Annotated in this window: 45 protein-coding genes (2 of these 45 running past the window's edge); 13 read left to right on the top strand and 32 right to left on the bottom strand. The window is 44.6% G+C overall.

The genetic code is table 11. The features are described 5' to 3' along the window. The 3 genes from rlmN to V202x_RS09525 all read right to left on the bottom strand — a co-directional run. A protein-coding gene (gene rlmN / locus V202x_RS09535) for a 23S rRNA (adenine(2503)-C(2))-methyltransferase RlmN (RefSeq protein ID WP_145173537.1) crosses the window boundary here: on the bottom strand, nucleotides 1-584 show its 5' portion. It extends 523 nt beyond the left edge of the window; the window shows 584 of its 1107 coding nt (coding positions 1-584); it begins with the start codon at nucleotides 582-584; its stop codon lies beyond the left edge, outside the window. Nucleotides 585-803: 219 nt separating this feature from the next. Continuing rightward, nucleotides 804-2711 carry a hypothetical protein gene (locus tag V202x_RS09530; protein ID WP_145173534.1) on the bottom strand — a complete coding sequence of 636 codons (1908 nt, stop codon included), beginning with the start codon at nucleotides 2709-2711 and terminating at the stop codon, nucleotides 804-806. A 329-nt stretch (nucleotides 2712-3040) separates the two neighbouring features. After that, nucleotides 3041-4240 carry a DegT/DnrJ/EryC1/StrS family aminotransferase gene (locus V202x_RS09525; RefSeq protein WP_145173531.1) on the bottom strand — a complete coding sequence of 400 codons (1200 nt, stop codon included), beginning with the start codon at nucleotides 4238-4240 and terminating at the stop codon, nucleotides 3041-3043. Between the two features lie 564 nt (nucleotides 4241-4804). Between V202x_RS09525 and V202x_RS09520 the strand changes: the two genes are divergently transcribed. Then, the gene (locus tag V202x_RS09520) at nucleotides 4805-5083 is read left to right on the top strand and encodes a ferredoxin family protein (protein WP_144989637.1); all 279 of its coding nucleotides are present in this window, start codon (nucleotides 4805-4807) and stop codon (nucleotides 5081-5083) included. 82 nt (nucleotides 5084-5165) lie between these two features. Here V202x_RS09520 and V202x_RS09515 read toward each other — a convergent pair whose 3' ends face one another. Continuing rightward, a complete protein-coding gene (locus V202x_RS09515; protein ID WP_145173528.1) occupies nucleotides 5166-6122 on the bottom strand; it encodes a dihydrodipicolinate synthase family protein in 957 nt (318 codons plus the stop codon). A gap of 94 nt (nucleotides 6123-6216) precedes the next feature. On the opposite strand from V202x_RS09515, the gene V202x_RS09510 reads away from it, so the two are divergent. Beyond that, entirely contained in the window at nucleotides 6217-7641 is a 1425-nt protein-coding gene (locus V202x_RS09510) for a sulfatase-like hydrolase/transferase (protein WP_145173525.1), read from the top strand. A gap of 21 nt (nucleotides 7642-7662) precedes the next feature. After that, nucleotides 7663-7863 (top strand): RNA-binding S4 domain-containing protein, encoded by a 201-nt coding sequence (locus V202x_RS09505; RefSeq protein ID WP_144989631.1) that lies wholly within the window; start codon nucleotides 7663-7665, stop codon nucleotides 7861-7863. A gap of 14 nt (nucleotides 7864-7877) precedes the next feature. Here the strand turns inward: V202x_RS09505 and V202x_RS27430 are convergent, their stop codons facing one another. Further along, nucleotides 7878-8018 carry a hypothetical protein gene (locus tag V202x_RS27430; protein ID WP_197993310.1) on the bottom strand — a complete coding sequence of 47 codons (141 nt, stop codon included), beginning with the start codon at nucleotides 8016-8018 and terminating at the stop codon, nucleotides 7878-7880. A gap of 119 nt (nucleotides 8019-8137) precedes the next feature. After that, nucleotides 8138-10729 carry a hypothetical protein gene (locus tag V202x_RS09500; protein ID WP_145173522.1) on the bottom strand — a complete coding sequence of 864 codons (2592 nt, stop codon included), beginning with the start codon at nucleotides 10727-10729 and terminating at the stop codon, nucleotides 8138-8140. Nucleotides 10730-11151: 422 nt separating this feature from the next. Between V202x_RS09500 and V202x_RS09495 the strand changes: the two genes are divergently transcribed. Continuing rightward, complete coding sequence (locus V202x_RS09495; RefSeq protein WP_145173518.1) at nucleotides 11152-12444, top strand: glycoside hydrolase family 15 protein; 1293 nt, start codon at nucleotides 11152-11154, stop codon at nucleotides 12442-12444. A gap of 21 nt (nucleotides 12445-12465) precedes the next feature. Here the strand turns inward: V202x_RS09495 and V202x_RS09490 are convergent, their stop codons facing one another. From V202x_RS09490 to V202x_RS09470, 5 genes are all read right to left on the bottom strand, one after another. Beyond that, nucleotides 12466-13635, bottom strand: a complete 1170-nt coding sequence (locus tag V202x_RS09490) for a GTPase (protein WP_145173515.1) — start codon at nucleotides 13633-13635, stop codon at nucleotides 12466-12468. A 1-nt stretch (nucleotide 13636) separates the two neighbouring features. Further along, nucleotides 13637-14467 carry a type III pantothenate kinase gene (locus tag V202x_RS09485; protein WP_145173512.1) on the bottom strand — a complete coding sequence of 277 codons (831 nt, stop codon included), beginning with the start codon at nucleotides 14465-14467 and terminating at the stop codon, nucleotides 13637-13639. Nucleotides 14468-14511: 44 nt separating this feature from the next. Next, on the bottom strand, nucleotides 14512-14874 hold the full coding sequence (locus tag V202x_RS09480; RefSeq protein WP_145173509.1) for an exodeoxyribonuclease VII small subunit: 363 nt from the start codon (nucleotides 14872-14874) through the stop codon (nucleotides 14512-14514). 63 nt (nucleotides 14875-14937) lie between these two features. Then, on the bottom strand, nucleotides 14938-16170 hold the full coding sequence (gene xseA / locus V202x_RS09475) for an exodeoxyribonuclease VII large subunit (RefSeq protein WP_145173506.1): 1233 nt from the start codon (nucleotides 16168-16170) through the stop codon (nucleotides 14938-14940). A 34-nt stretch (nucleotides 16171-16204) separates the two neighbouring features. After that, nucleotides 16205-16987, bottom strand: coding sequence for a sugar phosphate isomerase/epimerase family protein (locus V202x_RS09470; protein ID WP_145173503.1), 783 nt, complete (start codon nucleotides 16985-16987; stop codon nucleotides 16205-16207). 228 nt (nucleotides 16988-17215) lie between these two features. On the opposite strand from V202x_RS09470, the gene V202x_RS09465 reads away from it, so the two are divergent. Beyond that, nucleotides 17216-19897: a hypothetical protein gene (locus V202x_RS09465; RefSeq protein WP_145173500.1), complete on the top strand. Its 2682-nt coding sequence runs from the start codon at nucleotides 17216-17218 to the stop codon at nucleotides 19895-19897. A 163-nt stretch (nucleotides 19898-20060) separates the two neighbouring features. On the opposite strand, the gene V202x_RS09460 is transcribed toward V202x_RS09465, so the two are convergent. After that, nucleotides 20061-21278, bottom strand: a complete 1218-nt coding sequence (locus tag V202x_RS09460; RefSeq protein WP_145173497.1) for a mandelate racemase/muconate lactonizing enzyme family protein — start codon at nucleotides 21276-21278, stop codon at nucleotides 20061-20063. Nucleotides 21279-21348: 70 nt separating this feature from the next. Continuing rightward, on the bottom strand, nucleotides 21349-22836 hold the full coding sequence (locus tag V202x_RS09455) for a M81 family metallopeptidase (RefSeq protein WP_145173494.1): 1488 nt from the start codon (nucleotides 22834-22836) through the stop codon (nucleotides 21349-21351). A gap of 170 nt (nucleotides 22837-23006) precedes the next feature. On the opposite strand from V202x_RS09455, the gene V202x_RS09450 reads away from it, so the two are divergent. Then, nucleotides 23007-23771 (top strand): IclR family transcriptional regulator, encoded by a 765-nt coding sequence (locus V202x_RS09450; protein WP_145173491.1) that lies wholly within the window; start codon nucleotides 23007-23009, stop codon nucleotides 23769-23771. Between the two features lie 2 nt (nucleotides 23772-23773). Continuing rightward, nucleotides 23774-24442, top strand: a complete 669-nt coding sequence (locus tag V202x_RS09445; protein WP_145173489.1) for an RraA family protein — start codon at nucleotides 23774-23776, stop codon at nucleotides 24440-24442. A gap of 5 nt (nucleotides 24443-24447) precedes the next feature. Here the strand turns inward: V202x_RS09445 and V202x_RS09440 are convergent, their stop codons facing one another. Next, nucleotides 24448-25941: a sulfatase-like hydrolase/transferase gene (locus V202x_RS09440; RefSeq protein WP_145173486.1), complete on the bottom strand. Its 1494-nt coding sequence runs from the start codon at nucleotides 25939-25941 to the stop codon at nucleotides 24448-24450. Between the two features lie 417 nt (nucleotides 25942-26358). Between V202x_RS09440 and V202x_RS09435 the strand changes: the two genes are divergently transcribed. Further along, complete coding sequence (locus tag V202x_RS09435; protein WP_145173483.1) at nucleotides 26359-27606, top strand: hypothetical protein; 1248 nt, start codon at nucleotides 26359-26361, stop codon at nucleotides 27604-27606. A gap of 75 nt (nucleotides 27607-27681) precedes the next feature. Next, complete coding sequence (locus V202x_RS09430) at nucleotides 27682-28998, top strand: NAD(P)/FAD-dependent oxidoreductase (RefSeq protein ID WP_145173480.1); 1317 nt, start codon at nucleotides 27682-27684, stop codon at nucleotides 28996-28998. A gap of 35 nt (nucleotides 28999-29033) precedes the next feature. Here the strand turns inward: V202x_RS09430 and scpB are convergent, their stop codons facing one another. The 14 genes from scpB to hpf all read right to left on the bottom strand — a co-directional run bounded on the left by scpB (nucleotide 29034) and on the right by hpf (nucleotide 46744). After that, entirely contained in the window at nucleotides 29034-29855 is an 822-nt protein-coding gene (gene scpB / locus V202x_RS09425) for an SMC-Scp complex subunit ScpB (RefSeq protein ID WP_145173477.1), read from the bottom strand. A 7-nt stretch (nucleotides 29856-29862) separates the two neighbouring features. Beyond that, on the bottom strand, nucleotides 29863-31524 hold the full coding sequence (locus V202x_RS09420; protein WP_145173474.1) for a hypothetical protein: 1662 nt from the start codon (nucleotides 31522-31524) through the stop codon (nucleotides 29863-29865). A 310-nt stretch (nucleotides 31525-31834) separates the two neighbouring features. Next, nucleotides 31835-32467 (bottom strand): pyridoxamine 5'-phosphate oxidase family protein, encoded by a 633-nt coding sequence (locus tag V202x_RS09415; protein ID WP_145173471.1) that lies wholly within the window; start codon nucleotides 32465-32467, stop codon nucleotides 31835-31837. Nucleotides 32468-32524: 57 nt separating this feature from the next. Further along, nucleotides 32525-34486 carry a prolyl oligopeptidase family serine peptidase gene (locus V202x_RS09410; protein ID WP_145173468.1) on the bottom strand — a complete coding sequence of 654 codons (1962 nt, stop codon included), beginning with the start codon at nucleotides 34484-34486 and terminating at the stop codon, nucleotides 32525-32527. Between the two features lie 70 nt (nucleotides 34487-34556). Next, nucleotides 34557-36332 (bottom strand): SLC13 family permease, encoded by a 1776-nt coding sequence (locus V202x_RS09405; RefSeq protein ID WP_145173465.1) that lies wholly within the window; start codon nucleotides 36330-36332, stop codon nucleotides 34557-34559. 65 nt (nucleotides 36333-36397) lie between these two features. Then, nucleotides 36398-37393: a 3'(2'),5'-bisphosphate nucleotidase gene (locus V202x_RS09400; RefSeq protein WP_145173462.1), complete on the bottom strand. Its 996-nt coding sequence runs from the start codon at nucleotides 37391-37393 to the stop codon at nucleotides 36398-36400. A 138-nt stretch (nucleotides 37394-37531) separates the two neighbouring features. Continuing rightward, nucleotides 37532-38578, bottom strand: a complete 1047-nt coding sequence (locus V202x_RS09395; protein WP_145173459.1) for a Gfo/Idh/MocA family protein — start codon at nucleotides 38576-38578, stop codon at nucleotides 37532-37534. A gap of 243 nt (nucleotides 38579-38821) precedes the next feature. Continuing rightward, complete coding sequence (lpxB, locus tag V202x_RS09390) at nucleotides 38822-39991, bottom strand: lipid-A-disaccharide synthase (protein WP_145173456.1); 1170 nt, start codon at nucleotides 39989-39991, stop codon at nucleotides 38822-38824. A gap of 325 nt (nucleotides 39992-40316) precedes the next feature. Next, nucleotides 40317-40685, bottom strand: a complete 369-nt coding sequence (rplU, locus tag V202x_RS09385) for a 50S ribosomal protein L21 (protein WP_145173453.1) — start codon at nucleotides 40683-40685, stop codon at nucleotides 40317-40319. A gap of 246 nt (nucleotides 40686-40931) precedes the next feature. Next, nucleotides 40932-42494, bottom strand: a complete 1563-nt coding sequence (locus V202x_RS09380) for a ribonuclease E/G (protein WP_145173449.1) — start codon at nucleotides 42492-42494, stop codon at nucleotides 40932-40934. A gap of 872 nt (nucleotides 42495-43366) precedes the next feature. Beyond that, nucleotides 43367-45130, bottom strand: a complete 1764-nt coding sequence (gene ptsP, locus V202x_RS09375) for a phosphoenolpyruvate--protein phosphotransferase (RefSeq protein ID WP_145173446.1) — start codon at nucleotides 45128-45130, stop codon at nucleotides 43367-43369. Between the two features lie 76 nt (nucleotides 45131-45206). Further along, entirely contained in the window at nucleotides 45207-45509 is a 303-nt protein-coding gene (locus V202x_RS09370; protein WP_144989577.1) for an HPr family phosphocarrier protein, read from the bottom strand. A gap of 221 nt (nucleotides 45510-45730) precedes the next feature. Further along, nucleotides 45731-46204: a PTS sugar transporter subunit IIA gene (locus V202x_RS09365; RefSeq protein ID WP_144989575.1), complete on the bottom strand. Its 474-nt coding sequence runs from the start codon at nucleotides 46202-46204 to the stop codon at nucleotides 45731-45733. 189 nt (nucleotides 46205-46393) lie between these two features. Continuing rightward, nucleotides 46394-46744: a ribosome hibernation-promoting factor, HPF/YfiA family gene (hpf, locus tag V202x_RS09360; protein WP_144989573.1), complete on the bottom strand. Its 351-nt coding sequence runs from the start codon at nucleotides 46742-46744 to the stop codon at nucleotides 46394-46396. Nucleotides 46745-47315: 571 nt separating this feature from the next. On the opposite strand from hpf, the gene V202x_RS09355 reads away from it, so the two are divergent. Beyond that, nucleotides 47316-47612, top strand: coding sequence for an FmdB family zinc ribbon protein (locus V202x_RS09355; RefSeq protein ID WP_144989571.1), 297 nt, complete (start codon nucleotides 47316-47318; stop codon nucleotides 47610-47612). 108 nt (nucleotides 47613-47720) lie between these two features. Further along, nucleotides 47721-48533: a hypothetical protein gene (locus V202x_RS09350; RefSeq protein WP_145173443.1), complete on the top strand. Its 813-nt coding sequence runs from the start codon at nucleotides 47721-47723 to the stop codon at nucleotides 48531-48533. Nucleotides 48534-48575: 42 nt separating this feature from the next. Here V202x_RS09350 and V202x_RS09345 read toward each other — a convergent pair whose 3' ends face one another. The 3 genes from V202x_RS09345 to V202x_RS09335 all read right to left on the bottom strand — a co-directional run bounded on the left by V202x_RS09345 (nucleotide 48576) and on the right by V202x_RS09335 (nucleotide 53647). Then, complete coding sequence (locus V202x_RS09345) at nucleotides 48576-50093, bottom strand: polysaccharide biosynthesis/export family protein (protein ID WP_145173440.1); 1518 nt, start codon at nucleotides 50091-50093, stop codon at nucleotides 48576-48578. A gap of 71 nt (nucleotides 50094-50164) precedes the next feature. Next, nucleotides 50165-51229, bottom strand: coding sequence for a hypothetical protein (locus tag V202x_RS09340; RefSeq protein WP_145173437.1), 1065 nt, complete (start codon nucleotides 51227-51229; stop codon nucleotides 50165-50167). A gap of 276 nt (nucleotides 51230-51505) precedes the next feature. Continuing rightward, nucleotides 51506-53647 (bottom strand): diguanylate cyclase, encoded by a 2142-nt coding sequence (locus tag V202x_RS09335; protein ID WP_145173434.1) that lies wholly within the window; start codon nucleotides 53645-53647, stop codon nucleotides 51506-51508. A 708-nt stretch (nucleotides 53648-54355) separates the two neighbouring features. On the opposite strand from V202x_RS09335, the gene V202x_RS09330 reads away from it, so the two are divergent. Next, the gene (locus V202x_RS09330) at nucleotides 54356-55699 is read left to right on the top strand and encodes an NAD(P)/FAD-dependent oxidoreductase (RefSeq protein ID WP_145173431.1); all 1344 of its coding nucleotides are present in this window, start codon (nucleotides 54356-54358) and stop codon (nucleotides 55697-55699) included. Nucleotides 55700-55789: 90 nt separating this feature from the next. Further along, nucleotides 55790-57100: a hypothetical protein gene (locus V202x_RS09325; protein ID WP_145173428.1), complete on the top strand. Its 1311-nt coding sequence runs from the start codon at nucleotides 55790-55792 to the stop codon at nucleotides 57098-57100. Between the two features lie 23 nt (nucleotides 57101-57123). On the opposite strand, the gene V202x_RS09320 is transcribed toward V202x_RS09325, so the two are convergent. Then, nucleotides 57124-57671: the 3' portion of a DUF1501 domain-containing protein gene (locus V202x_RS09320; RefSeq protein WP_232098924.1), read on the bottom strand. The gene runs 832 nt beyond the window's last position; only the last 548 of its 1380 coding nucleotides appear in the window; the start codon falls outside the window, past its right edge; its stop codon occupies nucleotides 57124-57126.

Below are 57671 nucleotides of genomic sequence, written 5' to 3'. Positions count from 1 at the left end.
TGATTCAATGTATCCAGAGCAGGTAGCAAAGCGGGCAGGTTGGCCAATGGTTCTCCAATTCCCATGACGACAATATTGGAAATCCGCTCTTCTTCGCCGATCACGCGATCCAGACGCAGAATCTGTTCCAGGATTTCTCCCATCGAGAGGTTACGGGTTAATCCCAAGAGACCGCTGGCACAAAAAACACACCCCATGGCACAACCGACCTGCGTGCTGATACAGACTGTGTTTCGCTTGGGTTCACGCATGAGAACACATTCAACGTGATGGCCATCCTGAAGTTCCAGCAGCAATTTTTCCGTGCGGTCTTTTGATGTCTGATGTTTGACAACGGTTGTTGAAAACAGGCAAAAGTTCTCTTTGAGCAGATCACGAAATTTTTTGGAAATATCATGCATGGCATCAAAATCATTGACGCGCTTGGTGAAAATCCAACGCCGAATTTGATCGGCGCGATAGGAAGAGGAATCGTGATCAATACACCATTGGGCAAGTTGCTCACGAGTCAGGTCAGTAATTAAAGGGAGTGTGCAAACATCTGAAGAGATCGATTGCAGGGAATCATTTTCGGACGACAGCATTGTTTTCTGGCTCAAGGATGAATTCGCAGCCGATTCAGACCACCGCGAACTGGGAATACAAATATTCCGATAGAAGGAAATCAGCCCATCAATTATGTGATGGATGGTAATAATGTATGATCATCATACCCGTGTAGTAACCAGAAGACTACTATTTCTCTCGTCTCTTTTTCTGATTCCGGCAGTGGCAACCGATTAGAAAGGCCGTGTTACGGTACATTAGTCATCTTCAGGTGGTTCCGGGAAGCTGACGACGGTTCCTTTTTTCTTTTTTCTGGATTTGTCCTTTTCAGTAGACTTTTTGTCGAATGAGAGGACCGGGATCGCAGGAGGCGTCTCTGGAAACGAAAGGTCGTCCGGCATGGCCAGAGTAGGTAGTTTAGAATTTGATTGTGCCTGCAGCGTTTGCTCTTTTAACGGGAGCTGAGGTTGGTTTTCCTTAGACAAACGAGGAGTGTTGGGTGATTTCAACGGTTTTTGACGTACGATACGGCGGCCATCATCGTGGATCGTGTTTCTGTTAAACGCAATCGTTTGACCCTGGATCTCTGCTCCCACAATCCGATAATGCTCCCCGATTGGTGCTTTGAGAGCGGTCATCAGATTACCTCCGTCTAAGAGGTTTCGTTCTTGCGGGTTGGAGGCCAACATGAGTTCGAGAGAGGATCCATCCGGATATTTCAATCGTAGTTTTGGCTGTGCCGTCGCTACGTTTGAATTTCCCAGCGGATGGCCAAATTCAGCAACCCGTTCAAATCGAGCCTGTGTCTCTTTCTTTCCTGCCACCAGTCGTGGGCGAGAATAAACCTGATTACCCATAATAAGTTCCGAACTTGCCATTTGTAAGTGCCAGTTTCCCGTAGAAGCAATGACAATATCATCTGCTCCAAAATGCAATTGTGGGTAAACATATAATGACGATGCAATTTGTGCTTTTGTAACGGGAGGTGTTCTTTCTGCGCCCAGGAACATGGCACACTGAATCAATGTCGGAACCGGAACGGCCTCGACGATTTTGGATTCATTCAACTGGGCAATCATTTTCTGTTTATTATTGGTCGTATAATAGTGTGAAAGCAAAGCGATCGAACTCTGGTTGGTTTCCAAGTCGACATCAAGATTGCGCAGGATGGCCTCTTCCGCTTCGTCATGTTGTTTATACTTTTGTAAAATTCGTGAGCAGAGCAGATTTGCTTCCCAGACATCAGACGAATATTGTTGTGACTTTTGAGCCATTTTCGCGGACCCGGGTTGACCCAGATAGTCGCGAATGCTGGCCAGGTTTGCGGTTCCTGCAGCCAGCATGTCATCACGTCGGAAGAAGCCATCTCCGACGTTTGCCAGTTGTGTGTAAGTGTGTGAGGCAGCAAAGAGTTGCCCCTGAGCCTGCTGTGTACGGGCTACATAATACCAATACGGAGGGTAGTGGCTCATAAAACGTTCCAGGCGTTTTAAGATTCGCAGGCGAACGCGTGGGTTTGGTTCCAGCATCGCTTTATCAAGTGCTTCTAAGTCGTCATCACGAATGAGCCAGTAATCGGGAATATTTTTCTCTTGCGCCAGTTTCCAGAAGGTATCCAAAAATAGATTGGATTTGGAAATTACCGTTTCCATGCGTTTCTTATCCACACGCCAGACATCCAGATCTTTTTGGGCCTCTATATTGCGGTAATCCCACCAACTGTTTGCTCCGGTTCGAACCGCATTACCGAATTGGAATGTCAAAACGTCGGTCGTTAAGGCAAGTGCATTGGTGGCGATCTTTTGTCGCGAATGATATTTATGCTTATTTTTGAAGTACTCTCTTTCCTTATCAGCAATCTCAACCTGACCGATTTCATCGAGAACGGATGAGTACAGCTTGATAACTTTTTCATCACCAATGCCATTCAGGTTCAGATTGTTCAGAATCTTTTCTCGCTCCTCGAACATCACTTCTTTGGAACCAGATTTTTTCATGCGATAGAAGGCTGCGCGGCAGTAGTTCAGTGCAACTGCTGTTTTACCTGCCGTTGGATCGGGTTCCTTCTTTTTGCTCTCTTCTGCCTGTAATAGGACGATAGATGGCTGTATGAGACTCACAGTCACCATGATGAGAATTACTGAAAATCGGAAACGAGTCGGCATGGGATCTCCTTAACTGCCGATCAGTGACAATATTTTGGCAGGAACATGTTTCGGGGCGTGGATGCCTTGTATATCGATCGTGGAAATTAATTTCATTACCATAAATCTACACGCTGAATCCGTCGCGTGTGAGAATTACCTGGATTTTTCCACCATTTTTAGAGTCGCTAAATCGTTTCAGGTCCGGTTGTGTAAAATAGGTTAAGTTTGGTGTGTTGCTTTACCAACCGAAAGAAAAGAGACCTTCAAAGCAAGGCAACGAAAAAATCCCACTGATTCCTGGAGAAATCAGTGGGATTATCGTATCTATTCGTAGGCGGTAAAACTGCTTATGCCGCTTTCGAGTTTTGGGGTGTTTCTGAGTAAAGTGTGGGGTATTTCGAAGAAGAAAGTCGCCCCAGACTTTCTGCGATTCCTCGAATCACAATTTCCTGCTGGACTTCACTCAGTTCCGAAAAGATTGGCAGCGCGAGACATTCACTGGTAACAAGTTCTGTTTCCGGAAGATCTCCTGTTTGGTAGCCCAGATACTCGAAACACTGTTGCATATGTAATGGGCGGGGATAATAGATGGCACAACCAATGTGCTTCTCTCGTAAGTCTTGAAGCACTTTATCCCGTTGTCCGCCTTTGACACGCACTGTGTATTGATTGTAAACATGTCGACGATCAGGCAGAATGGTTGGTGGTTCAACACAGTCCAGCAACTGATAATGGCGTAGGAGAGCATTATAGCGTCTGGCATTTTCCTGACGTTCCATTGTCCACTGATCAAGATACTTTAACTTGACTCTTAATACCGCTGCCTGCAGAGCATCTAAGCGGCTGTTGATTCCGACTTCTGCGTGCTGATATCCGCCGAGGTCTCCATGAACTCTGAGACGTCTGACACGGGTAGCCAGGTCGGGATCGTCTGTGGTGACAAGCCCGCCATCGCCGGCGCCTCCCAGGTTTTTCGTGGGGAAAAAGCTGAAACAGCCAAGTGTGCCCAGCACTCCCGAGCGTCGTCCGCGATATTCTGCACCAATGGCCTGAGCGGCATCTTCAATTACGGGAATTCCATTGCGAACGGCATTTCTCCAGATTGGTTCCATATCGGCACATTGCCCAAAAATATGAACTGGCATGATCGCCTTTGTGCGCTCTGTGATTTTACTCTCAATCGATTCTGGGCAGAGGTTATAGCTCACAGGATCAATATCCGCAAAAACTGGTGTCGCTCCTACTCGAGCAATCGAGCTGCCAGTAGCGAAGAAGGTAAATGGGCTGGTAATCACTTCATCACCAGGACCGATTTCCAAAGCCATTAATGCTAAGAGCAGTGCATCGGTACCAGATGCAACACCAATGGCGTTTCGAGAATCACAATATTCGGCGATATCGCATTCAAATTCAGCGACTTCGTCTCCTAAGACAAACGCTTGATCTTCAAACACTTTCAGGACTGTCGCTTGAACTTCGTCTTTAATTCTTTGATATTGGGCGACAAGGTTGATAAATGGAACAGGGGTGGGGGTGTCTTTCGTCATTCAGCGACTCCATTCGCTATGTGAAATCAGGGAGTTCCGTGCTCAAAAACAGGTAAGTTTGGTAGTTTTGAGAGATTTGGTACACCTTGTTTTCAGGTAAGATGCATCTAATTCGATCACACTGAGTTGTTTCCATCCTGGATTTTTCAGCAGAGATCTGGAAATTCCTCGGTAGATTATGTCGAGAACCATATTCTGTCAATATGTGTCGTTCCGAAAAATTGGGACTCTCAAAGGTTGTGGATTGGGGCTAGTGATCCGATCATGGGCCCTGATTTTTCAATCGACCAATGATTGTTTGAACGATTGCCGATAGTAGAAGCATAACCAGTATTTCTGCATGGTTTTGTAGTCATAACACCTGTTTTGGCGAGTTCTCGCAGGAATCGCGAATTCAAGGTTGAAACGGCCTTCCGAAATCGACTATATACAGAATGATAGCTACCCTAAATTATCAAAATTTGATTGGATCATGCCGGTCAGGTAGTTTTTAAAAATTTGAAGCCTATAATATTTTCAGACAGTTACCAACTTGATACGAGTAAAGTCCAGAAAGGAAAACCCATGACGCACGTGGTTACAGAGGCTTGCTTCAATTGCAAATATACAGATTGTGTCGTAGTTTGCCCTGTAGAGTGTTTCTACGAAGCAGATTCAATGGTTTACATCAATCCGGATGAGTGCATTGACTGTGAAGCATGCGTTCCTGAATGCCCGGTTGAAGCCATTTATCATGAAGATAATGTTCCGGAAAAATGGCAGGAATACATTCAGATCAACGCCGAAAAATCACAGGAACTTCCTGTGATTACCGAAAAGAAAGAACCTTTGGCTGATTGCTAAAGAGTTCAGAAGCTCTTTTTGGCTTGATTCTCTGAAAATTAATCAACTCCCCATTACTGAATCGGTAATGGGGAGTTTTTGATTAATCGATGACATTGAGTCGCTGTCCCAATTCTCGCAGGACCTCGATATCGCTATCGGGTCTGGTGGGGCTTTGGGGATGTGTTTGATTGGTCTTGATCCAGCCACGCAGATGTAGAAACTGAGCAGCTGAATGTTTATAAGCCGGAGAGGGGCCGCGGAAGGTGAAATAGCCGAGATATTGTAATTGATCGTTCAGTTCATAAAACGCAGGGTCTCCTGCAGCCCAGTACGCGTCTCGTTTTGCAAACAGATCGGGAGCAAAAGTACTGAGACCTAGTAAGTAGTCACTGCCGTACTGAATCATATCGATCCCAAAATCATTACCTGTAAAGACTTTGAAATCAGGGCGTTTCTGATCTCGAAGTTGCAGGCGTTCCCATTCCGGTTCGCGGTGGAAGGACGATTGTTTGGCTCCGATACACTGCGGAATGTCCATCAAGGCTGCATAGGTTTCCAAATCATAGACTGATCCGAAAGGAGCGAGGTCCTTAGTGAGTTCAAAACCAATAAAGCGATCGGTGTTGGCAGCAATCGTCCGATAAGATTCGATAATCTGAGCTGGTGCCTGATCGACTAAACCGAATGACTGAAAAATGACCGGTGTTCCACCATGTTCCTGAATGAGATCAATTTTTCTTTGATAGCCGGTGGCGTCAAAAGCAGCGCCGGGTTGATCGCTGACAAAGGCACCTGCAACAAAAGGTCCGCCACTTAGCGTGTGTTGTGTGAGTTTCAGTACTTCAATAAAAGTGGGTTCATCTATGAGATGCACATAACCGGTATCCATGTTTACCGCAGGCGTGATCCCCAAGTCTGACGTGCGGGCAACATGAGCGCTTAACGAGTCTCGATCAATTTCTCCGGATTCCAGATAGGGGAGTAAAACAGCTGAAATTCCTGTTATCTTACGACGGGGTTTGATCATGCTAACAGGATCATAGGTTGCTTCTGGCATTTGGTTGTTCCTTGCGATATATTTAAATTTTGTGGTACATCATGGTAAATCGACTATCAGGATACCAAACTGGCGCTCAATCTTGGAGGCATGCATGAGTTTTCGACTCAGAGTTTTTTTCGCTTTGTTTTTTTCAGTCTGCTCTATGTATTCAGGTTGTGGAGTGGTCGATGCGGCTCCCGAACAGAAACAAAAACCGAATATTCTGTTTTTATTCACGGACGATCAACGCGCGGACACAATCCATGCGTTAGGGAATGATCTCATTCAGACACCCAATCTGGATCAACTTGCACGTAGCGGGTTTGTATTCAATAACGCGTATTGCCTGGGTAGCAACTCAGGAGCGGTTTGTGTCTGTAGCCGAAATATGCTGCTCAGTGGGCGCACCTATTTCCGCTGGACCGGACGTTATGCTTCTGCAAAGAAACCCAATTTTCCAGAGTCCATGAAGGAGGCTGGTTACTTCACTTACCATCATGGGAAGAAAGGTAATACAGCCTTAGAAATCCATAAAAAATTCGACAAGTCCCAATATTTGAACGACCAGCAAGCACGTATGCTCGGGCAACCTGGAAAAGAAATCGTGGACAATGCTGTTCAGTTTTTAAAATCGGATCGCGACAAACCCTTTTTCATGTATCTCGCATTTTCTTGTCCTCATGATCCACGTGTGGCTGATCAGGAATATATGAATCTCTATAGTCGCGATAAAATCAAGCTCCCCAAAAATTATCTCCCTTTGCATCCGTTCAATAATGGGGAGCAATTAGTACGCGATGAATTACTGGCTGGTTTTCCCAGAAGCAAGGCAGAAGTTCGAAAACATCTGCATGACTACTATGCTGACATTACCGGACTTGATGCCCACATTGGTCGCTTATTAAAGACTCTCAAAGAGAGTGGAGAGTATGATAATACGGTGATCATTTTTTCTTCTGATCATGGACTGGCGATAGGCAGTCATGGGTTAATGGGAAAACAAAGCCTCTACGAACATAGTATGAAATCGCCGTTAATTTTTAGTGGTCCGGGAATTCCCAAAGGTAGAACTGACGCGTTGATTTATCTCTACGATATTTATCCAACGGTCTGCGAAATGGTGGGGACAAAAATTCCTGCAGGACTGGATGCAGAAAGTATCTGGCCTGTTATTTCAGGTAAGCAGTCAAAGGTACGGGATACCCTATTTACCTCTTACAAAGAGGGGCAACGATCTGTCCGCGATAAAAAATGGAAATTGATTACTTACCCTCAGATTAATCAGTCGCAACTGTTCGACCTGGAGAATGATCCAGAGGAAACCAGAAACTTATTCGATCAAACAGCCTGCCAACCTCATGCAGTTCGACTTTTGGCAGAAATGAAAGCCTGGCAGAAAAAAGTGGGGGATATGAGCCCGCTCGCCTCTGCTTCACCACAAGATTCCACATTTCGAGCTCCTACACTTGAAGAGCTCGAAAAGTTGAAGCGACCGCGAAAATCCAAAAACAAAAAGAAGAAAACAAAAAAGCAATAATTGCTAGTGAGAAAAATCTGAATGACATCTGAAGAACGTCCACCGATCCGTTTAGACCAATTTTTGAAACAGCAGGGCGCAGTGGGAACGGGGGGGCATGCCAAGGTTGTAATCCAAGCGGGAGAAGTCACACTCAACGGGGCTGTGGAAACGAAACGCCGCAAACAATTATCACCGGGCGACATTGTTGCTTATGCTGGCGAAGAGTGGCGCGTTGTGTAACTCTCAGCCGTTGATTACTTGGTGCTGTTTTGGCGGAAGTTGAAAAAACCACCGATAATGGCGACACAGACAATCAAGATGAGATAATCAGTGAAGGTTGCATTATCCCAGACACCAAGAAAGTAATGAATCCAGCCATCGATCCAGAGTTCCATCAGAAGTCCCCCCGTTACTGGCCCGCAACAAATTCTCGTATGAATAATTTTACCCTCTTTTTGAGAGCATGTCGGATATTAACGGGAATGATGCATATACGACCGTTGATGGTTGTTTTTTAGAAACGAGGAACCTGTTTTCGTGATTTCATCTTTTGGGCTTCTTTCGCCAAATCTGGGTCGTGCGGAGTCAGCTTCTGGAGCTGTAATAATGTTTCTTCAGCTTCAGGTATCAGAGCATAAAACTGCTGATACTTGAGTAATAACTTCAACAACTGTGGTTTATTGGGAATTAATGTATTCGCCCGTTCCATTAAATGCAGCGCTTTTCCTGGAATGCCGTTTTGTTCATAAGACTGAGCTAAATCAACTGTTTCTGACAGAAGACGTTCCATAGATTGTCTTGTTTTGTCATCATGTTTGTTTTCCAGAATTTTTATCAAATTTTCTACTTTTTCTTCTCGTTCCAGCATTTGCAATAGGGCATGTGCATCAGTATTACCTGACTTAACAGCGGACTGTAATTCCTGAACTGCATCGGCTTTACGGTTTTCTGCGAGATAGACTTTGGCCAGTAATGTATGTAATTTTCCTAGACCTTCCTGATATGGAGGGCCTTTTTTGATTGCTTCAACGAGGATCTGTTCTGCCCGTTCGATGTGTGATAAACGGAAGTAGGTTGTGGCCCGTTTAAGGTCCTTATTATTATCGCTACTATCTGATTGTTGCTGGTCTGTAGCATGGTACTGGGCTTCCAATGATTTTTGTGCCAGATTAATTCCCTGTACCAAATCACGGCGGAGCATTTTCTGGTCGGGCATAGCGAAGGCACGTTCGAATTCACGAATCGCTTTTTGATAACGTTGGGTCTTGATTAATGACCAGGCCAGCAAATTTGTCAGTCTGACGTCTTGAATTCCTTGCTGTTGCAAACTTTCCACATACTCTATCAATTCGGCATCGTGTCCGGCCGCAAATAGCTGTTGTGTCAAAGCCACTTGAAAGGAAAGTCGATGTGGGAATCGTTCAATGGCGTCACGCGCTATAGCCAGTGAATCATCGGCATGCCAGTATTTATGGCGAATGGTCCCACTACGGTTGGGTTCCAGTTTGAGAATCATCACACCCTGTTTGTCATAAACGGGAGTTATCCGATAGACAAGGTCCTGATCGAGTAGATGCCAGGGAAAAGCTGATACCGTATTTCGGTCGAAGGAAACAAGATAATTTGCGGAAAAATCTTGAATCTTCTGATGAAGTTTCTCCGCATTCGTTGTTTCAAAAAAATCGAGTGTTTGATATCGCTGTCCGGTTGTTGCGACGTCGGCACGCCGTGTAATCAAGCGACTGTCAGGAGATGTATTCTGTTTAACCCACTCACCGGCTGTTGTCCAGTTGCTGAATTGATTCGGTGGAAGCTGATCTCTATAGAACTGATTCGGATGAGTGACCATCTGCAGATTAGCATTCACCAATCGATAATCTGTTTGAATCAGCTTGCTACAGAATAATAGCAGGAAGACCGAAAACGCGGTAATCATCACTTTGCGGGTTTGGGGTCGCGAGATCTCGATGTGTTGCGCAAAGGCACTCCAGCCAGCAGGCACAAATGCGAGAACGATTGGTAGTAGTGGAAGCGTAAACCGCTGTTGAATCCAGGGCCATAATGAGAGCATTCCGAGGCTGAGAATGACATATCCTAAAGCAGCAGTTCCCCCTTGATTACGGCGTTTGATCATTCCATATAAAGAGAGAGTAAGAACGAGTCCTCCCAAAATCAGATAGAACCAGACCGGTCCGGGAAGGAAATGATTTTCATCCAGAATCATTCGTGAATAACGAGGTGCGGCTCCTGGCATATCGGGAAACAGTTTCTGGCAGAAGCTTTCAAAGTGAGTGATACACCTTTGAAAAATGCCGATTAACGTTCCCAGAATTCCCTGTGATTCGATTTCTTTCAAGGCAATTGAAGAATATCCACTCTTTTCCAGGGCAGAATTTCGATACATCCAGATTCCGGAAGCCAGTAAAGAGCAAGCAACGCCTGTTAACCAGGGCCAACGTTTGCGGCGGACAATTGCCCATAGACCGATCGCCAGCACTAAAGCGACACCAATTGTTCTCAGGAAAGGTAGAAAGATCAGCAGGCTGGTAAATAGTAATAAGTCTTTTTTGCCAGGTTGATCCTGTCGAATTGCCAATAGATAGAAAATACCCAGAGAACAGGCCATGAATGGAATTTCGCTCATGACGAGTGTGGAGAAAAACAGTGTATAAGGATTGATGGCAAACAGGCCTGTAATCAGCAGAGCGGGCCAATAGAGGCCTGTTGAGCTTTGATTCGCCAATACTGTCTCTGTCGCATGTAATTGGCGAACGTATTGATAAAGCAGAGTGATTAGAGCCAGTGCTGCAAATAAGACAGTCGTTTTCGCTAATAAAACATTGTAGGGAGCAATTAACGCCGCCGGGGTCAAGAGCACCGACATTCCGGGAGGACGGTGCGCATATAATGGTTCGCCGGGAGTATCGATTTCTCGATAACCGGAACCATTGGCAATCGATTTTGCCATCATCACATAGCGGGCACTGTCGGGGGTAAAAAAATAGAGCTGATTCCACCGCGCCATAGCCATACTGGAGAAAATCACGAGCAAGGCGATAATACCGATCTTATGTGATCGAAACAGAGATTGGGGGTTGCCTTTCATAAGTAAACCGAATTAATAAAGACAATGCGAAGAATGAGGACCTCGGTGGCGAGATAGTATCAAGAGCAATTTTTATTCCTCCCTGCTGAATCAGAGTAGGGACTTGAGAACAGCTCTCAGGACTTGACCGGAATAGGATGGTGCTGCAGGTTATAGAGGTTTACAGAAGCAGTGCAGGGTATTGTTTTAAAGAAGAACACTCTATTCAACGATTTCTGAGTGACCTAAAATGATGCAGAAAGACAACATTGTTGATTTTTTGAAACAGATTTCAAATTGTTTGTAGCGAACCAGACGTTGCATTTTTCAGCAAATTGTTTCACAATTCGAGCCGCTCGACTCAACATGGCGATAGTCAATTCGATCGTTGTGTGTTTCAAATGGAAGATTGAATTCAGCAAACGAAAAATCAGGTTTTTAATATGGATGGCAGCACGTTTCACTCTTTAAAACAATCTCTGGAGACGGTTAAAGAAACAGAACAACTAATCTCATTCCTGGATTCGAAAGAGACATTTTCTTTCCCCGCTTTGAAGAATGGCCTCTTTCCTGCGGCGATCGCTCATGAATCGACAGGATATCAGAGTATCTGGGTACGAGATAATATTCATATTGCTCATGCATTATTTGCAGTCGGCAAAGAGAAGCCGGCTTGTAAAGCTATGGCGACTTTAACCGATTACTTTATCAAACACAGAGATCGTTTTGATGATATCATTTCTGGAAAATATCAAGCGGCGGAAATCATGAAACGTCCCCATATTCGATTTGATGGGAACACACTTGCAGAAATCGATGAAAAGTGGGCTCACGCTCAAAATGATGCATTGGGCTATTACGTTTGGCTATATAGTCTTTTGTTAAAGCAAGGGAAGTTGACGCCTGATAAAGAATCAGTAGAACTGTTGGCAGCGTTTGTACGTTATTTCGAGAAGATTCGATTCTGGGAAGATGCAGACAGTGGTCACTGGGAAGAGGCTCGTAAGATCGAGGCTTCCAGCATTGGTACAGTCGTTTCTGCATTGATGATGTTGAAACGTTATCTGGATCAAAGTGAAAACTGGAGCCATTTTACATTTGGCAAAAAACGTGTTCCACCTGAATTGATGAATGAATTAATTGAGCAGGGACAATCAACTCTGTCACAAATTCTTCCGGCTGAGTGCGTCCAGACCGACCCATTGCTGGCCCGAAAATATGATGGTGCCCTGTTGTTTTTAATTTACCCTCTCGGACTCGTTCAAGATGAGATGGCAGAATCCATTATGGAAGATGTCAGAACACATTTGATGGGGGAATATGGAATTCGTCGTTATCAGGGAGATTCATACTGGTGTGCTGACTATAAGGAAATGTTTAGCGAAGACGACAGAACAAGTGATTTCAGTGAAAACCAGGCAAAGCGAGATCGACTATTGAAGCCAAATCAGGAAGCTCAGTGGTGTATTTTCGATTCCATTTTATCTGTGATCTATGGACAACGATTTCTGAAATCAGAACATTCTGAAGATGCTCAAAAACAACGTTTCCATCTGGATCGCTCACTCAATCAGCTCACGACGCACGAATCAACTTTCGGTCCTTATCGCTGTCCTGAATCCTATTATCTGGAAAAAGGGAAGTATGTTCCCAATGACATCACTCCGTTGTTGTGGACTCAGGCCAATTTGATGATGGCGCTCCATCAATGGAAGCAGACAGTTGCGCAACGATGACTCAAGGTTCTCTATGCTGCATCAGTCTACTGAGATTAATTGTTGAATCAGTTTGCAATACATTTGATGTTCAGAGTCTTCGAGTGCCAGACTTGCTTCTTCTAACAGTCTGGTCTGCCTTACTGTGACTGGAATCGCCGTATTCTTATCAGGGATTTCTGGTATAAGCCGTTTTACCAGTTGTTTCATCAGTGTATCAAGACCTGAATTGGTTTTAGATGAAACAGCAATACCCTGTTTGGGGAGAGCAGCATCCCATTGTTGAGGGAGATCGGCTTTATGAGCGACCACGATTGAATCTGGCCATTGCGAAAGCAAACGGTGGTCGTCTGCATGAGCGGGTTGACTGGTATCTAGCAGGATTACCTGGCAGTCGGCTTCAGCCAGAATCTGTTCTGCACGTTGAATACCAGCTGCTTCCAGTGGAGCGGCCTGATTACGGATTCCTGCTGTATCAGAAAACTGAAACGGCCAGCCTTCAATTGCTGTCGTTGCCGTCAATACATCACGTGTGGTGCCTGCCTCATCAAAAACAATGGATCGATCATAACCCAGGAGCGCATTGATTAAACTTGATTTACCCACATTCGGACGACCAGCTAACACAACACGCCAGGGAGTGCTTAGATGCAACCCCAGGTTTTTCCAGCGAAGCAGCCGCCGGATTTGTGATTGAAGTTGGTTGGAATCAAAGGTGGTTTTATTATCGGGTAATAAAGCTTTGAATGCAGCAGATAATAATCCCTGTGATTGTCGCAGCAAAATCTCAGCAGTTCGAAATGTTGTGGCAGCGATCAATGTTTCCTGAAGCTCCACATCCAATGCTGGCTGCGATTTTTTCATTAATTTCTGCCACGTTTGAATTTCACAACTTTGGGACTCCAGGTTATTCAGAATCCGTTCAACTGCTGCCATTCCACCATGACAGTGAATATCAACGGTTTCCGGATCAAGGCGACATATCACAAGATCTTCGTTATTGGATTGGCCCCAGAGTCCGTACACAATGCGATTGAGTGGGTGTTGATCGAACGATTTCTGGTTCGCCGCCTGAAAATAAGCATTGATCATGTCTGTCAGCCGGTGCGACTCACCGTGGACACGAATGGTCGCGACGGCACCTCTGCCGCGGGGTGTGAGGAGTGCGGCAGAGCAGGAAGCGTGAGAGTTAGTTTCGGAACGATCTAACATATTATTTAGAATCACTGATTTTCTGAGCTACTATTGCCAGCCCTTGTAATGTGAGTAACGGTTCAAAGCGTACAAGTCCTTCGAGGTGTGGAGCCAATAAAGCGGAACCGCCACCAGATAATAAAATGAGAGGCGCGACTTGATTTGCATTGGGCAATAATTGATCCCGTTGTTGACAGACAAGTTCACGAATGGCCCCCAGTTGTCCCCAGAAGAGTCCACTGCGAATTGCGTCGGTGGTATTCTTACCCAGTACGACAGGTTCTTCCTGATGCAAGTCATCAACGGGAATCAGAGGAAGTAGGGCAGTATAGTTATGCAGTGCTTTGGCAGACAATTCAAAACCCGGTAAAATCGCGCCCCCTGCAAAACTGCCTTGGGGAGTGACGACATCAATTGTTGTAGCGGTACCGGTATCGATAATGATCGCTCCCTGTGCTGAATCTCGAAGCTGATTTGCGGCAACAGCGTTGAGTAAACGATCAATGCCCACTTTCCTTGGCTCTTCGACACAGATTTCTAGTGGAAAATCAGCCGTATTAAGAACCTCTATAGGGGGGCGTAGCGTACCTTGTGGCCAATTTTGAATGACTCGTTCGATACCTTCAGGGTTAGAACCAGCAACGACAGTCTGACATTGGTTGTCTTGTTGCCCATCAAACCAGCTTTGAATCTCTTCCCAGGGGATGGGTTCTTCTATCAATGTTGAGCAGGCATTTTTGACAAGCGGAAGCTGTTGAGTCTCTGCTGCTTTGAAGTCTGTTATCAGTGAAACAAATTTGATTCGACTGTTACCGACATCAATGACTAATTGTTGAAGTGTTTGTGACATGAATGTCTCTATCAGGCGAAGAGTACTGGACTTTTTACCCGTTTTTAAAACAGAGTTCGGTCGTTCTGGCTCTCATTATCGTCTTTGTTATTCTTTTTTGCACTGTTTTTTCGTCGTCCAGTCTTTGCTGAGCCTTTGGTATCGATCGATGCAGTCGCATCAAAATCTTCCAAAACAGGATTTCCATCATCATCGACACGAGTCAAAATTTCGATTTTCTGTTCTGCAGATTCAAGCGACTGATAGCAGGATCGTAATAAATTGACGCCCCGTTCGAAATTTTCCATTGATTCTTCAAGTCCGGCTGTTCCTTCTTCGAGTGTACTGACAATCTCCTGCAGTTCTGCCAGTGACTCTTCAAACAGAGGTGCTTTCGAATTTGATTTTGCTGATTTTTTCTTTGCCATGTGTTTAGATCTTTACGAGTAAAATTTCTATTTCACGAAACATATTCACTTTGTTCGTACTGCTTATGATGTTTCTTCAACAACTTTTTGAACTTGACTAAAAATGACTCCATCAGTGACATGTGTTTGCAGTGTGTCTCCCGCATTCAGTTGTTTGATTGATTTGACGATGTCTGTCTCTGTCGTTTGGCTCTTTGTCTCAACGCGTGTGATGCTATAACCACGGTTCAACACTTTTAAAGGGCTCAATGCATCCAGTGCAGATGACAGTCGTTTCGTCTCTGATTTAAATCGAGATATTAACTCGCGCGTGCTTCGTATCAGTCTGCGATCCAGTTCGTCAAGTTGTGAAACGCGGTTATGTATCATATCCAGTGGCCGTGTCAGAGCAGGGTGGGCCGCCAGTGCATCAAGTTGTAAACGGACTTGTTGGGCGCGTTGTTTTAGGTGGGTCGTTAGTTGATCTCCCCAATGGGTTAATGTCGCTAATATGTCCGACTGTAGTGGTACTGCAAGTTCAGCCGCTTCGCTGGGAGTTAAGGCGCGTCGATCTGCGACAAGGTCGGCAATACTGACATCGATTTCGTGTCCCACAGCGCTGATGACAGGAGTCGGACACGCAAAGATGGCACGCGCCACGACTTCTTCATTAAATGCCCAGAGGTCTTCGAGACTACCACCACCACGACCAGTGATAATTGTATCTACGTTTGGAATTTGTGAAGCAACTTCAATACCAGCCGCGATTTGTTCGGCAGCACCCTCTCCCTGAACAGCGACAGGCACGATCACAAGATCGACGGCGTTCCAGCGTCTGGTGATGACTTGCAGCATATCGCGGACGGCGGCACTTGTGGGACTGGTAACTAATGCAATCTTGCGCGGGAAGAAAGGAATTGGCTGTTTGTGTTCGGGGTTGAACAAGCCTTCCGCTGCCAGTTTTTCCTGCATCTGACGAAATGCCAGTTCAAGTGCACCCACTCCTTGCGGTATCAATTGTTCGATATTGAGTTGATACGTACCCCGTGCCTGATACACTTCAATCGGACCGACAGCCACGACTTCCATTCCGTCTTCAATTTGAAATTTCAGTCGGGACGCAGTTCGTTTCCAGATCACTGCCCTCAGTTGAGCCGAATCATCTTTTAAAGTCAGGTAGACATGGCCGGAACTGGCAACCGTACAATTCGAAATCTCTCCGATCACCCATGCTTGTGGGAAATTGGCTTCGACCAGATTTTTTACCTGACGAGTGGTCTCAGTGACAGAAAGTATTTCTGGTTCTAAAAGTGACATCTCATTGCTTTGGACTGAAAGTGAAATGATTTAACTAAGCGAGCATCGGTTGCAAGTACGTTATGGCACGACGACAATCTTCAAGACGCTGATCACCTTGTGTGCGATCAATGGCAAGCCAGCCTTGATATCCGGTTTCTGAAACCAAGGGCAGGAATTGATCCCAGATAACCATGCCTTCTCCCAGGGGAACTTCAGCACCCTCTCTGTCCATTTCCCGAATCGCATCCCGTAACCGATATGACTTAATCCAGGCATGGAGCTCTCGTACAGATGTTTCAGGATCCTGGTTATTGAATACCATTTCCGCGGTGTCAAATTCGACCCCAACGAATCCCGTATTGACTGAGGAAATTAATTCTCGGATCACTGTTGGTGAATTCTTTTCGCAGGCAATACAAAGATCTGTACCAATGTGTGAAGCGTACTTGCCTAAATCATTCAAAACTTCACTCACAATTGGGAAATTTCCTTCTTCCTCAGTTTGAATTGCGCCGGGATGAATGATTAAAAATGGAACTTTTAATCGCCGGGCGAATTCTAATGCGGATTTAATCGCTGAAATTCTCTGATCCAGGAATTCTGGTTCTGTTAATGCGCGTTGGGCCGGTAGCCGTAATGAAGCAATCGAGAGGTTGAATTCTTCTAGAAGTTTGCGGAAATGGCGTTCACCAGAGGCCCCAAACGATGAAGCTGTGATTTCAGTATGAACATCCAATTGCACTCCTCGCGCCCCGATTTGGGCTGCTGTTTTGATTGCCTGCTTGATGGGCATTCCAAAGCAGCGAGTGGCGACTGCGAGTTTAAGTCGAGACATACGTTTCCTTATAGAATAATTTTTCTAGACATTTTAACAGAGCGAAATAATCCCGGCAATTAGATCAACCGGCAAATTTTATCTAACCGACTGCCTAAAAAGAATGATCTCCTGAAGTTAACAGGAAAGGATTGAAAAATCAGGGATTCCCTTCCTGTTCCAGATTGAGATTCGATCAAAAAATGGACGATTCAATAGATATTGAACTGTCATATTCAGGAAAGCTCTATGATACTGTCATCGCATCTCACCTGCTACCTAGCGTTGCTCGCCGGTTTGCCTCTTGAAGGGAACTTGGTGAATGATTCAATGCCAATCGTTACTTATTCGTTCGAAACGAAACAAGACCGGGACTTTGATGACAATCCGGATGACTGGTCTCGCCGAAAGGGGCCGGGATATCCACAATATATTGATATTTCCATCGATCGAAAGATGGGACGCACCGGAGATCAAAGCCTACATATTGCAGTGAACGGAGGGCATGCCACGATTTATTCCCCTCCTGTAAAAATTGATGCAGATCACGCTTATTTATTCCGTGGGTTCATCAAAACACAGCGATTAAAGTATGACGCGGCTTTGGTTTCTGTTTCATTCCTTGATCATAAACGTCAGCGTGTTCAGAAATTTTTGAGTCGGCCAGTTACCGGAACTCATAGCGATTGGGCTGAAGTCGCAATTGGCCCGATGACGCCCAAATCCAATGTTCGGTTTGTTGTCATTGGTTGTCATGTGGCTCATAACAAACAGAAAGATATTTCAGGAGACATCTGGTTTGACGATCTCTGGATAGGTAGCTTGCCACAGTTGGAAATTTTTAATAATTATCATCGTCACTTTATTGATCATTCCGCAGAAATACGAGTCAGTAGTCGTATCAGTGGATTAAATCCGAAAAAAAAATATCTGCTTGATCTAGAACTCGTTGATAGTATGAATCGACGGGTTGCCAACTCTTCACTCGAATTAATGTCGAGCCCGGAAGAAGTGAAGAAATCGGCTGATAATCGTTTGCTGGATGGTAATAAACATACGGAAGTCTGGCGCCTGAAACCTATGGAATATGGCTTTTATGAAGTCCGATCGAACCTGTTACATGATCAGAAGTCGATACTGGCGGAGAAATCGACGTTTGCCGTCATTGATTTAGTGGTTCCCAAAGCGACAGGGGAATTTGGTTGGACTATTTCAGAGGAAAATGCGCAACTTCCACTTAATAAGCTGCCTGATATTGCCGCTCAGGCGGGGATCAATTGGATTAAATTTCCGTTGTGGAACGTAATGTCGTCGAAAAATGGTCATAAACCAAACCAGGTCGCAGAGATGCTGGATGCAATGTCGAATAAAGGCATCACACCGATTGGATTGCTTAACCATCCCCCCAAAGAAATACGATCTCAATTTGCAAAAGACTGGCAGGGTGTTAGTGGTATTTTCACGATGCCTGTGAGTTTCTGGTCACCGTCACTCGAAGAAGTATTTGCCCGTTTTACATCATTAGTAAATTATTGGCAACTGGGTGGAGACGATGACCAAAGCTTTATCGGTATGCAGAACCTGAATACTACTTTGAAAAAAGTGAAGTCCCAACTCGACTTAATTGGACGTGATACTCATGTCGGCATTCACTGGGACTGGAAAACGCCATTACCTGAAAAAGGTCTGGTAAACAGTTTTATGTCTATTAAAAACGAGAGTCGGTTATCGCCTTCCGATCTCGCTCGAGAACTTCAGAACTCCAAATTGTCGTCTAGTATCACCTCTCGCTGGGTCACATTAACCCCACTTCCCCGGGATGGCTACTCTCCAGAAGAGCGGGGAGTAGATCTGGCAAAACGAATGGTGACTGCAAAATATATGGGAGCAGATGGTATTTTTGCTTCCTCGATCTTCGATGAACAACATGGTTTATTAAATAAAAACGGTTCACCCACGCTTCTCTTTCTGCCCTGGAGAACGGTGGCATTGTCACTTCAGGATACAAAATATCTGGGTACTTTTAATATGCCCAATAAAAGTACAAATCATGTCTTTATGCGAGACGAAGAAGTTGTGGTATTCGTTTGGAATGAGGAACCGACGGAAGAAGTCATTTATTTAGGGGAACACGCTTATGCTACGGATGTCTGGGGTAGAAGAATTCAATTAGATCGCGATCCAAAGACCCGGCGTCAAATCCTTTCCGTGGACTCTTCTCCTATAATTATTCGAAAATGTAATAAAGAAGTTGCTTACTGGAGGCTGGCCGCTCAATTTGAAAAAGGGAAATCGAAAAGTGAGTACGGAGGTCATAATGAAGCTGTGATTGGCAAAAACACGTTCTCGCAAAGTATTCGCGCTAAGGCGTTTTTAAATGTTCCGAAAGGCTGGGAGACAGAGCCCCAAGAGTGGGTGTTTAATGCAGGCGCAGGAGAGGACTATCGCCTGGAGACGTTTATGACTTTACCTACAAATGCCAGTCTGGGGCGAAAAGATGTATCAATCGATTACGAAATTTCTGCGGAGCGGCTTTATTCGATCCGCGTACACAGGCCTTATCGTGTCGGATTGGGAGATATTGTGATCAAAGTGGTCGACAAGAAAATTGAAGGTAATGTGCTGGAAGTTGAGCAGATTATCATTAACAACACCTCACCTCTTGAAACGCTCCAATTTCGTTGCAGTCTATTTGTTCCACGGATGAAACGCATGCGACGGATTGTGACAGAACTCAAAAATGGCCAGGACCGTAAACTTTATCACATACCCAATGCTGATGCGTTAAAAGGCAAAGAACTTTGGATTCGTGCTGAGCAAACGAATGGTCGACGAATTTTAAACTATCGCTGGATTGTTGGAGAAGACTGGGAGAATACAGATACGATTTCTCGAAGACAAAGGAAAGCGAGAGTTCAAGTGATTCGGTGATAACAGGGAAATTTTTTCATTCAAATTCAGGGTCGATCAATTTGAATTGTGTCCAGGTAAACCGTTACCCTCAGAGCCTGCCGCATTACAGATTGACGTCGACGAATCAGGAAACGTCATCGGACTTCAATAACGTTCTGATTCAAGATCGATAGAATATGGTTTACGCAATTTGCGTTATTCGATATTGATTCTGTCCCGGTTCGAATAGTTCAGGCAACCAGGCGACGCCCATTCCTGGCGTTTGTGGAATCTGAATCCGACCATCTTTGACTTCAATTGTTTGATCGATAAGATGGGGATAGAGCATTCTCAAATGTGCTCTCAGGCTTTCTTGCCATGCCACATTATTCGAACTGGCGGCAACATGCACTCCCGTTAATAGAGTTAATGGACCAGTACAATCATGCATGACGACAGGAATGTTATAAAATTGCGCCAGTCGTGTGATATTTCTCGTTTGCGAGATTCCGCCGACCCAGGTTGGATCAATCATCACAAAGTCAGCGGCCCGTTTTTCCAGAACCAGCCGATAGTCATCGGGGCCGTTGAACATTTCACTCACAGCTACCGGGATCTGGGTTTTCTCTCTAAAATCACTCAATGTGTCAACACAGTCCACACGTAGCAGATCTTCAGCCCAGAGAATGTCGTATTCCTGTAACCGTTTTGCGATTCGTAATGCGGGGGCGAGCTGGAAGAATCCGTGACCGTCTATGATCAATTCAATATTGTTTCCCAGGGCTTCTCGAATTTTCTGAAACGGTTTCAACGCACGCGTGATATCTTGATATGTAATGTGTAACGGACCATTGGTTTTGTGCGCGGCAAAGTCGAGTGTCCAGACTTTAAGTGCCTGATAACCTTCCAAGATCAATGATTCTGCCAATTCGACTGGTTCATTCACAGCAGACCAGTAATCATTTAATGGTCCTTGATTGCCTACCGGACCATAACCGGGCCAGCAGTGAGATTTCTCCGTATCGGTTGTACCGCCATAAGAAGGGCCACCGCAGCTATTGTATGTGCGAATGGATTCCTGCACGCAGCCTCCCAGCAGCTGCCAGATCGGCTGTGATGTCACTTGTCCGAAGATATCCCATAAAGCCAGATCAATGGCGGAAATCGCGCGTAGTTCTGCACCGCGTGAGCCAAAATTAGTAGAGCGTTCATAAAGAAATCGCCAGTGGGACTCGATGTTAAGTGGATTCTTCCCCATCAGGTAATGAGACAACCAGTCATGAATTAACGCGGCAACGGCATGCGGGGCATAGTACGTTTCGCCACAACCTACAATTCCTTCGCTAGTATGAACTCGTACCAATAGCAGACCCGGCATGATTGACTCGGCAATCGAGGTTTCTATTTTGGTGATCTGCATTTTAAGTCCTTTGTGTGATGTTGACTCTTATCAGACACCACTTACTTTTAACAATTAGAATTTATTCTGACTATGACGTAAGTTCCTGTTCAATTTGTTCGAAAGGAAACAGTGGCTGCCGTCGATACTGGTATTGAAATTGTTCCATGTCCGCTGAAGTGACCCCTGGTGTGTTCACGCGAATTAAATTAGGGCAGACCGGGCTGTAGGCGGCTAGAGGTGCTTGTACGCCTTTCGCAACGAGAATTTGATAATCTGCGGGGTTAATTCCACAAGATGTCAATTGTCCCAGACTGAATGGCGGTGTGCGGTGACTGTTTAGCATCACCGTCAATCCGAATTTAGTTTGCACAACGGCGGTTGGTCCCATGTCATATTCTGTTTTACCTCCATGACGCACTTGTGATTCAGTAAAATGGCCATCATGGATACTCAATACAGTGACGTCGGCGACCAAAGGGTCTCCATGTTGATCATCGGTTTTTCCTCCGATCGCCAGTGCTTGAAGTGTATTGCCAACGCCCGTATCAATGGCTTGTTTTGCTGCTGCAGGATCATAGAGACAGGCAAATGACGTGGGCCCTCGACGTTGCTGAATCGCATGTAAGATGGTTGTGCCATCTGCGGGAGAGCCACCGCCGATATTATCGCCCATATCCAGGAAACAGACGGGACCTTCCATTTTCTCTGCTTGATCCAAGGCTTTTTTAATTCCGGTCAAATGTGCCTGAAATTCTTCTCGACGAGTGATCAATGTCTGGCCCAGTTGGTCGGCTAATTTTTGGGCGCGTATTTGATCATTGTCAGTAACGACGATAAAACTCGAACCCATTTCATGCACATCAGCATAGGGAAATCCAAGTACGATACTATTAGTCAAAACATTGGCGTCTTTCAGCGTTTCGTCAGCAAGCTGATACAATGATGCGCACGGCTCTGAAGATGTATGCTGACGTTCGATATTAATCGCAACGGGAACAAAGCAGGCTGCTTGAGTTGGTTTTATCTCATCTTGTAAGATGCGATACATCAAACGAGCTGCTTCGATTCCACGATCACGTTGATCGATGTGTGGATTTGAACGATAAACAATTGTTGCGTCGCAGGCATCAAGCATTTTTTGCGACAAATTTGCATGGGCATCCAAAGTGCAAACAATGGGAATCTCTGGTCCCACCCGTTCACGTAGAAGTTCCAGCCAATAGCCATCCAGATCGCGTTCTTGTTCACTCACACCAGCTCCATGCGGTGCTACTAATAAACCATCCAGCTTTCCTGCCTGGCTTAGTTCATTGTCTAACAGATGAATCAGAGTACTAACGGTCTCTTTTGTGATCGTTCCTCCTGGTAGAGCGCGTGCCACAAAAATAGGAACAGCTTCGATCTCTGTTTCTGCCAGGCCGGCAAAGAAACCGCCGAGTTCGTGCGCTGCGTTTTCGAAAATCGGGTAGATCTTCTCTCCGGTAGCCAATACATCATATTTAAAATCATCAAGAGTAGTTGCGGTTTGAATAAACGTATTTGATTCGTGTTGAATCGAAATAATTCCGACACGCATCGGGGACTCCCTCTGTAGAAGACAACTTTTCAGTGTTTCTGAGTCAATCTGAAAAATAAAGTTTTATATCTTATATTGGAATGATAAATTCACTATAATGAAATAGAGTCTGAATTGCAAGCATTTGCGAATCATCGTGAAGAAATCTCTTTTTGCGGATCAGTTACAAAATGTCTTCAATTATAGAAGCGACATCATTGGGCAAAGCATTTCATGTGCTGGAAGTGTTAGCTTCATCTGAGGGTGCGCTTTCATTGATGGAGATTGTTCAGGAGTTAGGGTTTCACAAACCGACCGTACACCGCATTCTCCGAGAATTAGTTGAATTGGGTTATGTCAGTCGCGTGGAAAAAGGCGTCTATGAGATTACTTCCAAATTACGTCGCTTAGCCTTGGGAAAAATGGACGATCGACTGACAGAACTTGCCGATCCCTTTTTACGTGTTCTACATGATGAAACAGCGGAAACCGTCAATCTGGGTGTCTTGCGAGGAACCAAAGTCCGTTACCTACGTGTCTTAGAGAGCAAGCATCCCTTAAGACGGATTGTTGAACCGAATGCGACCGATCCATTTTACTCTACTGCATTAGGTCGCGCGATTACCATTCAAATGAATGATGAATCGTGGGATGCACTCATCGAACGGACCAGACTCATTGCGCGGACAACGCAAACCGTCGTCAACGTCAACCAGTTACGAAAGATTCATCAACGAGTGCAGCAGGATGGTTATGCGGTTGAACAGGACCAGAACGATGTTGGTGTGACTTGCATTGGTGCCCCCGTTTATGAAGACGAAAATGTCATTGCTGCAATCAGTCTGAGTGTGCCCAGCGCCCGCGCTAATCAAAAGACATTACAACAATTTATCAAAGCAGTTGTCCGAACATCTCAGCGAATCACAAAACAAATTCAACAACAAAGTGTGAGTTAAAAATGAACGAGCCCTTACCGGAAACGATCACTCTGGAAATGATGCGCCAATCAATGCATTCTGCTATTATTTGTGATGCCCTCGATTCCATTGGGTATACTCTTCAATCACCTCGTAAAGAACTACTGCCCATGACGGTAGAATCTGTTGTTGTCGGACGCTGCAAAACCAGTTTATGGGTGGATATGTATCACGTAGATCCCAGCCCCTATGAACTGGAACTTAAGGCCGCGGATTCGGTTAAGCCTGATGAGATTTTCATCGCGGCTGCCAGTGGTTCGATGCGTTCTGGAATCTGGGGGGAGTTACTTTCGACGGCGGTTCATCACCGAGGTTGCTGTGGCGCGATCATTGATGGAGCTGTTCGCGATGTACGTCAGATGCGGGAAATGCAGTTTCCGGTTTGGGCAGTGGGGACATCACCTTATGACAGCAAAGACCGACAAAGAATAGTAGACATTGATGTATCAGTAGAAATCGGTGGCGTTATTTTCTCACCCGGGGATTTGGTGTTTGCTGACATTGATGGAATCGCTGTCGTACCGCAAGAAGTGGAACAAGAAGTAATCCAACTGGCTTGGAAGAAAGTACACGAAGAAAATATATTTCGCGACAGTATCAAAAATGGGATGTCTGCCACGGATGCATTTGCGAAGTATGGAATTTTATAGAGATCTTACTTTTTTGAATGTACGATTTCCGGATTCCACCATCTATCCAGTAGGCCTCTGAGTTCAACTCGTGATTGACGATAATGTTCTTCATTTATGAGATTTGTTGTTTCGTGCGGATCGTGGTCCAGGTTGAATAAAACGTCGCCACGGTGATAATCATTCCATGCGATTCCTTGTGCATTCGTGTTGTGAGTTGTTATTAACTTCAGATTGCCTTTACGAATCCAGCGGTGGGCGACATCGCGTTCGGGATGATCCAGCGATGAAGCATCTCCTGGGTAAATGGCACCAAATACTGCTCGATTCGTTGGTAACGTTTCTGTTCCTTGAGCAGAAGGCAGTAGATTCATTCCGGGGAGTGCTTGAGTTCTTTCTTGTTGTCCTGTCGCATGTAAGAGTGTAGGCACGACATCAATACTGCTAACCAGTGGAGTATGAGTTGCCGGTTTGATCACGCCATCCCAGCGAATGAGAATTGGCGAACGCAATCCATCTTCAAATGGAGAGCGTTTACTCGTTTTGGTATGATGATAATTCTCTCGATATTTCATCGGTTTTTGTCCTGGTGTCCAGCCATTATCAATGACAAATAAAAAAAGAGTATTTTTTGGATTCGATTTCTGCTCCACAAACTGTATCAGCTTTCCAACAGTCTCATCGAACTGTGAACAGCTTGCATAGTAGGCAATTTCCTGTTTGGAAACGTGTTGGTTATTTCGATACAGATCAAAGTACTTCTGAGGAGAATCGTGAGGCTGATGTGGTAGATAGGGGGCGTACCAGACAAACCAGGGGGTCTTTTTCTTATCACAATCGCGAACAAAATCATAAATGGGCTGCATCGTCTCGCGGCCAATTTTTAATCCCCAGTCACCATTTCCATGCGCGACCAATTCACCATGAGCCAGTTTTCGATTCCCACCAAATGTCTGATCGAGAACAGGCTTAAAAACAGTCATTCCTTCTGTAAAACCAGCATTGCGATAGTGGCCTTCCCAGAATTTCCCCGTTTGTAAGCAACGATATCCGTGTGCAGCCAACAGACGTGGTAACGTGTCAACATTCTGAATCAATCGAAACGCCTGACCGCGTTTTGCTTCATATTCTTTTCGCGAAGTCATCTGATTAAACCGACTATTGCCCGGTGGTGGATGATTGTAGTGAATGCCACTTTGGTGTGGATACAAGCCGGTGAGCAACGTGGCAAGAGACGGGCTGCAGACGCTAGTTGGTAAATAGCCATTCACGTAACGTGCAGATTGCTTTGCTAAACGGTCAATATAAGGAGTTTGGATTTCTTTATTTCCCATAAAGCCGAAATCCCGATAGGTTTGATCATCCGAGATAATCATTATGATATTGGGAGTTGCTGGCTGCCTGGCGTAAGAAATAGAAGTTGCAGATAAGCTACAAATTATGAGACCAAAACTGATCCACGCGCAACGGGAGCTCTGTTGAATTTCGGTCAGATCATGAGAAATAAAAAAGTATTTCATGATTTGGATATTTTCCTGATTAGAGAATCGAGTCAGTTATCACATTGAGAAGTTGCAGAGCGAACTATTTTCAGCATAACCTGTGAAACGACGTTTGTCATTCTGAAATTGCGTCATCCATTTCAGCTTTTCCTGAAGATACTGGTCTTGATTTGCACTCTTAGATCAGAACAAGATCTCGAGAATTCTTCTTTCTGAGCTAATTATTGAATTCCAGGAACGTTGACGATTCGAATCAGCACTTGAAAAAATTTAAAAGTACGGGTTATGAACGTTACAAAATTGGAATTGGTCGGTAACATAACAAATATGCGAGTCCCGAGATCTGAGTCATTTTGATTTAAAACCTGCTTTTCCTTTCATACAGTTCTATGCAAGGTCGATCAACTCAATAAAGTAAACGGAGCCAAGATACCCATGAGCATCAATCCATTAGAATATCAACCGGGTGGTGACAAAAAAAATTCCGAATTCTTCGATGAATATCGGACGAAAATATATGAGCGCCGCCAAAAAAGTGGTGTTGAAGATTTACTGGAGAAAATGTGTGCGGTAGTGGTTCAGGTTGAGCAGGGGGAGGCGATACCGTATCTACATGAACTCTATCTAATGGGGCCTTATCGTTTTTCAGCTGGTTTTAAAAACGAGACACACAATGTGTATGTGCTCATTTCACAACCAGAGTTTCCACGACTCATTGTTCTGGAGCCACTTTCAAAAGACTATTCTGATGAAATTACCATGTTCAATCGGCTCTATCCACTTTCCAGTGAAAAACCTAATGCTCGATACATTGGTGAAATTTTCGGAACAAAAGATACAGCCGAAATTCGCAAAACGCTTGAATCTCATAACATTCGTTTTAATTATCATCACGAGACCAAAAATTCATTTTTTACGGAATCTCATTTTGCTTTTACGTTTCCATCTGACTTTACCTTTAATCGAGTAGGGTACTGTCAGGAAGAGATTGGAAATTATGACGCTTTGCAATTAGGAACACCCTTTGATCTGGATGCTTCGGTCGTCGACTCGCTCAATCAGGTTGTCCAATTTGTTGAAGAACAAAAACTGGATTCACTCATTTTGGGGATTGATCACTTAGCGACACGGATTCTCGCGGGTGAGCGTGAAGATGCGATTCTGGAATTCCTGACGATGTCGAATCATTATTTCTGGGGTGCTTACAACATTGCCGACATGAATTCTTCAACGAATGTGACTCGCAATGGCAACGTGGATGATGATAAAAAATCACCGGCCAAAGTTTTTACTGCCAATAATACCCCATCATTTGTCAATTCTTTCGAAAACCTGCCGATGCCCACTGAGGACTTCGTTCGCAACTATGGACGACGTTTGCATCATGTGGCTTATGAAGTCGTCGATGGAAATCATCGCGCGGGTGAGAAGAATGTGGATTATGTTGTGAATACGTTAATGGAGAAAAGTATTCCCTTCCTGGCACATGTGGTGGGTGAATGCCTGGACGATCCGAATTTGAAACAAATCTTCTCGAAGCATTCGAAATATTCCATTTTAATTACTGAATATGTCGAACGCTGTCATGGATATGAAGGCTTTTTCACGAAATCAAATGTCGCAGCGTTGACCGAAGCTGCAGGTAAAGATGAACGTTATGAACATGGCCATGTTTTTGATTAAGGCACCTGTGGTTGATAAAACCGGATGAGCGGTTAAAACAGATCTCCTCTACACAAATCAGGAACTTAAAATACTATGAATCATTCTTCTTCGGAGCTGCCAAGGATTGTCGTCATCGGAGGAGGTTTTGCTGGTATCAATGTCGTCAAAGCCTTGAAGAATACAGCAGTTGAAGTGGATTTAGTCGATAAACGGAATTACCACCTCTTTCAGCCTCTTCTGTATCAGGTGGCAACAGGCGAGTTGGATGCAACCAATATTGCAGTTCCGATACGAAAAATATTATGGAAACAAAAAAACGCCCGTGTCGCATTAGGAGAAGTTACCAATATTAATTTCGATAAAAAGCTGGTTCAATTTGATGGAGGTGAACTGGACTACGATTACCTGGTGATCGCGACTGGTGCACAGCAATCTTATTTCGGTCACGATGAATTCCAGTCTTTTGCTCCCGGTTTGAAATCCATCGATGATGCTCAGGAAATACGCAGGCGGCTCTTTCTGGCATTTGAAGAAGCGGAGTGGGAAGCAGACGAGGAGGCACGTCGTAAAATATTGACGTTCGTGATTGTCGGCGGTGGGCCTACGGGAGTAGAGTTAGCAGGAGCCATTAAGGAAGTCGCTTCGGAAACGTTGCCCAAAGAGTTCCGTAATATTGACAAGAATTCGTCACGTGTGATTCTGGTCGATGGAGGCCCCCGACTGGTCGGCCCTATGCCTGAAGATCTTAGCAAACGCGCAAAAGATGTACTCGAAAAAATGGGTGTGGAGATTCAGCTCAATGTACATGTGAATGATGTAAATGAAGATGGGGTTGTTGTTGGAGAAGAAACAATCAAGGCAGAAAATGTCTTCTGGGCCGCTGGTGTCCAGGGGCAGGATCTGGCGAAAACGATAGATGCGGAAATTGATCGAGGAAGTCATATCATTGTTGGGCCGGATCTTTCAATTCCAGGGCATCCCAAAGTATTTGTGGTCGGAGATGCTGCCCATGCGACTGATGCCAAAACGGGGAAGCCCGTGCCCGGACTCGCCCAAGGAGCAATCCAGACAGGTCGCTTTGTTGCTCAAATCATCAAGGCGGAAATCGAAGGGAATGCACCTTCCCAGCGTCCAGAGTTCAGTTATTATGATAAAGGATCAATGGCCATGATCGGTCGTGGCAACGCCATCGCAGCCATTGGCAAAATCCATTACGGAGGGTTTTTAGGCTGGGTTTCCTGGAACTTATTACATGTAATGTTTCTGATTGGTTTTCGAAACCGATTTAAAGTCATGATGGACTGGTTGTGGAATTATATGTTTCGAACCAGGCGTTCGCGTTTAATTACCGGTGATCCGGAAGTACACATCAAAAAGCTCTACTCTGAACATGATAAACGAAAAGAGTAGTAGTAAGAATTTGGCATAATGTAGCCATTATAGAGTCAGGCTGCGTCCAGATCTTCATTTTTCTGGTCAAGAGTTTCTGTTTGGAGCTCCGTACTTGAGTTCGCTTCCACATCTGCGACGGCATCGGCAGGTACTTCTGTGTTTTGTGGTTTCCGATCAGGCTTGATGCGGAGAGTCTCTCCCATTGGTAAGTCGTCTAAATTTTTGAGTCCAAAGATTTCTAAAAATTTCCGAGTGGACTCATATAAAAAAGGGCGTCCCAGTGAATCGTCTTTACCACCAATCCTAACTAAGCCGCGGTCCATGAGCTGTTTCAACATTTCAGCACTTTGAACACCGCGAATCGACTCAATGTCGGCACGAGTGATCGGTTGTCGATAAACAACTATTGCCAGTGTTTCCATTGCTGGCGAGGAGAGTTTGAGGGCCGCTTGCCGTTGATGGAGTTTATTGAGCCAGAATGAAAACTGTGGTTGCGTCATCAATTGATAGCCGGTTGCAACACGCTTAATATGAAATGCTGAGTTGGTTGCGCTGAATGCAGTGTTGAGCTTTTCTATGATTTCTTTTGCTTCTGAAGCATTTGCCAGTGTTGCTAATTGAGAAATTTTTCTTGTCGAGAGTGCATTGTCTGCAACAAACAAGACCGCTTCTACTTTTGCCATTTTCAGACTGCGTTTGGTATCAACGGCATGATCAGAGGCGTACTCTAAAGATGCTTCCTGCAGTCGACGTACCAACCAGTTCCAGCGAAATGAAGTCGCTAAAGAGTTGTGGCAGTGAAGATGGTTGAGAGAGTTTTCTGCAACTATGTTTGGTTGCGGATAACTGTCAGAAAGAGAGCGCGTGGAAAACATTCGTCGTTTACCGAACAGTAAAGTTTTGTGTGTAGGTAGCAACCTTTTTGCTGATTTCGTCTTCCACAGTTAATTTCATGACATGAGGCCCCAACGAAATATTACGCGGTATTTCAAATTTATAGCTGTGAAAGTAATCCTTGCGAATATTTCGGCAGAGGTCTTCTGTGGTTTCGAAAGGAATTTCTGCAACGAGATCACCGTTAGAACCTGCTTTAAAAATTTGAATTTTCGATTTCAAGAGTGTTCGATAGCTTCCTTCAGCAGTTAATTCGCTGGTGAAGTTGTCGATCTCAGAATAGACCAGCACTGGACGGCCAGGTGTATATTCATCACGTTCAAAACGCTCATAACTACCAAAGCTGTTAATTTTATGACAGAACGCGACGTTCTTCAGTTTGAGATTAGCTTTTTCCTGTAAGCGGGCAGTCGCCTGTCTCATTTGTGCTACGGTTTGAGTGGCACGATCTGCTTCGTTCGGAATTGCTTCCTGATCGAAATAATTGGCGACAGACCAAAAGGTCTGCTGCCAGAATTCCTGGTCAGCTGGATCAATTCCAGGAATCGCTTCCAAGGCACGTTCATGTTGCCCCGACATCAAATACAACATGCGGAGGTAAACATGCCGTTCAATAAAATGATGTTTTTCTTCAGGAGTGCTTCCAATTTGAAGTTGAGCGATTTCTGATTCAGCGACAGCGATAAGCTGTGCGAGTTGATCTTGCGAAGATCCAGTTGCCAACTCAGTCAAATTGACAGCAGGTCTTACGTTCAAGTCGGCTGATTGTTGTTCTACTGGTGATACTTGAGAATTTGAGGCTGCCACAGTCTCCGTAGTACTAGTTTCCTGTTGTCCGATGATTGCAGTACTTGTGCGTGAAATTCCATTCTGTAAAGCCGAGGTGCCTTGTTGTAACGCCGAAGAGAGCTTCGTTTTTAGTGTACCTACGACAGGAATGTTGTCGAGCCCTTGGCTGATCGTCTGGGATCTGGAATAAGGTTGCGTTTGTGTGGGTATGATGTCTGGCAGATTGGGATCACTGTTTGTGTCGACTGCTTCAAGGTTTCCCAGTCTTACAGGATTAGAGGCAGCATACATCTGAGAATTATCTGAGGGCAATTGCCCGGGAGGTTGTACTCCTTGTGCACCGGTTTGTATTACTTGTGATGGTTCATCTCCCGGTTGTGTATGTCCCAGGCCGGGTAAGGTAATCGGAGGAGATGAGATCTGGGGTTTTTGTTCTGCCAGTTGCTCCATGGTATTGACCATCCTCCGTGTGCGGAGAATATTCCGGATCATGTCCGGATCAACGCCTTTGAAACTATTTAAAAAATGAGCACGCTCTTGAGGAGAAGCGTCTTTTAGTTCCTCGTTGATATGTGTCAAGAGCTCGGCATTATGTGAAGTAACTTTTTTTAGTTCCCCTTTTGATTTTCTATCTTTACTCTTCTTAGTATCCGAATCACTCTCAGCTCCCTTTTCAATACTCGCAATTTCTACTTTTGTGTCAGTAGGTTTCTTTTTTGAGGCAGACAATTTTCCCCACTTCCAAGGCGCAGTAGGAGCTTTCCAGGCCATCGTTTGCTTGCCTGGTGATGAAGCACATCCACTCATCAAAAATAAAATGAGAACAGTAGGGAGTACCTTACTGAGCTGAAATTGTTTCATTAGGTTGCCCGAATTATTGGGTAAGGGGCTTAATTTCTAGGAAAAACTAAGAATATGATGGTGATCAAAATTAAAAGTGGGGATGAATAGAACTGTTTGAGACTGGTCCACGCATTAAAAAATGATGTGACAGGAATGGGGTTTTTATGAAAAAAATGAAATTGAAGCAAGATCGATTCAAGATCTTAGCTCTAAAAACCGGTAGGGCCGTCGATTCATGCTGATCGGTAGCTTAAATAAGAGGATAGTTCGATATTTTCTATGATGTAAGTTGTTTTTATAAAAATGTTTATGATTAAAGTGGATGTTGCTATTTCTGATTCTCTTTTTTTTGATCTACTTTAAAAAAGTTACCGCCTTTCAACTTCATGTCATCCGTACCCCAGGCAATGGTTTTATCTTGTTTTGTGAGTAGGGGAATATGTTTCGAACAATGGATATAGGCTTCTTCAACTTCGACGAGTACCCAGCGCTCTGGTTTTTTACCATCTTCTGTTGAGATGTCATCCTTGATTTCTACTGGTATTTCAGTTGACTCCAAGAACTCAACATTCTCTACAATACGCGCTTTTCCGTTCACATGCAGACCTATTGTTGTTTTGAAGAAATCGAGAAACATCAAGCCAATATGAGGATTTTCTGAAATATTACCGAGCGAGGCTAATACTCCGTTCCCACGGTACTCAGGATAGGCGAGTGTTTTTTCGTTCAAAATTCGAACAAAACCGGGAAGACCAGCGCGAAATGAACTATCACATTCGCCTTTGGAATCAGAAGTTGCAATAAACAGAAGTTCCTGCTTTTGTATAAACTCCTGCATCTCAGAGTTCAGATAGTCGATCATCTGCCGCGCATAAAAGTTTTGGGCTCGTTTTTGCGTTCCATAACGTTCTTGGAGCTTCCATTCCCCTTCGGAACCGAAACAGGGTTTCTGATCTTCCATGTAAGTAATCCAAACATTCCTGGTTTGATGGAGAATTACGAGTCGTATGAATCTTCTTTAGGGTAATTCCCAGTTACTGTTAAAAAGTTCTGCCCAGACCGTTTTGTTTTCGAATGTTCCTGCTGAATTTTTCTGGAACTGAATCATGGCAATGTCGCCCAGTTTGGGGAAGAGCCATGAATTAGAAGCGCGAAAATCTTTTTCATGCATTGTGTGTCCGGAGTTAATGACCACATAACGGTTCTGGTTTAATGGGTTGGGATAGATCAGGACAACCCCATGAGTTTGTGTATCATAGTTTTTTCCATTAATCGTAATTTGGTCTTTGGTCCATTGAATCGGGAGGTTTTCAATGACTTTCGCAATTAAGCCATTGGAACCCGGATCTCCGAACAGGATCAAATTTTTGTTAGCGATAGTCTGCTCGTCAACTTCCTGGTCGTTGATCACAGGTGCTTTTGCTCTCAACCATTTATCATATTCTTTTTCAAACAATCCCAGTACAGATTGAGACCACTCATTCAGTTCGGTATTCCACGGTTTTCCCGTTCCTTTGACACAGACGAAGGGAAGTGTAAATGCATCGTCAATTGGTCCTTGCAGATTGTGTCGTTTTCTTTGATTCGGATTATCGTTGAATGTTCTAGAATCTTCATATTTCAGCACATCCCAGCCCCCATTACTTTTTACGTAATAGACTTCTGGTAGCAGCCCCTCTGCAGCTGATTCTAGCGGAAGTAGAGTGCCATCGAGTTCGACTTTAAATGCGATATCTCTTGCAATTGACAGAGCGGCTACATTTTCCGTCGATAGTTCCAGATTACCCGATTGTGGATTCACGCCTCCTTCCACAATCGTAGGTTCATACATCTCATCGAGTTCTTCGATCGTCAACCATTCACATTGGTTGAATTTTGGAGTGTAAGTAATAAAGCGGATCTGTTTTTTACCTGGCCAGGCTGGACGGCCCTGTTCGGAGTGTTTCAATAATTCACGCAAATAATCCTGATAAGCAGGCATACGTGCCTGATGAGCGGCTTCAGGACTGATATAAATCGGAATCTCGATATTTTGCTCTTTGGCTTTTTCAACCATTCTTGTACTCGAAACCAATTGTTTGTCCTTGCCTCCACCATAGGTCACGACAGGTACATTGGCCGCATTCAGAGCGTAATCAATTGAATCATAGATTCGCAAAGTTTTATGTTGGTAATGCGGAAGTTGTTCCTTGTAATTTTGATATTGGTAAAAATCGACAAATCCCGCACCGGGACCGACTCCACTCCAGAGAGAAGGGTAATGCAGACCGAGGTGCCAAGCGCCCGCACCTCCCATTGAAAAACCGCGAAGTGTAATACGTTTTTTATCGATCAAGTGGCGTTTTGTGACATCAGCAATGGCTTCATGCACGTCTACTTCGCCGCTCCAGCGCCAGCCATTATTAATGCGACCAAAGGGTGCAAGGTGCATCCAGTTATGGCCTTCACGGGGAGGTCGACCACTACGGGTCATGAATGAAACTTCGTTGAGTCTGCTGCCGCGACCATGCAGTTCCACATGTAATGGCCAACGGTGACGAGATTTCGATTTGAAATCTTTCGGAAATGTTAATGCATAAGGTTGAACCGAGCCATCAATTTTTGAGTAATAACCGAAGATGACTGTTCCTGTTTGCTGCATCCAGTCGGGTTTGCCTGACTTGAGTTGCCGGGCTCGCGTTAATCCTGTTTCGAGAACATTAGAAGTATCTTTCACATATTGAGGTTTGTAAAACTCGTTATGTCGCAAGATCCATTCTGCTGCTTTGGCATAGACTTCAACATCAGCCAAAAGTGACTGCTTGAGCTCTTTATTCTGTTTTAGCTGTTTGATCTGTTGCTGAAGTTTGTTGAGTTGGTTCTCTAGTTTCGTGCGGTCTTGAGGAGAGGGCTTTTGTGCTTCCAACTTTGAAAGATTGGAAAAAATCGATACTGAAAAAACGGGCACGAAGAGAATGGACAGATAAACGAGACGAATCATAGCAGAACCTTGATAAGATGAGTGACTTTCTATCCGAATAAAGCGGTATTTCACCGCTTTACTAACATTATCAGGGATGGAAAGGCCAGGCAAGAGGTACAATGATCACGGTCAGCAACCAGACGATTAAAGTCAGTGGTCCTCCAATGCGAATATAGTCAACATACTTGTATCCACCAGGGCCAAAGACCATAAGATTGGTCTGGTATCCGATAGGTGTGGCAAAGCAAGCTGCTGAGGAAATCATGACTGTAATCACAAACGGCATGATGTCGACTTTTAAGGAATAGGCGGCAGCGATGGCGATTGGGAAAATCAAAGTCGCCGTTGCCTTTGCGGTAATCAAGTTTGTAAAGACCAGAGTTGTCAACGAAAGAATTGCCAGCATAATCAGAGGACTATTCCCGGCCACGCCGCTAAACGTGGAGGCAATGGCGTCATCAGTGCCAGAGACATCGATCGCATTACCAATACCCAGACCGGCTGCGATTGTAATGAGCACACCCCAGTCGATAGAACGTTTCGCTTCAATGGCACTGCAGCAACGTGTGGCAGTCATAAGTGCTGCGGCCACCATTGCGGCTACCATCATTTTGACATCACCAACAGCCACCATCAAAATCATTGCTAATAAGATTAAGCGTGCGATCCAGGCTCGTTCATGGCGTGGGGGTGACGAATCTTCTACTTGACTGACCAAAAAGAATTCTCGTGAATTTCTTTGCTGATCAATAAATGAAGGGTGCGCTTCAATGAGTAGAGTGTCACCACGTTGTAGTTCGATATCCCCAATTTTTTTATTGATTCGCTGACCATTGCGGGCCACAGCAATGACGGCGGCATTATAGTTAGAGCGGAACTTTGCCGTGCGAATTGACATATTAAGAAAACGAAAACTATCAGAAACGACGGCTTCTATCAGACAGCGTTCTGATCGGGGGCCAGAGAGTTTAAAGAGTTGATCGGTGGCAGGTTTGAGTCCAGGAATTTTTTGCAGATCAATAACAGATTCCACAATACCCACAAACACGAGTTGATCATTGGCGGCTAATCTTTCATTAGAAGAAACCGCGGCAATTACATCACCATCACGGTCGATTTCCATTAGATACATGCCAGGTAGATGACGCAGACCAGCTTGCTCAATTGTCTTGCCTATGAGCGGGCAACCGGGTTCTACAATCATTTCCACAGTATACTCGCGTGGATCATCCATGGGTGTAATTGCAGGTTTTCTTTCTGGTAGTAGCCATCGCGAAAACACAAGTAAGTAGATCAAACCGGCAATCATAACGGGAATTCCCACCCACGCGATTTCAAACATGGATAAGCCGGGGTGAGTCGTTTTGCTTTGCAATAGCCCATCGACGACTAGCGTGGTACTAGTGCCAACCAAAGTACACAAACCACCCAGGATGGCGGAATAGCTTAAGGGGAGCATCAGATGTGAAACAGAGAATCGCATTTTTTTTGCCCAGTCCGAGATGACGGGCATCATCATCGCGACAACCGGTGTATTATTCAGAAACGCACTAAGAACGGCAGAGGGGAGCATTACCCGTGACTGGGCGTCAGTGAGTGATTTGGGGCGACCCAGTAGCTGTTGCCCGGTAAAGGCCACACCACCCGTTTGTCGGATGCCCTCACTCACAACAAAGAGAAACGCAACGGTAATCAGACCTTCATTGGCAAACCCGGCGATTGCCTCCTTTGCGTCAACTACACCAGTAATGACCAGTATCGTGAGACCTGCCATTAAAACTGTATCAGCGCCGGCACGCAGAAACATGAGGGAGCCAATAACTCCTCCCAATACCAGGAATGTTACTACAATTTGCCAGTCCATGTCGGTCAAAAATTCATAAGCTAAATAAAAATCAGTACGAAGAAAAAGTTATTTGTTTGAGCGTCCTATTCGGGGTTGATTGTGAGTTCGTCTAGAATTTCAATCAGGGCAGGGTGCAATGGACCGTTAGTGACTATGACACCTTGATTATTGATGAGTTCGTAACCCTGGTTAAATTCGAGAGGTTTTCCATGGATATCCGTTACTTTACCGCCTGCTTCTTCTACTAACAGAACTCCCGCAGCATGGTCCCAGATTTTTTCCCGATAGCCAGCGCGTGTTGGCAGCCTCATGTAAATATCTGCTTCCCCTTGTGCAACAACAGCATACTTTGCCTGACTATCCAGCCGTCGAGGTTCTTTTTGAATTCCCAGTTTGTCGGCTGTTTGTTTTGAATGGCTATGTGAACTATGACCTGATTCTACGGATTCACAAAATCGCGATTGTGAATAGTCGCTCGTTTTTGTGACGTGAATCGGAATTGCTGGCTGCTCTTGATCGAGTGGAATAGCAAAAGCACCCTGACCCGCTACTGCATAATAAAGCGTTCCTTTCATCGATTCATCGGTCGGGAAGGGCAAGTTGGGACAGCCCAGAACACCGACCACAATTTTTCCGTCCACTATGAGCGAAAGTGAGATAGCATATTGTTCTTTCCGCAAAAATCCTTTCGTTCCATCAATCGGGTCAAGAGTCCAGAATCGATGACTATATTCTTTCGCTCCCCCCTGATCGATCCAGTGGCACGCCTTCTCGGTTGATGCCTCTGAAATACCGGCTGAAAGAAGTTCTGTAACAATCTTTTCCAGAAAGTCACGGTTTTCTGCCTGTATTAATTCTCCGGCGTCCTCCTCCCCAATGATAGGATCTTCTGAAAATGCGGCGTTGAGAGCCCTGCAAATAACTGCCTGACTACTGTAGTCCGCAATGGTTACAGGGCTCTTGTCTTTTTTTTCCAGTACATCATCTGAAATCGTGGCTTGTACTGAGCGACAAATCAGCGAAGCCTGCTTTACGGCTGAAAGAGCAACCTCTAATTCCCGTTGCAATGGTATTGTCATAATTCTGTGTCGATCTAAGAGCGATGTTAGGTCAGTTTTAAGGAAATCTGAGGGATTCGAAACATTCTCTTTCCGCCATCATACCAAGTCATGATTCATTCAAAACCAGACCATCTGAAGCAATGTTAGAAAGATGGGTTATAAGGGAAGTGTCACAGGTTCGTTGTTTTCATAACTTCGTGTGACCGCTTCTGTAAACTCCATGTATTGTACTCCGGTGGCGAAATCGGTGTGGTGCACGATTTCTTCTCCTCGAATTGCCCCAATGAACTCTTCTTCTACTCGCCAGTGTCCTTGTTCTTCTTTGGGGATTTGAATTTCTTTCATTTCTTCTTCGCCCATATGCCCAACATACAGTTTTTCTTCTGGCGTGAAATGAACCTTAATTGTCCCGTAACTTCCGTATAAGTGGATCTGTAACCCAGGGCCAAACAGAATAGAACCACTTAAGTGGTAAATCGCATTAGCACCTCCCGCTATTCTGGTTACCACTTGCAGGCTCTCAGGGAGCGTGACATCGACTAAACCCTGGCTATGATCCGCGGGACGCTGTGGTTCAAAGATCGAGCTTTGAGCAAAGACTCTTTCTGTGGGAGGGACCCAGCGGCTGAGTGTCTCGTGTAAAATGCCCATCGTGAGAACATTATTCCCGCTGATTTCTTTATCCTGTCTCCAATGTAGTTTTTTGCTGTAGTCCCAGAAGGAGTTATCGGCTCCTAATACAACGACTTCGCGTAGCTTTCCAAGATACTGTTGCGAAATCAGTTTAATCACTTCCTGATTGTATTTGAGACCAAAAGGGCTGGGAACGATCTGGGCGATCAAATCTGGACGGGCTTGAGAGACTTTGAGCATCTTTTGTGCTTCAGCCAGATTGCGAGCCATTCTTGCTTCGGTCAGGACATGTTTGCCTGCCTCGAGCGCCATGCATGTGATATCGCAGTGTAGATTAGGCCATGTCCCGATCAAGACGGCATCGATTTCAGGATCTTCAATTAACTCCTGCCAACAAGTATAGGTCTGTGGAATTGCATATTTTCGTGCCACTTTCTCTGTTGAAGCGGGTGTAGAGTTGACAACACCTATAATTTCGACATCTTCGATTGCTTGAAATCCCGGAATGTGGCGACTTTTTGTGTTTGCTCCCGCGCCAACAATTCCGATCTGAATCGTTTTTTTTCCCATTAGAGTCCGTAGTCCCGATCGTCCAAGATGCTATTCAGATTAAAAAAATCATGGCCTGTCAAAAGTAGATTATTCTTGATGACTTGCCAGTTTTGTCGTAATCCAAGATTCTAACGAGCAGATTTCTGGAGGACCATTCACACAAAACAAACAATTAGATGTTCCCTCAATTCTCATTGGAAATGTGCTGTTTTGTGTCTTATTTTACAGAATAAACGGCAGGTGGTGAGGTTCACATGTTTACTAGGCGACCGCTTTTTGTTGAGGTTCAGACTGGATGTGATTCAGAATGGTTTCCGCAGCTTGCGCGGAGGCACCAGAAATCACAGTTTCATCGTAGAGTGAGCTGAGCTTATTACGGGCTCGTTCAAGAGAAAGTGGAGTGCAGAGCCAGTCGCTCATAATGGTATTAATTTTTGCGATATCTTTTTTCGGAGAACCGACCGAAGGAAACTCGGGCATTAATTCCCGGTCAGCAATCAGATTTGGTAAAGACATATATTTGCAGGTAATTAATAAGTGAGCCAGAAAGTACATTCCCCAGTGGCTTCGGTAAATGACGACAGCAGGTGTTTTTCTCGCTAGTAACTCCAGGCTCACGGAACCGGAAACCATCAGACAGCATTGTGCTGACTCGATAATTTCTGAGGTCTTTTTCAAATAGAGTTTTATAGGAAGTCCAGTCGCTTCTTGTTGTTCTATAATTTTTTTGCAGAGTTCTAGATGAGCTGCTTTATAGCAGGCGACAGGAAATACTGCATTCGGAAATTTTTGTGAAAGTTGCCGCACAATGCGGAGCATGACCGGAAAGTTCTTCGTAACTTCGCTTGTGCGCGAGCCTGGTAGAATGCCAACGATTTTCTTCTCCGAGTCAGAGAGTTCCTCTAATAATTCCTGATCTAAAGGCTTGGATATAACTTCATCAAAAAAGGGATGACCGATGTAGTCGACGTTTACTCCACGTGCCTCATACCATTGTTTTTCGAATTTCAAACCAGAGAGAATGTAGTCGACGTTTTTGCGAACGCGACGAATTCTCCAGGGAGCCCAAGCCCAGAGTTGTGGAGGCAAATAGTAGAATACAGGGATACCTATTGATTTTGCTTTTTTAGCGACCCACCAGTTAAAGCCAGGAAAATCAACAAGAATCACGGCGTCCGGACGTTCTGATTCAAGATATGCACCGACTTGTCTGATCAAACCAATGAATTTAAAAATTAATGGCAGGACATTAAAGATACCCATTACTGCATAATCGGTGAGACGTACTTCCAGACGGCATCCAGCGGCCTGCATTTCTGGTCCACCAAAAGCAGAGAAGTGTGCTTGTGGAACTCGATTACGAATTTCCTGAATGAGGTGTGCCGTGTGTTGGTCACCGCTGGGCTCGCCCACAGAAAAAAACAGGTGCATCAGAATGTCCTATTCAATGAATCGACTCTCAAGTAAAGAATGAATCTCGACATTTTATGGAATTGCTTTTTACACGATGTGCAAAAGAGCAAAGGGTATCTCGCTGCTGAATTATTTATAAAAGCAGCATAAATCTATGCGGAATAACGGTTTTTGGTCAACCCCGTTTTAGAGAGCAAGAATCAGACGTACAAGCCTGAAAACAAGTATGACCCATAAAAAAACTCCCTGAAAACATTTTCGGGGAGCTTCTTATCAAGAGATATTATGTGTGGCTCGTATTATTGGTCTATTCAATTCACTCAGACGATAATCATTAGATTGATTATTCTTCGGCGGCTGCCTCAACAGCGGCAGTCTCAACGACTTCTAAGCCAGGGACAGTAATTGATTTGATGCGAACGGTTGTGTATTTCTGGCGGTGACCAGTATGCCTGCGTGAATTTTTTCGACGTCGCAATTTTTGAATTTCGAGCTTTTCCCCTTTGACTTCGGGTTGAACGACTTCTGCTTCCACAGAGGCCCCTTCAATTGTGGGGGCTCCAATTGAACTGGCTCCACCACCATTGGCAAGCAGAACACTCTCGAATGTAATCGCATCACCTTCATTCGCTGTAGCACGGTAGTCGATTGTCAGGGTGTCCCCTTCCTGAATCGTATATTGATGACTGCCATCTTCGATTACTGCAAACATCCTCAAACCTTCTTTTCTTCTTACTCTTGAATCTAGAATTTACTAAAGTCGGATTCGTGACTCAAAGTCAGTCCGAGTTATATTCAGAATCAATTGCGCAATGCCATTGATAGTAGATACTTAAAACCGTCTTCTTGATGCTCTGTTAAGGGGGTAATGATTCAATGCGCAAAAACTGCGCCAATCGTTCCCGTAGCGAGCAGGGCATTGTAAAGCTTCACTTTTGAAATTTCGAGTCAGAAACCACTAGAAATTCACTTCATTTCCAATATCGTCATAACAACGTGCGATCAAATGCTCTGGTTCAACGTCTGTACGTGCGTTAATTATGATTGAGGTTGAAGCTGATTCTTCCAGGTTCGTGATGTCTTTACGGCGTTTATTGTTCAAATAATTAGCCACTGTCTCATGTACATTTAAAACAATCCGTGAAATCTTTTTCTTGTTGATCGTTTTCATCAGAGTTCGCATCACTTCGATCGCCATGCTTTCGGCGGTTTTCACTTGACCAGTCCCTCGACATGAAGGACAGTCTTCATACATGCTTCTCCGTAATGAGGGGCGTATTCGCTGACGCGTCATTTCGATGAGGCCGAAGGGGCTGATTCGCAAGACTTTGGTGCGGGCTCGATCTCGTTTGACGAGTTCGTTTAATCTGCGTTCTACCTGACGACGATGTTTCTCCTCTCGCATGTCAATAAAGTCAATCACAATCACGCCGCCCAAATCGCGGAGTCTGATTTGACGACTGATTTCTTCTGCAGCTTTCATATTCACTTTGAACGCAGTTTTTTCAGCGTTGTCATCTGCGCGGTAATTACCGCTGTTGACATCGATCGCGACCAGAGCTTCTGTCTGATCAATGACAATCGATCCTCCGCCTTTCATGGGAACGTGTCGATTTTGAATGCTGCAAATTTCATCATCAAGATCGCTGTCATAGAAAATGGGGTCATTGCCGCTGTATTGTTTTACCCGATCAACGTGCTTGGGGAGCACGACTTTCATAAAATCTCTGGCTCGTTGATAGGCTGTAGGTTCATCAATATAAAGTGCGTCAATTTCTTTATTGTAGATGTCGCGAATCGTGCGAATCATCATGTCGCTTTCGGAGTAAATCTCCACCGGAGCAGGCAGCTTTTTGATGCGTCCTACAATCGTCCCCCAGAGGCGAAGCAGGTAGTTTAAATCGCGTCTGAGATCTTCGGCTGTTCGATCAATACCGGCGGTCCGAACAATAAATCCGAGACCGGGCGGGGGGGCAAGTTTTGTAAGAATCGTCCTTAGCTGTCGTCTGATATCTTCATCAGTAATTTTACGGCTGATACCTACCCGTTGTAGTCCCGGCATAATAACCAGGTAGCGTCCTGGGATACTGATATAGGTTGACAGGGTTGGCCCTTTATTTCCGATCCCTTCCTTAATGACCTGTACCAGTACTTCGCTACCTCGCTTGAGAATTTCCTGGATCGGAGGTTTATTGGCAACACTTCTTTCGTTGACCCGACGACCTTTTGGGTTTCTTCCCCGCGATGGTTTGCCATTTTCCTCGGCTGCTTCGGTGAGATGCTTGTAGTATTGATGCTCGACATCACTGACATGCAAAAAACCGTTGCGGCCTACACCGAAGTCAACGAATGCTGCCTGAATACTTGGTTCGATATTGACTACTTTTCCCTTGTAGATGTTACCGACCAGATTTTCGACGCTGTTACGTTCTACATATAGTTCTTCGAGAATTCCATCTTCAACGATGGCGATTCGACTTTCCTCCGGCTGGAGGACATTAATCAGCATTTCCTTTTTCATGGAGTACCTTCTGTCGTTTGAAACGACGAATCATGTATGCTCCATCAGTCGCTGAAGAGACGGACAATTTGCGTGCCAACTGTAGCGTTATGCCAGCGTTGTCTGTCTGTAACCTGTTGTATTCGTGGAAAGTCCAGAAATGGGCAGGTATCTTGAGATGAATTGTCCTTGTTCGAATGGAAACTGGATAAATCAAATCAATGAGAGTTTTCTTGATGCGACAAATGAGCCGAACCACTTCCTGTATGATGTTTCGAGGGAGTATTGATCTAGCCAGGGCAGTTTCTTTTCTGCTTACTTTATGATCAGAGTTACCAGTAATGGATTGTGACTTGAAGTGTCGCACGCTAGCACTGGAAAACTGGTATGCAGAACAGGTTGTCCTAAGAGGCTCAGGGGTCCCTCGTTGACTCTGAAAATGAGAAATACTAGCCGTAGCGCACGACACGAGGTCGGCTTTTGCCGCCTTTTGAACTACTTGTTGTAAAGTATTGGTTCGTTTATGCATGCTGTTACTGATGTGAAGAGTTAGGAAGCAGAAATGTCAAACTGGTTGGAGACGAACTGTCAGATTCGTTTGCAGAATTCCAATTACTTTCTTTATTCTATTCACACGCTGTCAATTTCAGGGTCAGGAAATGATTTACAATACATTTCGTCTTAGTTGAATTAGTTCTTACTTGATCCACTCACCGCCGAGGTGATGTGGATAGCGGTTGATTTATTTTATTTCAAAATGGATTTCACCAACCGCAAAATATAAACGTTAAATCGTGATGACTCATATTGACCTGAATGGTCAGCATTAGCCAAGTGTGTCATATGTGCTGTCTGCCTGTCGTTAGAAAGTACGTGCTGTTTATCAATGTTGATTACAGAGGTAGTTCTTCATCAAACAGATCAGGACATATTTTATATAGTTCTCCTCTTAAATAACTTTCTACGTCACGGGCAACATCGATGGTCATCGCATGTGCTGCAATTTCCTCTGCCCGCTCGATTGTCAGATGTCGTATTACTTCTTTTACTTCCGGGATCGCGAGTGGTGTTGCACTGATCTGCCGAATTCCCATACCTGTTAATAAAGGAATCGATTTCAGATCGGAACTCATTTGACCACAAACAGTGACCGGAATATTTTTTTTCTTTGCCGCATCTACAACCATTTTAATGAGCCTTAAAATCGAAGGATCCGATGAGTTGTAAAGAGATGAGACTGCTGGGTCAGAACGGTCTACAGCTAGAGTATACTGAATTAAGTCGTTTGTCCCAATGGAGAAAAAGTCAACTTCCTCAGCAAACTCCTCAGCCAGAAGTGCAGCAGCAGGAACCTCTACCATCATCCCAATGGGGATATTTGAGTTGAATTCCATTCCCCGTTCTTCAAGGTCTTCAAAGACGTCACCCACAATCATTTTTGCCTGTCGCCATTCCAACAGTGTTGAAATGAGTGGGAACATAATGCGTACATCACCATGTACAGCCGCACGAAAGATAGCACGAAGCTGAGTTTTAAATAGAGGTAAGTCGCGTAAACTGAGTCTTAAACTTCTCAGTCCCAGCGCTGGATTCATTCCCTCTTTAGACAAATGTCGATAGCCTCGCGGTATCTTGTCAGCCCCCAGATCAAGTGTCCGGATGACAATGGGACGATTTTTAGCCGCTTGAATCACTCGACAATAGGCGTCATAGTGGACTTGTTCAGTAGGCTCTGAATTGGATTGCAGATAAAGAAACTCTGTCCGATAGAGGCCAATTCCATCAGCACCACGCTCAGTACAATGTTCAACTTCGTTGGGGAACTCAATATTACCCATGACATGAACGCGAGTTCCATCTTTTGTTTCCGAACGAATTTTTCGACGCGACGCCAGCCGCGCTGCCATTGAGCGTTGACGTTCACCCGTATCTTTATATTTTGCAAGAGTCTCTTCATCCGGGTCAATAATGATTTCGCCGTTATTCCCATCAACGATGACCATGTCACCGCCCGAGATGTCTGAGAGGAACTCACCTAAGCCAACCACAGCAGGAATTTCAAGTGCGCCTGCCAGAATCGCAGTATGACTGGTTCGACCACCAACCTCTGTCGCGAACCCTAATACGTATTCTTTAGTAAGGCTTGCGGTTTCACTGGGGGTCAAATTATTCGCGAGCACAATAATCGGTTCAGTCAGATTAGAGAGCTCTTCTCGTTTTTCACCCAGTAACTGTTTGAGGAGTCGTTTTTCCAGATCGATAATATCGCTGGCTCGTTCTGCCAGATAGTTATCACCGAGATGTTGGACTAGCTTCGTATATCTGCGGAAGACGCGACTGGAGGCATGTTCTGGGGAGTAGCATTTCTCACGTATTAACGTTTCGATCTCTTCCCGTAATCGAGGCGAACTAACCATTTGCAGGTGTGCAGCAAAAATGGCTCCGTACTGTTTTCCAAGTTTATCTGATGCGAGCCGTTCGTTTTCGGCAATTTCTTCGCAGACGGCATCCAAGGCTGATGTGAGGCGTGCGATTTCCGTATCAATCACATTCACACTCACAAATTGTCGCGGAATACGAAAGTCCTCTGACCCCAGAATAAGCGCGGGGCCAAAGTTCACTCCCTGAGAAACTGCAATTCCACGTTTAACAAGCATTTAATCAGAGCCTAATACGGCACTTTCTAACAGACAGGGAACGAGTGGAAAACCACCCGATTGGTGTGCATGGGGGTTAATCAGATGGGTCAATCGTTTCTTCAAACTTTTTATATCCTGATTCAAAAAACGAAACAATCTCCTCTATGAGTTTGTTGGCATCATCTCCATTTGCCTCTAAAACGAGCTCAGTTTCAGGCATTGCCTTTAACTCCAAGAGGTCATAGATCTCTTTGGCATTCCCTGACCGGCTTCCATTAGAAATCTTAAAATCACAAGCGTAGTTTCGGGAAATTCGGACAATCTCTGAAATAGGACGTAGATGTAATCCTTGCTTCATTTTGACAGTGACATTCTGACGGCAAACAGATTCTTGCATGGCACAATTGATAACTACTCAAGCAACCTGAAAAGCAAACATGTTTCAATCAGAAATCATGATCATTTCAGTAAGATTTGGTAATTACCCCTTTCCTCTTAGTTCGACCAGCAATGAGCCAAAGTAGAACACACTTTCTGCATTTGAGGATGCACGTTTGACTTTAATGTCAGATAAAACTGTATTCGCCAGAGTTCTCCCTGACAGAGATACCTCGTTACTTAATCCAGCTGGTTACTGTCCGCTTCGTTGAGTAATTCAACAATATCCTTAATGTTCTTGGACTGTCTCAGGAACTTACAGAAGTTTTGATTTCTCAGGTGGCGGGAAATATTTTCTAATCCGCGTAAGTGATCCCCCGGACGATCCAGAGGTGAAATCAATAAAAACAAAATATAAACATCTTCACCATCCAGGCTGGCAAAGTCGACACCTTCCGAAGACAGGGCAACAGCAGCGGTCAGATTTTCAACGGAAGAATGTTTGGTGTGAGGTACAGCAACACCATTTCCTATTCCGGTAGAGCCCAGCTCTTCCCGTTTTAGAATTGCGGAGACAATGCCTTCCTCGTCCTCGACTGAAATACTGCCTGCATTTTTAAGCCCGGCAACCATCGTGCGGATTGCTTCTTCTTTAGTGGTTACATTCAATTCCGGAATGATGGCATCCGAAACCACGAAGTCTGTTAACTTCATGTATTTTTTCCTTCTAACTACATCTGTAAAAAAACTCAGTGTCTGCGATCTAAAGATGCGAGACGTTGTTGTAAACTGTTACAGCTTTCAAGAACACAAAAAGCAGCAAGTGTTCCCAAGCTGATAACACAATGATGATCTCATACTTTTATTCGTCAGTTGAGAAATGTCTCCGCTGACGACCAGGAATTATTCAGATTCTGCTTCCGAAATCTCATTTTCTACGACTTCATTCATGGGACGGTCGCGACGGTGATCCTGAATTTTTTCCTTATATCTTTTGATTTGTTGCTCCATTTTACTCAACGCGGAATGGAAATTTGGTTTGATTTCATCACCTTCTGCATGAGCAACAAAGTTGTGTTTATGTTCTGCGTCTACGAGAATTTCGACTCGATTCTGGTTTTGGCCCTGGTCGATCGTGACTTGGATTGCAGTTACCCTCTCAAAGTACGTCAGTAACTTCTCAGACTTTTCAGTAATATAATCACGGAGACCATCTGAAACACTACCATGACGACAAGTAATCGCAACTTGCACTGACTGTTCTCCTATTTAATAATACCATCTATTGGGTGTGTACTTATGTGAGTTTGTTTAGGTCTAGCAATAGACGCTGATGCTAACAGATTCTAGCTGGACAGGTCCAGCAATACCAGCCACTAATTGTTAACCTTGCGGTTCAAACATCAGAACCTTATCTTGCCTAAATGGTTTGGATATGATTGAAATCAGGCAGAATCAGACTTTGGATACCCATTTACAAGAAGTTTCGTGTTTTATTTCACGTAAATCTATAGAGTAAACAATTTTGTACTACTTTAGTTTCGATTGCCGAAATTACCCTGTCTGAAAGATTATACAGACTTTCTGATAGAAACCATGAGAAAAAGATCCTGTTGTTCAAGGACTTCCGGTATCTTTATTTTCAGTAGGTATTTCTCACTTAGAAAAGAGTCAGTATTCCTACGAATACTTGGATTAACTTGTTTTACCTCCGTCACATTATGTGTAAGCTAAAGACACTTTAGATAAGGAACCGGTTCAGAACCTGGAATCTGGTTATTGGCCGGAACATATTAAAATTGAGTTGAGAGGTAAAAAAGTAGCAATGCCTACTTATGTTTATGAGGTAATTAACCCGGATGGAACTCCGGGCGAACGATTTGAAGTCATTCAGAGAATGAGCGATCCTGTATTAACCGAACATCCCAAAACTGGTGAGTCCGTTCGCAGAGTGATTTCAGCTGCTTTTATTTCAGGAAAATGGTCTGACTCTGAGGCGAAGCGAACATTAAATGATGACAAACGTTTGGGAGACTTGGGCTTCACGAAATATGTAAAATCGTCAAAAGGGACTTACGAAAAAAGGGCCGGGGATGGTCCAGATCTCATTTCCTCTGATTAGATTGTAGGTAATTCAGAACTATTTTATAGCTTGAAATATCATCATTGATTTAGAATTTTGGTCTACTGTTATCTAAGAGTTCTGTCTGCTGAGGGAGATTTCTGAGGTATGAAATTACAGCTATTATACTTCTTTTTGACATTCGGTATCGCTTTTAGCCTTCATTCAGATGTAATCGCTGATACGAAAAAGGAATCAAATCAGAAGAAAATCGAATATGTTAATACTCAGTGCGAGGGAAAATATCCGCACCACTTGCAGGGAATTTGCATTGATGGCCTCGGGAATATCTTCTGGAGCTTTACAACAGAACTCGTTAAAACCAATGCTTCCGGCAAAATTTTGACTAAAATTCCCGTCGGGAATCATCATGGTGATCTCTGTTTTCGTGGTGGCAAAATTTTTGTTGCTGTCAATTTTGGTGATTTCAATAATCCTCAAGGAAAAGCAGATTCCTGGGTTTATGTGTATGATGCAGAAAAGCTGTTACTGATTGCCAAGCATCAGACACCAGAGGTAATTTACGGAGCGGGGGGAATTGCATCCCATAATGGAAAGTTCATTGTCGTTGGTGGCCTTCCAAAGGGAGTGAATGAGAACTATCTCTATGAATATAACGAGAACTTTAAATTCGTCAAAAAACATGTTCTCAAAAGCGGCTATACGCTATTGGGAATTCAAACTGCTACTTTTGCAGATAATCAGTGGTGGTTTGGTTGCTACGGGACAAAACTTTTGAAAGCAGATGCCGCCTTTAATTTCACTGAAAAATACAACATCGATTGTAGCCTCGGAATAGAGCGCGTCACTGACAAGCTGCTTTTAATCGGTCGAGGAGCGAAGGACGCTAAAAAGATGCATACGGGTGAAGTCCTTCTGGCCGATCCCAATAAGAAACAGGGTTTTGTGATTCGAAAGTAGTTGTATTCCGTATTTGGTCGTCAAGTAACAGAATCTAAACGGTTAGCGATTATTCTGCAAATTAGAAGCGGCGAGCCCGAATAACGCACCTTCCAGGAGATGGCGTTCAATAAATGCCGCAATTGCTTCAGACTTGGTATATTGCAGGATCACAAAATCCCCGGGCTGAATCAGAACGCGTTGACTGGGGTGTCGCACTGCCTGATATAAATCGACTTTAATTGGCAGTTGTGTCCCATTAGGAAGCTGCCGCAATATAATGGCATTACTGGCACTGATTGTGACATCCTGATTTAATCCAGAAGGCCCGCCATTGGATCTGGTATTACCTCCATTTTGTGATGCTTGTGCAATTGAGATAGCGCCGAGAATATCCAGGTCATAATCACGTGGAAGCGTGTATTGGCCTCCACCCAGTAAACCTCCTGTATAAAATATTTCTGTGTCTCTTGATTCGATGAAGACAACATCGCCATCATGGAGAATGATATCATCGCGCGTCAAATGAATCTGCTCGCCAGGACTCAAGCGAATGGGAACTTTGATAATTCCAGAGCGTTGCATTGTTGATTCGTTAATGATCGATGGTGTCATGTAACCATCGTAGTCTATTCCACCGTCTAGACTGTAAAGCGGCTGTCCTACTTGGAACCCGGATTCCATCGGTGTCGGTGATTGTGGAATCGGCGTATAAGTATCAGAAACCTGTTGAATGTTCTGGTTGGATGTCAGGTGATGGGGCTTGCTGGAACCCGTATGAATGGGCTGTGGACAGATCGAATTATTTAATTTGTGTGCACCACCTCTAATGATATATATCGTATTTTCTGCGTCCAATCCGGGAAGTCCGCCTGTTTCGGCCAACGCATGTAGAACGTCGTTGTTGTATGCCGGTAAGTTGACCACGCGGCCTGTACCCCGTTTCGATCTACCAATATTCAATGTGTTTCCATCGCTACCTACAACGTCATTGGAGTTTTCCTGTCGAATGACCAGAACGCGGTACGATCGTGGTTTCTGGAGACTGATGAGAATTCGGTCACGTCCTTCTCTCAGGATATTTTTTTCACTTGTGTATTTGCGACGAATCGTTTCTTCGAGTTGCGTGAGTGTCAACCCTCTGGCAAAGACAGTTCCGATCAATGGAAGTGAGATCGTACCATCTTCACGGATGGGAATGGGATAACCAAGTGAGGGGGCAACCTCCTGAGTTTGGGGGAAATGAACCGGTGGCACATCTTTAAATTGACCAAGCACGCCTTCAATGTAAACGCCTAAAACGTCTCCTGAATCTAGCAGGTAATGTTTTGGCGTCGGTTGTCGGAGTAGAGAGAGGTCAATGGTTTCCTTTCCCGATTTTTTCTCTGCTTTGTATTCGGTTGGCAGGTATTGAGCGGGAACCCCTTTGATCGGGTGGATCGCAGCGCATCCATTCAGAATCATAATTAACATCGGTGCGCAAAATATTTGCCATTTGATTGAAAGCATTGATTCATTAAGTTTCAGCATCCTGACCGAACCTTTTAATTCGAAGATGGCGTTGTTGAATTGTTGCGACATCCTGTCGTAAATTCCCTTTGGCTTTGTTTCGTCGTTAAATACGTTCTGAACCTGCTTGATGTCATCCCAAATTAATACCTGTTCCTGAATGATTGACCAGAGCCAGAGTAGGGCAGAGCATGTGGAGTTCTTCGATAATCTAACTGCCGATACTGATTTGAGGGCAACACGTTCTGGGGTAATGGAGTATAAGGGTACGACTGTAGTGAATATGGATTTGGCGGCGGATCATCATTGATATATGCAGGTCTTGCAGGTTTACCGATTGCAGGGTGATGACTTTTTTTCGAAGGGGGAGCTTGAGACCTCAACGGAGGCTTAGGTGCTACGATTGGCGGCTGGTTGCGGACTTTTGGTTTGGGCAATACGGGTTGTCGAATTTGAGGTTGTGTATTCCCTGGTGTTATAGGCGGAGGTGGAAGCGTGTGGTGCCGCTGTGGAATTGGCTGCACGGGAATTTCCGGTTGAGGTGCAGGCGCTGGTTGTTGAGGGACGCTCATCGGAGCAGGTGGTGCGTAATTTGAACTCGGCCTAGGCTCTACTGCATGTTGAGGATAGTTTATATTTTCGTCCCACTGTTCAAACTCTGGTTGATCCCAACCTGTTAAGGAATAGGGAGTCGCGACTTTGTTATATTCGTATCGTCCATCGGCCAAAGCATGCTCGGCGCCGAGTTTATAACCTGTGAACCATTTCTGAATTTCCACATAACCTGCTGGTGTGCGATAATGGGCTGCCCAGTATTCTTCTGGAGGAACGGGAGGGACTTCACCGGAATCTCCTAACGCAATATCAATATAAGCCTGTCGATAACCTTTTCGGAACGCTTTTGATGGTTTGTCTTTGCAATGGCATGCCATGTTTTTCAGTGATTGATGTGCGCATTTTTTAGCAGCATGTTTTACAACAAACTTATCAAGATCGGTTTGATAACCGTCCAATGAATAGTAAGGATGAGGAGAACATTTATCGTGATGAAACAGGAAACATTTTTTGACACGGCCGACGGTTGTTGAGCAAGTTCCATCAGAACAGTTGTCGGTATTAGCACAACCTGGAAAACCAACTAGAACTGATAAAAGGAACGCACCGGACAGCAATAGAGATTCAGGTATCAACGAAATGAAATACTTCACGTTGTTTCGTATTTTGAAGTACACTATAAAACCACCATGCGCAAATTGATTGTTAATCGATACGGATGATTTATCGGACTCGTATTATTCCGTTGTGCATGGTTTTTCGCGTCTTACTGATTATAGGGGGGCGTAAGAAAGATAGAATCGTTTGAAATACCAGATTCGGTATGATTACTACAATGCGTAAGGTTCAGTTGTTTTGCCTGTTTTGACTCGGTGGGTGCAGCTAGAGGCCTTGGGTGGCAGAATTTGCCGGAGGTTGGCATAAACGAACTAATCTGCAGCGAAATAGTTCTTTAGAAGTCGGAAAACACGATTGGCACGTTGTTGAAACTGAGTGGTTTGTTTCACCCATCCCAACGGAGAAATCCTGACCTTAATTTCAACTTGTGAAGTGGAAGACCGTTTATTACCGTCTGTTTTTTTTACAAAGTTGCCGAATTCGACTTCGACTTCAACTGGTCTACGGTCGTCAGTTTTCCCCCAAAAAGGGAGCAAACCTGTTTGGCCAAGGCGCAATATCGCGTGACTTGTATTGACTTCTGTCAGTTTAGCGTCGTTATCATTAACAAAGCCGCCCAACTTATAAACAACGATATCTGATGAGATGAACGCGTTGAACGTATTTTCAAAGAGCATTTCGTCAGATGTTGATTCACATGTAACCTGAGCAGGTTCTTCTCCTGTAAGTAGTTGATGGTTCGTTAAGGAGCAAACTCGATTTCTGCCCGTTTCTTTTGCGTTATACAAGGCTTTGTCTGCTCTACGGAAGAGACTTTCAACCGTATCTCCTGACTCAGCTTGCGCGACACCAAATGAAGCTGACAAACGAGTTTTAATGATGTTTTCGATTTTTAAATTGCTGATAGCCAGCCTTAATCGTTCTGCTTTTTTGACCGCATGCTCCAGATCGGTTTCAGGACAAAGAATGACAAATTCTTCCCCACCGTAGCGTCCTACTAGTTCCCCCGAATAAGTTTCATGCTGAAATAAACGTGCCAGTTCGATCAGAACATCATCGCCAATAGAATGCCCGTAAGTGTCATTGATATTTTTGAAGTGATCAGCATCAATGAACATGATACTTAAAGGGGGCGAATTTTGCTCTTTGTTAATTCTAGCCAGCATAATTGCCAGTTGAGTTTCCAATTCACCTCGATTGGCAACCGAAGTCAACGCGTCCATGCTGGCTGCTAATTTTAAATCGCTGAATTCTTGTGGTCGCTTTAGGCCGCGAGATAGATCTCGATAGATTTCCGCAACACCAACCAGATGCCCCTCGTCATTGAACATGGGGACCGATTGAACTTCAATATTAATCAGCCGGCCACCGGGACGTTCCAGCATATATTCTGTGGTCATCGGTTTTCCATTAGCGATGACTCGATTCATTGAACATTCAGCAGTTGTTAGGCTCGTACCTTCTTTATTTGTTAATGGCAGGCTGTTACTGGTCCACGTCTCGCCTAAAACATCTGTTGCAAGGATGTCAGCCAGTTTTTCCAGTCCCGGGCTGAATATCACAAACTGAAGATCAGAATTGACGATATAAACCCCATCATACAGGCTCTCAATCTGAAACAAATATGAGAAGATATTACTAATCAGGTTTGCTTCCTGAGCTTCCTGCTCGCTGAATGGTTTGGGTTGATAGAGTCGATTGACTTCCAGCAATGCATCGTGGAAAACTTCTTTCTCGTTCTGTTCCCAGCGCGACAGCGCACAAACAATGTTGCCGTCAAATTGTGTTCCCGCCGATTCCATTAAAATCGACATAATTTCATCATGTTTTTTGCCAGATCGATAAACCTGATCTGTTGCCAGAGAATCGTAGGCATCAGCAATCGCCAGAATACGGGCTCCCTGATGGACATCGCTACCAATATATTGATAGCCATTTGTTGCGCCACTGAAGTGATAGCGAGTTTGCGATAAGATCGTCAAAACTTCATGGTCAGTACGGCAGGCTTGTAGGACGTCCAGGCCGATGTTGTGGTAATGTGACATCAGTTCAATTTCATCTGATGTCAGTTTACCAGGCTTAAAGAGAATGTGATCGGGAACACCAATTTTTCCGATGTCGTGTACCAGCGCTGCGATTTCCAGCCGTTTCAAATGAATTCCTTCCCAGCCTAAATTCGTTGCAATTCCTTTTGCCAGAAAAGCAACACGGCGGGAGTGACATAATGTGGCAGCATCGCGCGCCTGCAGAGCCGTCAATAATTTTCTCAGGTGTTTTCGAGAAATGACCTGATCGACATCATCTGATTCGTTACCTTCCAGTGAAAATTCTTCATATTCCTCTGAAAGTGCAAGGAGTTGCTTCAGAATCTGAGAAGAGTCCATATTATAGCTACCATGCACAGAATTCTGCTGCTGCACAGTGTTACTATTTGCTATGAGAGGACTATTCATCTTGCGACCTTAATGTGGGAATAAAAAACGATCTGAGTCCTGTTGAGATGGATTTCAAACTGACCAGATATCTATTTCGTATCCCTAAAATCATCTTATTTATCGCAATGTCTTTGTCTGAAACCCTTTTAAGTACATCGAGAGGAGTAATCGAACTCGTGTATTAATAATCTTAGGGTCAAAACAGAAGACAATGTTATTAGGAGTATTTTTTATACGTTAATGCGTTCTCGTGTTGAGATTCCAACACAATGCATGCATCAATGCAGAGGGACTATGCTTAAAGGTAGGTCGCGGACGCAGGATGTCAAACTGATGCAATGCAGGGGACTACTGGAGTTGCTGACGAAAATAACTATTAAATCATTTGAAATGTTCTTCATATGATCAGCAATTATCACTATGGAAGCTATGGTGACGAATATACTGATTTTGCTATTTTCAATAAGTTGCCCGGAAAGCTGATAGATTCAGATGAAAATGGCTGAAATCAAGATCAATGGAAAGATCATTTGTTGTATTCTCGACTAATATTTTGATCCTTCAAAATTAAATGTCAAAATAACGTTTGGATTTTTCGCAGAACTCAATTTCCGCATTAAGACCAATAGTCTAAAATAGCGACAGAGGGCGTTCACGATCAGCTTATTGGAGATATCATTTCTTCAGTCTGGTTGGATTTAACATTATCTTACAATCGTTAGTCAAATGAATGAATTACAGAGTCCTGGTAAGGAAACCAGGTCTAGACAGGCATTGATTGTTGGTGGTGGTTTTGCCGGCTTAAACGCGGCATTGCAATTGGGAAATGTCAAGGGAGTGGAAGTCACGCTCGTTGATCGTCACAACTACCATTTATTTCAGCCACTTTTGTATCAGGTGGCGATGGCAGGCTTGAGTCCTGCTGATATCGCAGCGCCAATTCGAAGTTTGCTTTCGGCTTATCAAAATATAAGTGTCTTACTGGGAGAGGCACAATCCGTGGATCTTGCCGGGCAAAAAGTCCAGTTTGATTTTGGAGAGCTGAACTTTGATTATCTGGTTCTGGCTTGCGGTGCGACGCACAGTTACTTTGGCCATAATGAGTGGGAAAAGTATGCACCTGGATTGAAAACCGTAGCGCATGCAACAGAAATTCGTAAGCGTGTACTTTCTGCATTTGAGCATGCAGAACGGATTACAGATCCTGATGAGCAAAAGAAGTATCTTACCTATGTCATTGTTGGCGGAGGTCCTACTGGTGTGGAATTGGCTGGTGCAATTGGAGAGATGAGCCGCTTTACACTTTCCAGAGATTTTCGTCGGATTAATCCCAGCCATACACGAGTCATTTTGGTCGAAGCCGGTCCTCGCATTTTGCCGATGTTTTCCGAGCAGCAGTCAAACCGGGCGGCTCGCGATCTGGAGAATCTGGGAGTCCAAATCTGGACTTCGTCCGTTGTGACAAACATCAATGAAGAAGGTGTTGAACTGGGTGAAGAACGAATCAATGCCGCTACTGTTCTCTGGGCAGCTGGCGTGGAAGCCTCGGAATTGGGTAAGTCGGGGGGCATGCCAGTTGATAACCGCGGACGTGTGATTGTGGAACCCGATTTGAGTATTCAGGATCATCCCAATGTCTTTGTTGCCGGTGATCAATCCAGCTTCACACATCAGACAGGAAACACTTTACCGGGAACAGCACCAGTGGCACTTCAACAGGGAACGTTTATCGGGAAAACAATTCGCGAGGAACTTACGGGAAAGCCACGAAGTAAATTCCGCTTTCATGACAAAGGGCAGATGGCGACAATAGGTCGCAGTCGAGCGATTGTGGAGCTGGGACGATTTAAAATTTCTGGATTTATTGCCTGGTTGGCCTGGTTGGTCGTTCATATTTTCTATCTGACCGGATTTAAGAATCGGGTGCTGGTCGTTATGCAATGGGCTTGGTCTTATCTCAGCTTCAGGCGGGGGGCACGTTTAATCGTTGATCGAGACTCGAGTTCGGAACCACCAAAGGCACCGGAGGCTAAGCCTGAAGAAGAGGTTCCTGTTTCTTCGGAGCCATGAAGAACGAAAATTTGTCGAGAGGATCGATATTTTTTAATGTTTCTCGTATGCTGAAAAGTGCTAGTGCTCCTAGGTTTTCTTGGAATAACGATGAAATTAAAAATCGCCACTTTTCGTTTTGATGTGACGCCTCCTCTCGGCCATTCCTTGTGTGGAGGTTGGATACCACCCGCTTCACGAGTCGTTGATTCGCTAGAAGCCATAGGCTTTGTAATCTTAAGTGATCAGCGTCCGATTATTGTTTGCGCAGTCGATTGGACTGGACTGTGCAACGCCGCCCATCAGCAGTGGAGAAAAGTGCTGGCAAAAGCAGCGGGAACGACAGTAGAACGAGTGGCCGTCCAATGTGTGCATCAACATGACGCACCGTTTGTCTGTCTGGAGACAGACCGCATTGTGCGAGCTCAAGGTGATTTACCGCCGAATATAGATTCGGAATTTTTTCATACCTGTTTAAAGCGAGCTGATTCTGCTATTCGAGAGAGCTTAAAGGTGCCTCGACGATTAACGCATGTCGCTGCAGCGCAGTCTAAAGTAAAGCAGGTCGCATCTAATCGACGCATCCTGGATGATGCCGGCAAGATATTGAAGAATCGTAGCGTTGCCGCCAGTAGTGATGACGTACGCAATTTACCAGCGGGGGTGATTGATCCGTGGTTGAAAACGGTTGCCTTTTATGATGGACGAGAGAAGGTCGCAGCCTGTTATTACTACGCCGTGCATCCGATAAGTTACTGTTGTCAGGAAGGGCATGTGACTAGTGAATTTGTTGGCCAGGCTCGAAGGTTAAAGGAACAACATGATACACCAGATTGCACACATATTTATTTTACTGGTTGTGCAGGGAACCTGAATACAGGTAAATATAACAACAGCTCCCATAAAGAAAATCGTCAAGTGCTGACACAGCGATTATTTGATGCCATGCAACAGGCTTCTCAAAAATTGCACCCCGAACCGATCCAAAATATGAATTGGGCGACCACTGATTTTCTGCCTCCGGTCCATAAATCTTTTTCTGCTGAATTGATTGAGAAACAAATCAATGACCGTTCTCAAAATGTCGTTCATCGTAATCGTCCAGCTTTTACTTTAGCCTGGATCCGACGTTGCAGACAGAAAATTCCCATTACACTCAGTGCTTTACACATGAATCAAGTTTCACTAGTTCATCTTCCGGCTGAGCCCTTTGTGGAATATCAGTTACGTTCACAGACCTTACAACCAACACGTTTTGTAGCGACTGCCGGTTACGGAGATGGAGGTCCCTGGTACATTCCGACAGCTGAAGCCTATTTTCAAGGAGGCTATGAAGTCAGCGTTGCCTTTAGCGATCCCCAAGTGGATGGCTTACTGATGAAGGGCATTCAGACTCTCTTCGAATCTCAGCCTGCAAAATGATATGAGATTCATTCTAAGACAGATTAGATTAATTCTTTAATCGGTCTACCGTGCGGCAGAATTGGAATGGGGCGACCCTGGAAATCAACGATCGACTTGTCGTAATCGATGCCCAGATGTTGGTAGATCGTGGCCAGCATATCTTGAGGAGTGTAGGGGCTATGTGTTGGATACTCTGCTTTCGAATTTGTGGCTCCCACGACTTGACCCATTTTCAGGTTACCACCAGAAAATAACGCCGTGTATGCCTCTGGCCAGTGATTACGGCCCGTTCCCGTGTTATTTGATGAGAGACGAGGAGTCCGTCCGAATTCACCCACGGCGACGACCATAATTTTCTTATCAAGATTACGTTCATGAATGTCTTCGATGAGTGTTGTCAGTGCCTGGTCCATGTAAGACAGCCGAATGCTCATATATTTTGCAAAATGTCCGGGTCGACCGGCGTTGGAAATATGGTCGTCCCAGTTCGTAAATTCCTGACCGGTTTTGGGTGTATTAAAGTAGAGCGAAACAACACCACAACCAGCTTGCGCCAAACGACGGGCCAGGAGACAGCCTTGTCCCCACA

The organism is Gimesia aquarii, assembly GCF_007748175.1.
GTDB classification, from domain to species: Bacteria; Planctomycetota; Planctomycetia; order Planctomycetales; family Planctomycetaceae; genus Gimesia; species Gimesia aquarii_A.
The sequence above is the reverse complement of the archived record's forward strand: the minus strand, read 5'-3'. Positions and strand labels throughout refer to the sequence as shown.

Excerpts from the sequence above, each read along its gene's own strand:
- V202x_RS09495 (WP_145173518.1), top strand. The coding sequence starts at position 11,152 with ATGGATGGCAGCACGTTTCACTCTTTAAAACAATCTCTGGAGACGGTT.
- V202x_RS09380 (WP_145173449.1), bottom strand. The coding sequence starts at position 42,494 with ATGAAAAAGGAAATGCTGATTAATGTCCTCCAGCCGGAGGAAAGTCGA.
- V202x_RS09440 (WP_145173486.1), bottom strand. The coding sequence starts at position 25,941 with ATGAAATACTTTTTTATTTCTCATGATCTGACCGAAATTCAACAGAGC.
- xseA (WP_145173506.1), bottom strand. The coding sequence starts at position 16,170 with ATGTCACTTTTAGAACCAGAAATACTTTCTGTCACTGAGACCACTCGT.
- V202x_RS09330 (WP_145173431.1), top strand. The coding sequence starts at position 54,356 with ATGAATGAATTACAGAGTCCTGGTAAGGAAACCAGGTCTAGACAGGCA.
- V202x_RS09430 (WP_145173480.1), top strand. The coding sequence starts at position 27,682 with ATGAATCATTCTTCTTCGGAGCTGCCAAGGATTGTCGTCATCGGAGGA.
- rplU (WP_145173453.1), bottom strand. The coding sequence starts at position 40,685 with ATGTTTGCAGTAATCGAAGATGGCAGTCATCAATATACGATTCAGGAA.
- V202x_RS09345 (WP_145173440.1), bottom strand. The coding sequence starts at position 50,093 with ATGTCGCAACAATTCAACAACGCCATCTTCGAATTAAAAGGTTCGGTC.
- lpxB (WP_145173456.1), bottom strand. The coding sequence starts at position 39,991 with ATGCACCTGTTTTTTTCTGTGGGCGAGCCCAGCGGTGACCAACACACG.
- V202x_RS09415 (WP_145173471.1), bottom strand. The coding sequence starts at position 32,467 with ATGGAAGATCAGAAACCCTGTTTCGGTTCCGAAGGGGAATGGAAGCTC.
- V202x_RS09510 (WP_145173525.1), top strand. The coding sequence starts at position 6,217 with ATGAGTTTTCGACTCAGAGTTTTTTTCGCTTTGTTTTTTTCAGTCTGC.
- V202x_RS09525 (WP_145173531.1), bottom strand. The coding sequence starts at position 4,240 with ATGACGAAAGACACCCCCACCCCTGTTCCATTTATCAACCTTGTCGCC.
- V202x_RS09365 (WP_144989575.1), bottom strand. The coding sequence starts at position 46,204 with ATGAAGTTAACAGACTTCGTGGTTTCGGATGCCATCATTCCGGAATTG.
- V202x_RS09325 (WP_145173428.1), top strand. The coding sequence starts at position 55,790 with ATGAAATTAAAAATCGCCACTTTTCGTTTTGATGTGACGCCTCCTCTC.
- V202x_RS09500 (WP_145173522.1), bottom strand. The coding sequence starts at position 10,729 with ATGAAAGGCAACCCCCAATCTCTGTTTCGATCACATAAGATCGGTATT.
- V202x_RS09480 (WP_145173509.1), bottom strand. The coding sequence starts at position 14,874 with ATGGCAAAGAAAAAATCAGCAAAATCAAATTCGAAAGCACCTCTGTTT.
- ptsP (WP_145173446.1), bottom strand. The coding sequence starts at position 45,130 with ATGCTTGTTAAACGTGGAATTGCAGTTTCTCAGGGAGTGAACTTTGGC.
- V202x_RS09370 (WP_144989577.1), bottom strand. The coding sequence starts at position 45,509 with ATGCAAGAATCTGTTTGCCGTCAGAATGTCACTGTCAAAATGAAGCAA.
- V202x_RS09410 (WP_145173468.1), bottom strand. The coding sequence starts at position 34,486 with ATGATTCGTCTCGTTTATCTGTCCATTCTCTTCGTGCCCGTTTTTTCA.
- V202x_RS09455 (WP_145173494.1), bottom strand. The coding sequence starts at position 22,836 with ATGCGTGTCGGAATTATTTCGATTCAACACGAATCAAATACGTTTATT.
- V202x_RS09435 (WP_145173483.1), top strand. The coding sequence starts at position 26,359 with ATGAGCATCAATCCATTAGAATATCAACCGGGTGGTGACAAAAAAAAT.
- V202x_RS09405 (WP_145173465.1), bottom strand. The coding sequence starts at position 36,332 with ATGGACTGGCAAATTGTAGTAACATTCCTGGTATTGGGAGGAGTTATT.
- V202x_RS27430 (WP_197993310.1), bottom strand. The coding sequence starts at position 8,018 with ATGGAACTCTGGATCGATGGCTGGATTCATTACTTTCTTGGTGTCTGG.
- V202x_RS09505 (WP_144989631.1), top strand. The coding sequence starts at position 7,663 with ATGACATCTGAAGAACGTCCACCGATCCGTTTAGACCAATTTTTGAAA.
- scpB (WP_145173477.1), bottom strand. The coding sequence starts at position 29,855 with ATGTTTTCCACGCGCTCTCTTTCTGACAGTTATCCGCAACCAAACATA.
- V202x_RS09355 (WP_144989571.1), top strand. The coding sequence starts at position 47,316 with ATGCCTACTTATGTTTATGAGGTAATTAACCCGGATGGAACTCCGGGC.
- V202x_RS09515 (WP_145173528.1), bottom strand. The coding sequence starts at position 6,122 with ATGCCAGAAGCAACCTATGATCCTGTTAGCATGATCAAACCCCGTCGT.
- V202x_RS09400 (WP_145173462.1), bottom strand. The coding sequence starts at position 37,393 with ATGACAATACCATTGCAACGGGAATTAGAGGTTGCTCTTTCAGCCGTA.
- V202x_RS09520 (WP_144989637.1), top strand. The coding sequence starts at position 4,805 with ATGACGCACGTGGTTACAGAGGCTTGCTTCAATTGCAAATATACAGAT.
- V202x_RS09460 (WP_145173497.1), bottom strand. The coding sequence starts at position 21,278 with ATGCAGATCACCAAAATAGAAACCTCGATTGCCGAGTCAATCATGCCG.
- V202x_RS09350 (WP_145173443.1), top strand. The coding sequence starts at position 47,721 with ATGAAATTACAGCTATTATACTTCTTTTTGACATTCGGTATCGCTTTT.
- V202x_RS09445 (WP_145173489.1), top strand. The coding sequence starts at position 23,774 with ATGAACGAGCCCTTACCGGAAACGATCACTCTGGAAATGATGCGCCAA.
- V202x_RS09395 (WP_145173459.1), bottom strand. The coding sequence starts at position 38,578 with ATGGGAAAAAAAACGATTCAGATCGGAATTGTTGGCGCGGGAGCAAAC.
- V202x_RS09450 (WP_145173491.1), top strand. The coding sequence starts at position 23,007 with ATGTCTTCAATTATAGAAGCGACATCATTGGGCAAAGCATTTCATGTG.
- V202x_RS09420 (WP_145173474.1), bottom strand. The coding sequence starts at position 31,524 with ATGAAACAATTTCAGCTCAGTAAGGTACTCCCTACTGTTCTCATTTTA.
- V202x_RS09530 (WP_145173534.1), bottom strand. The coding sequence starts at position 2,711 with ATGCCGACTCGTTTCCGATTTTCAGTAATTCTCATCATGGTGACTGTG.
- V202x_RS09465 (WP_145173500.1), top strand. The coding sequence starts at position 17,216 with ATGATACTGTCATCGCATCTCACCTGCTACCTAGCGTTGCTCGCCGGT.
- V202x_RS09470 (WP_145173503.1), bottom strand. The coding sequence starts at position 16,987 with ATGTCTCGACTTAAACTCGCAGTCGCCACTCGCTGCTTTGGAATGCCC.
- V202x_RS09335 (WP_145173434.1), bottom strand. The coding sequence starts at position 53,647 with ATGAATAGTCCTCTCATAGCAAATAGTAACACTGTGCAGCAGCAGAAT.
- V202x_RS09485 (WP_145173512.1), bottom strand. The coding sequence starts at position 14,467 with ATGTCACAAACACTTCAACAATTAGTCATTGATGTCGGTAACAGTCGA.
- V202x_RS09490 (WP_145173515.1), bottom strand. The coding sequence starts at position 13,635 with ATGTTAGATCGTTCCGAAACTAACTCTCACGCTTCCTGCTCTGCCGCA.